Raw genomic sequence first — 51,421 nt, 5'->3', positions numbered from 1 at the left:
CGCCACCTCTCCAAGTAATAATCGCACCATCAGGGTTACCTGCTTCCATTAATATTTCTTCACCAATACAAACATAAACATCTGGTCCTGCATCAATAACTGGCGCTTCAAGAACACGAACAGTAAAGAAAGCTGTATCATTACCACAAGGCTCAGGAATATATTGGATATAAGCAAAAACGTAATCATCGGTTGTTAAACCAGCCGAGTTAAAAACACCTGTTTCAGCATCAAACTGACCTGATTCAGTTAATTCTTCCCAAACTCCCCCTGGATCAGCACCTACTAGGTAACCATTCAAATCAATCGTACCACCTGGGCTACTGCATAATAATGTATCAAAATCCTCACCTGCTCTACCACCAACAACTGTTACTGTTTTTGTAACTAAACATTCAACTTCACCACCCATATTATATAAGTAATTCATAATGTTTGAACGCCAGTTTCCCGCTGCAGGAACAGGTGAATGCTATCCGTGAGTTGTCATTCCTCCCATCATAACATGACCAGCTCCCCAAGGTTTTTCACAAAGAACAACCTCAGTTGCATCTAAAACATCTACAATAATTGTTGTATATCCGACACCTAAAATAAGAGCGTGCGCATACCAAGTTCCTGCCATTACAGTAGCAGTTGGTGTTTCAGGTCCTAACAATGCAGGGTGAAGGGCATCAACCACGTTCACATCCCAAGTAAGAGAAGCTCCGCCATCATAATTCAACGTAGTTCCTCCAAAACCAAAATCAATATCACCACCTTCGTTTGGCGCTGAATTCAATAATAAACGTCCTCCCGCATCTACCCATGCTTCAATAGTAGCCATATTAGCAGCCAAAAATGTTGCTAATTCTGTCGCCATTCCATCCGAACCATCAATAAAAACGAATCCTGTTTCAGGAACAAATACATCCCCTACAACTACAGTTTCAAACTCTGCTAAAGTCCATTCTCCAACACCGAAGGCAAGATCCATTGCTTGATTATTCTGCGTATTACTCCAAGGACCGACACGATTATTAGATTTGATATAATATTTATCACCAGTACCACCTGGTCTTAATTCGTATGTAATCTCGTGCACACCTTCACCAGCTATATATGGATCGAAAGTTGAACCATCTATACCTGGACCTTCAAAGGTACCACCTTCTGGATCACCAACTAATTCAGTCGCGGGATCATCAATACAATAAATCTCGTCTAACCCCGTAAAATCACACTGTGCATAACTAACATTAAAAATTGTGCTTCCCACGAATACAATCGTTAATAATTGCCAAAATGGTTTTAATATTTTCATAATATAAATCTTTTCACAGTTAAGACGCTAGTACTTTTAATTGGTTGCCACAGTATAATGTTACAACCGAAGAAAATTAATCAATTTATTTGAATCGTAATTAAAAGAAATCAATAAATTATTTAGAAAGGTTTAAATGTCCACGATGCAGATGCTTTTTATCACTTGCACGATCGCCAAATTCTAATTGCCAAACATAAACACCTGACTCTACGATTCCTGCAGAACCATAAGTACCATCCCAGCCGTAAAACGCATCAAAAGATTCGAACATTTTCTCTCCCCATCTGTTAAAGACTGTAAAGTGGTAATCATAAAAATCAATACCAGATGTCATGATAAGTTTAAACGTTTCGTTAAAACTATCTCCGTCTGGCGTAAAAGCATTCGGTATAAAGAACAGAATTACATCTTCAATATAGAGTTTCTTAGAAATTGAATCTACACAACCAATATCATTTTTTGCGATTAATAAGACATCGTAATAAGCGTCTGGAATTTCCGGATAATAATGTATTGGGTGCTCTTCTGTTGAATTACCAGATTCGTCTCCAAAAAACCATTCGTAATTCGTAGCAAATTCTGTTTTATTTCTGAATGAAACTTGCGTATTCTCGACATTAATTGGCTGTGGTGAGTATATAAAATCAGCATCAGGCACTGCAAGTACAGAAATAAAATCAGCATAAGAAACTGCTGAAACACATCCTTCTGCAGTTGTTACTGTAAGTGTAACATCCATATCACCTACTGTATTATACAAATGACTAACTGTTCCACAGCCAGTACCTGAAACTCCATCACCAAAATCCCAAACACAATCATCTCCAGGCAAATCGGTTGTATTGGTAAATTCAACATGATCAGGATTACAAATCATTGTGGTATCCGCAGTAAAAGAAACAACTGGCAATGGGTTCACTGTAACATTAATCGCAGCTGAATTCTCGCAGCCATTTGCATCTGTACCGGTTACGGAATAAATGGTCGTACCTAACGTTGGCGAAAAAGCTTCTCCATCAACCACACCTAAATCCCAAACATAAGTACCGCCTATACCTGCTCCCGTTCCTGAGAGGGTCACTTCTTCATTCAAACAAACTTCAGCGGGAAATGGCACTGCCGCTATACCAATAAGCGGTAATGGATTTACAGTAATCAACAAGTCATCTGTAGAAATACAACCTAGCAAGTCTGCTGTCACAGTATAGGTTCCAGAAGCATCTGGCACAAAAACCTCACCATCAACAACCGAAGGATCCCAAGTTAATGTTGCACCTTCTGGATTATCAGCTGTAAGTGTAACTTCGTCAAACTGACAAACTTCAACATCCAACCCAGCATCGACATCGGGGAATGGTACTAACGTAACGACCACATCATCGGTAGTAACACAACCTAATAAGTCAGCTGTTACAGTGTAAGTTGCTGTTGCAATTGGTCTAAACAAATCTCCATCAATAACTCCTCCGTCCCAAGAAATAACGGCACCGTCAGGATTATCCGCTTCCATTAAAACTTCACCACCTACACAAACAAAAACATCTGGTCCAGCGTCAACAGCCGGAGGTTCAACAACATTAATTCGAACGAAAGCTGTATCATTTTCACAAGGAGCTGCCGACACTTGTACGCGGATAAACTCATAAAATCCACCAGGTAGATCGCTTGACTCAAAAACCCCAGAAACCGGATCGAATTGACCAGAACCTGTAATTTCTTCCCACACACCTCCCGGTTCGGCATCACCAATCAATAAATTCAAATCTTGTGTCTCACCAAAATAATTACACATGACAATATCCGCATCATCACCTGCAAAAGATCCATCCCCAACTGTAATTGTAAAATAAGCAGTATCCGCAGCACCAGCACACCCTAGAATATCGTATCTAAATTCATAATCACCTGGTGCAATACCATCTACATCAAACTCCGTTGTACCTGTATCAAAAGCGCCCGAACCTGTGAGTTCTACCCAAGTACCATCCATTGGAATTCCAGGCGTTAAATAATCGTTTAAAAATACAGACCCAAAGCATGCTAAACCTGTTGAATCACGACCAGCATCATCTCCATCCCCGCCTGGGCAAGCAATTACCCATCCGGAAGAACAACCTGTATTTGTTAAGGTCACAACACTAAAAGGTAAGGTAGATGTAACAGTTATAAATACATCCCCAAAACTTCCATCACAAAGATACGGACCAATTACATCTCCCGCGACCCCAACATTAACACCTGTTATTGTCATTATACCGCCACCATCTATTGATATTGTAGCATAATCAACCGTATTTACAGCAGTATAAGCTAGGGTTAAACTTAAAGTAGGCGCATAAGCCGTTGATACAATTACACCTGCACACCCAGCTCCTGACCAAGGACCTACTTCACCTGTATCTTCACATATTGCACAATCTGGATCACTCGTTAAAATATATCCAGAACTTGATGTACCAGTACTTGAATAACTGGGGCAAGTAGGCTGGGCAATAATAGCTCCACTTATAAATAAAAAGAATATTAAAATCAACCTCATATACTACTAGTTTTTCTTTACGTCGCTAAATATTTTAGTTATTAGCCAAATGCGTTTTTGTTATTGAATATTCACAACCGTTTTCAGTTTTGATAAGTAAAGTCACATCATACTCAATATTTTCTTTAAAAAAGACTTGTGGATGTTCTTTTTGGGATGTTGTTCCATCTCCAAAGTTCCAATTTAACGCTACAATTTTGTCGTTAGACACTGTTGATAAATCGTCGAAAATTGTAACCGCAGCTGCTGGAAAATATTCCCCAGTAAAATCTACTTTAAAAGCTGCCGCAGGCTGAACATTAGTAGAAAGTGATTTTTTTTCACCATTCACTTTATAGTTGACAGTGTATTCTCCCTCACCAAATTTACTACAATTGATCTCTAAATTTTTATATTTTTTTTGAAGAACTCCGTCTATCTCCCAAGATAGGACTTTAATTTCGTCACCCGACACCAAATTCAATTTCAAATTATCAGTACACCAAGCCCCTGATAGTTCCAACGTTTCCGTTTGAGAAAACAAATTGATATTCAAGAATAGTAAACTAAAAATAAGGACGTTGATTTTCATAGCAGTTTAAAAATAATGATAAATTCACCTAAATCACAGACGGTTAAAAAAAAATACCGTTGCCTATAAAATTAACAAATCAAAATTAACTTACTATTATAATCCTATATGAATATTTAAGCAATGATTAATTTGACCTGAACTTTTTCAATCTTAAACCTGAAAATAACGTCAAAATAAATAATAGCACTATGGTAATAGGCACCCAAGTAGGTATTGGAATAGGGTCACCGGTTGCGTAAGAATGAAGACCACTTAAGTAAAAGTTAACGCCAAAAAACGTCATTATTATACTCCCATAGCCCCACAATGCAAAAGTATTAAAGACAAATTGTCCTTTTAACCCTGGAATAAATCTAAAATGCATAATTATAGCATACACAAGGATTGAAGCCAAGGCCCACGTTTCTTTTGCATCCCAACCCCAATATCTTCCCCAACTCTCATTGGCCCAAACACCACCTAAGAAAGTACCGATTGTTAACATAAACAAACCAATAATAATCGCCATTTCAGTAATATAGGTCAGCTCTTTTGTTGTGAGCATAATTTTTCGTTTGTTACTATCTGTTAGTACAAGGTTTAAGAAGAGACAAATAAAACCTAAGATAGCACCTAGTCCAAGGAAACCATAACTACCAGTAATAATAGCTACATGAATCATTAACCAATAAGATTTAAGTACTGGTACTAAATTGGTGATTTCAGGATCAAGTGCATTCATATGCGCAACAAACAACATTAACCAAGCAAGTATACCTGTTGCTCCCAAAACGATTTTTGATTGTTTATAGAATAGTAAACCTGCCAGTACTGTTATAAAGGCGATAAAAACTACAGCTTCATATCCATTACTCCAAGGAGCATGACCAGACAAATACCATCTTAGACCGAGGCCAAACCCATGTAAAACAAACATTATTGTAAAGGCTACAAATGCTATACGCATTGGCCATTTTAAATTCAATTTTGGTTTAAATATTTGCCAAAACTGAAGAATCAATAATATCAACCCAACAAATAGATAGTAATAATTCAATTTCTTAAAGATATCAAGTTCGTTATAAGCAATCTCCCATTCGACCTTTTCAACAGATGGAATTACAGTATTATCAGCAATTTTTCTTTGAAATTTATCAATCAAAGCCACAACATTATCTGCTTGTGCCCAATCTCCAGTTTTATAACCTTCTTCAACAGCCAAATTATAAAGCGGAATGATGGCTTTGAAAAATTCTTCATCCTCACCAGTAAAAGGATGATCTCTATCAAAAGGAGAATACCAATTATGATTAGGATCATTCGGCAAGGGAATTATTTTCAAATACAAACCTGTAAACATCCCTAAAATAATATTCAAACGTTCGTCAGTTTTTAAAACGTCTTTGTCATAAACTGACTGTTCTGCTGGCTTTTTATGCCTTGCAACTTCAGCGTCATGTTCAAGAATATAATCAAGTTTTTCACCGGCAAAGAAATCTTTAAGCGCAGCTCTCGAACCATCAATACCGAGCTTTTCTCTTACAGCCTCACCTGAAACATAAATTAAAGGCTCCAGATTCCACGCCAAAACATTGGTATGAATTCCTAAGAACACTTGCATTGCCGACTGCCCATTGTAAACAGATTGTCTACTTACTTTTTTAAGCACGTCAGTTGCTAATGTGTGAACAGGTTGAAAACGTCCATTATTCGCTTGGATAATTAACTTCCCAAATTTCTCAGCATGTCCAGCATCTATAATGTGCTCGTTTTTAAACGCAGGTAAACCGTCATTTGAGATCGAATCATTTTTCTCTTGACCAAAACCGACACTAGATAAAAGTAATCCTAAAATTAAAAGGTTGATACTTGCTCTTTTTTCACGAATTGCTTTCGCTTTTCTCATCAATATTCTAAATCTACCCTCTTTTGCGAAAAGGTTAATTATAAATCCTAAGGCTAAAATTAAATATCCTAAGTAAGTTATGTTCGTTCCTAATGCATCGTGATTTACAGAAAGTATCGTACCTTTTTCATCTTCATCATAAGATGATTGAAAAAATCTGTAACCTCCATAATCTAAGACATTATTCATATAGATATGATGCGGCATTTCTACTTCATGATCAAGATCTAATACAGTAACTTTACTCGAATAAGATGATGGATTATCCGTCCCTGCGTATCTTTTTAATTCAAAATCATTTAGATAAATATGAAAAGGCAATTTAATTTGTTTAGATCCATAAGCTATTTCATAATACAAGTTACCCATTTTAAATTTGAATAAATTCGGCATCATCCCTTTACCGCCTATAGCTGTAAATTCGTTTGATAAATCACCTTGTTTAGCAAGCATTGTTACTGCTTTCTTATCTTTCATTACTTTCGGATCACTCACTGTTAACAATTTAGCGCTAGGGTAATATGCGTTAAATACAAACTGTTGTTCGTTATAAGTATACAATCTCTTCGTAATAAACCTTTGTAAGCTATCTGCCTTATAAACACCTACTGATTGGTCAGACATTTGCAGATAAGTAATTTCAAATGGCGGTCTAATAAACACACCTGAATCCGTTGAAATAATATTTATAAAATTGATACTATCTTTATTAAAACTTAATGGTAACCCATTATCAACTAATTGATCGCCTGATTTTAAATAATTATAATTTCTTCCAGCATCACCAACTGTGACAATTTCCAAATAAGGATCACCTAATTTTTCACCTGTTATTTCGATTGTATCTTTAGCATGCTCTAGAAGACTAACAAAAGACAGTTCTATTTCCTCTTCTTCGCCAGGAAAAGAAAACTGATGCGAAAAACTGTTATCGGTTCCCGCCTCAATTATCACAGGCATATCATAAACATATTGCTGATTCTGATCATGAACCTTAATTTGAATATAAGTTTCAGCACTGATGATAACATTTGAAGAACCACCTTCACGAATCAACATTGCACCTTCAAACCCAACAACTCGTGTAATAAAAGCACCGATCAGAATAATTAAAAATGCGACATGAAAAGTTAATGAGCCTAATTTTTTCCATTGCAATAATTTATATCTATATATATTATAAATCATTGTAAAAAACAAATAAGCTAGAATTAATTCGAACCATTTTGCTTTGTAAATCCACTTTTGGGCTACAGGGGTTCCGAAGTCATTTTCAATAAAAGTTGCCCAACCAATTGCTACAAAAAATGCCAGTAACGCTAAAGCCATTAATGACATTGAAAAAACTTTATCTAACACTTGTTTCATGCAGCAATATTTTTACAGATTAACAGGTGCAAATTTACTCCGTTTTTTTTGAACTCTTGTCTAAAAAGCGAATAATTTAAATAAGTTTTAAGCTTCAGTCGAATACAACAATATAAAGGCTATTAATAATTTTCTCCTGAAGAAAAATAATTTCATTTTCTTTTGTGACCATATAAAACTATCTACGTCAATGGATTAAAATCAAACAAATGCTTGGCAAAATTTTATCCTTTTATTTCACAGTACTTTCAACACTTATCCTATTCGGTCAAAAAACGGATATTAAAAAGCCTGCACAAGACACCATTCATCACGTTATTGCGCATCCTCAAAAGTTATTATACATCAAGCCTGATAGCTTAAAATTAAAACAGATTCCAACTTACGGAATTGATTCACTTTTTATTCGCACTTACGATAGCTTGCACATAAAATCAAATTCGCCGCACCTAAATAAATCTTCACCAAAAATTAACGCAAAAAAGTAAAAATCCAACTAATTATCGTAAAAAACGCACAACTCGCAGATAATTAATCGAATTAATTATCTGTACGCTTACTTTTAATTTTGAAACTAAAATGAGAAACATTAACCCTAAACACAATTTGCTCAAATAAAAATATTCGATAACCTACGTTATCCACTTAAAAGGAACATTCACCACTTTTAAGCTTGAAAAAAGTTACTGAGATTTTATTGCTTTGAAATCCTTTAACACAATTAATCTTTTGTAAAGAATAAGCCTCGATCCAATAAGATCGGGGCTTATTTCATTGTTACAACACATATCTATGGATTATTGGCTCATTAAGTACGAAATATCTACGGTCGTAAAGTGATTGATATTTTCATGATTTAACAAAAATTTAAGAAATTTTGAATTTAAAACATCTATTTTTGCCGCCGAGCAAAGGGGTGTAAACTTTCCCTTAAAATTTAAAAATAAAAAAGGGATGCGTAAGTTTTTTTTAATCTTAACAGGTTTTCTTACAGTGAATTATGCTTTCACTCAGGACACGGGTAAAATTACAGGCGGTATTATCACCGAAAAACCTGAAGTGTCTCAATCTTTCGTTACACTTAAACTACATACTGCTACTGATAGTACTTTTATAAAAGGAAATCTTAGTGATATTGATGGTAATTTTATTTTTGAAAATATCCAATACGGAAACTACTATTTAGAGGTTTCTTTCTTTGGATTTGAAAACAAATATGTCAATTTTTCACTAAATGAAAATCAACTCGATCTTGGTAAAATAAAAATTGCAGAAAACGAAAAAGTATTAGACCAAGTAATGGTTATTAGCAAGCAAGATGTTGTTAAGTATGAGATTGATAAAAAAGTACTAAAAGTATCGCAAGATTATGCCAATACATCTGCGACGGCTTTTGAAGTGTTAGAAAATGTACCATCTATCTCAACCGATATTGAGGGGAATTTAAGTCTAAGAGGCAGTTCGAGCTATACGCTACTAATTGATGGAAAACCGTCTTTAATGGATGCCAGTGATGCCTTAAAAATGATTCCTGCGAGTTCGATTGAAGACATTGAAATAATGACCAATCCTTCTTCTAAATTCGATTCGGAAGGAGTTAGTGGCGTTATCAACATCATTACAAAAAAGGATAAAACGAACGGTACAAGTGGAATTATAAATATTGGTGCAGGATTGTACAATGCTTATAACGCCGATGGAACTTTTCAAATTCAGCGCAAGAAAGTCACTTTAAATTTGGGGGCTAATTTCAGAACCAACGACTCCCCTTCTCAGCAAATTACAGAAAGATTAACCAAAAGTGACAGTTTAGATAATTTGTATCGCCTTGAAGGTGAAAACCTACGCAAACGATTGTCTTTTGGGGCAACAGCAGGTATTGAATTTCGTTTAAACGAAAAGAATGCAATAAATGTCAGTTATGAATACAGCGGTTTCAAAATGTCGATGGATAACAAATCAACCATACAAACCTTCACGAATGGCGAAGAAACAAGTTCATATTATAATACGGAGAATAGAGATTGGGATTTCAGCGGTAGTAGAGCTTATCTAGATTACTTTCATTATTTCAACGATAAAAAATCTCATTTCATCACCCTTAGTGGATTCTATAGAGGAAGAAATGGAGAGGAAGAAGCAATAACGAACTATTATTATACGCCAGGTTCACTTGATGGAGGGAATAGAAATACAGAAACTGGTCCGACTGGCCGATTTAGATTCAAATTAGACTATCAAAAACCTTTTGAAAATGGGAATCAATTTTTAGCAGGTTTACAATCAGATTTAGGAAATAGTACTGATTTTACAAAAGCATTTACATACGATCCTACAGCTGCAGAATATATTGAAACACCACTATTCTCAACGGATGTAAATTATACAAGAAATATTCACGCTGCTTATTTAATGTTTAATGGTAAGGTTAAAAAATTAGGTTATCAATTTGGTCTTCGTGGAGAGTATACAGATCGAGACATTATTCCATCTAAAGGAGAGTCTGCAAAAATTGAGCGATTTGACCTTTTTCCAAGTGTTCATACTTCTTATCAACAAAGTGATAAAACTCAATTCATATTAAGTTATAGTAGAAAAATAGAACGTCCAAGAAGTTGGTATATGGAACCTTTTATCACATGGGTTGATCAATATTCTGTTCGAACAGGGAACATTAATTTATTACCCGAATATATCAATTCATTTGAATTTGGTTGGATTCAAAACATGAGTAAAAAATCCACTTTTTCTTTCGAAGCGTACCATAGACAAGTCATTAATAAAACAGAAAGAATTCAAAGGGTATACGAGGATGAAATAGTCATTACAATGCCAGAAAATGTTGGAACATCAAATGCAACAGGTCTTGAATTGTCGCTTGATCATATTATAAAACCATGGTGGCGAGCAACTGTAAGTGGAACGGTATTTAATTATATGTTAAAAGGTCAAGTCGACGATTTAATTTTTGATCAACAAGCAATTAACTGGACCGCACAATTAAACAATTCATTCAGTCTAAAAAATGATTGGAAAATTCAATTAATGACGAGTTATAATGGTCCTGTAACGACTGCTCAAGGTCTAACAAGTCCATTCTTTAGGGCCAACTTAGCTTTAAGAAAGTCATTCTGGAAGAAAAATGCTACAGCTACTTTACAAGTTAGAGATGTCTTTTCAACTACAAAAAGAGAAAGCACTACGATCAGCAATAATATTGAGATTTATTCATTAAACGAGCCAAGAACACCAACAATAGTAGTGGGCTTATCTTTAAAGTTTAACAACTTTAAAGAAAAAAGAAACGCAAATAACGACAACGGAGATGACTTTTAGAAAACAAACTACATATTTATTACTTACTGTATTCGCCATTTTAAGTAACAATTTTTCTGTTCTAGCGAATGAAGACATAGGCGCTATTTATGTAAACCTACAAAAAATGCAAAGTTTAAAGCGTGTGCTTTATATTGCAGCCCATCCAGATGATGAAAACACAAGAGCACTGGCTTATTTCTCTTTAGATGAAAAAGCAGAAACAGCCTATTTATCATTAACACGTGGTGATGGTGGTCAGAACTTGATAGGTGACGAATTAAGTGAAGATTTAGGGGTATTAAGAACACAAGAATTATTAGCTGCCCGATCGTTTGACAAAGCCAAACAATATTTTACGAGAGCTGTTGATTTCGGTTATTCAAAATCAGCGAAAGAATCGTTAGAATTATGGGGCAATGATGAAATTTTATCAGACGTTGTATTGGTTATTCGTCAATTTAAACCCGACGTAATTATCACGAGATTTCCACCAGATAAAAGAGGTGGACATGGTCATCACACAGCTTCAGCAATGCTAGCAATTGAAGCATTTGAGAAAGCTGCAGATAAAAATTATTTACCGGAGCAAGTAAGAAAATTCGGTACTTGGCAAACGGGGTCTTTATACTGGAATGCTTCGAGTTGGTGGAATAAAGAATTAAAGACGACAGCTGTTAACAATCCTGAATATATCATTCAAGATATTGGTGGCTATAATACGCTTTTAGGTAAATCTTATACCGAAATTGGAACGATTGCTAGAAGTCAGCATAAATGTCAAGGATTTGGAGCGATTTTAGATCGTGGTACACAGCTTGAATATTTTGAATATATGAAGGGAACAAAGTTGAAAGACGGTTTCTTTGAGAACAATACGAGAACTTGGACCAGCTTAATCAATAAAGAATTTGAAGCGAAGTTAGATTCGATTGTAGCCAACTTTAATTTTGTAGACCTTGAAAAAAACGTTCCAGCTTTATTAGCTTTACGCAAAGACATCAATAACTTACCAGAATCAACTTTTAAAACAGAAAAATTGGCAAGATGTACTGCCATCATTCAAGATTGTTTAGGATTATATGTTGAGGCTATCAGTAATGATTATGCTTACGTTCAAGGATCAGAAATTGACTGTGAATTAAACTTGTTAAACAGATCTAATTTACCCGTAAAATTGGTTGCGATCAACTTAGGTACAAGTCAGAAAAAAGTAGACATCAATTTACCTACAAATGAAATTATCGTCGAGTCAACTCCGCTTAAATCAACCAATGTTTTAAGTAATCCGTATTGGTTACAGGCGCCTTTTAACACATTGTTTACAGTTAAAAATGCGGCCAATTTAGGTAAAGCTGAAGGTTCTCCCTCGTATCATTATAGTATAGTGGTTAATATTGATGGAACAGAGATGCCACTGCCTGTAGCTGTTGAGCATAAATGGAAGGATCCGTCATATGGTGAACGCCGAAGAAGTGTGATAACAGCGCCTAGTTTTTCTGCCAATTTCGACGAAAAAATCGTGATTTTACAACCTGAAAAGTCAAAAAAAATAAGATTACAACTCCATAGTTTTGAAGGGGACATTAACGATAAACTGACGTTATCGGTACCAAGTGGATGGACGGTAACACCATGTGAAATTCCTGTTAAAATTGATAAGAAGAATGAGGATGTTTGGGTTGAATTTGAATTAAAAGCATCAAATGACGCACAAAGAGGAAATTTGGTATTAAAGAATAATGCAGGTGATGAAATTTTCAGCTATACTGAAATTGTATATGACCACATTCCAACACAAGTAATCTTCAGAAAAGCTGATTTAACATGTATCAAATTAGATGCAAAAATCAATCCAGGTAAGGTTGCTTATATTAAAGGAGTTGATGACGCTGTTCCACAAGCGATTTCACAATTAGGTTTTGATGTTGAAGTTTTTGAAGTAAAAGATTTGGCAAATATTGATTTGAATAAATATCAATCAGTTGTATTTGGTATTCGTATTTATAATGTCTATCCAGAGGTTAAGAATTTTGATACAAAATTATATACCTACGTTGAGAATGGTGGGAATTTAATTATCCAGTACAATACAGCAGGTAGACAACAAACTGGAGAAACATTCGGAGGTCCATTACCTTTCGAATTATCTCGTAATCGTGTTACTGAAGAAGATGCTCCAGTAAAATTTTTAGCACCAAAACATCAGATTATGAATACGCCTAATGCGATTACTCAAAAAGATTTTGAAAATTGGGTGCAAGAAAGAGGTTTATACTTTGCTAATAACTGGGATAAGGCTTATCAACCATTATTCTCATGGCATGACGAAGATGAAGCTGCACAAGATGGAGCATTAATAGTTGCACAACACGGAAAAGGTCAGATTATCTATACTGGAATTTCCTTTTTTAGAGAATTACCGAATGGTGTTGAAGGAGCATATCGATTATTCGCAAACTTATTAAGTTACCAAAATGACTGAACAGGAAGACAAGACAAATTGGCGAGCGTGGTACTGGGGCTTGGTGCTATTATTATTGGCTCAAATAATCATTTATCTACTGATATCTAATCAATATTAATTATGAGTTGGATAGATTGGACAGTACTTATTTCTACCCTTTTACTCATTGTTGGGTATGGATCTTGGAAAACAAGAAAAAACAATAATCTAGAAGGTTATTTAAAGGGGAACAATTCAGAAAACTGGATGACCATTGGTTTGTCAATTATGGCAACTCAAGCCAGTGCCATTACATTTTTATCAACACCTGGCCAAGCTTATGAAAGTGGAATGGGATTCATCCAATTCTATTTTGGTCTGCCATTGGCAATGATATTAATCTCTATATTCTTTTTACCGATTTATTATCGCCTTAAAGTCTATACAGCTTATCAATATCTAGAACAAAGATTTGACTCTAAAGTTCGTTCGTTTACCGCTTTTTTATTCTTAGTTTCAAGAGGATTGGCAGCAGGAATTACTATTTATGCGCCAGCAATTATTCTGTCTACCCTACTCGATTGGAACTTACAATTGACTTGTGTTATCATCGGTGTGCTGGTAATCGTTTACACTGTTTCAGGCGGAAGTAGAGCTGTGTCCTTGACGCAAAAATGGCAAATGACTGTTATAATGGGCGGCATGTTCTTGGCTTTTTATTATGTCATACAAAGTTTCCCATCGAATATAGGTTTTGCTGATGGTATAGATATCGCAGGATCACTTGGTAAAATGGAAATCATCAATTTAGAAGTTGATCCTTCTAATAGATATACCTTATTCTCTGGTTTAATTGGGGGATTATTTTTATTCCTTTCCTATTTCGGGACAGATCAATCGCAAGTACAAAGATATTTAGGCGGTAAAACTTTAAAAGCATCTCGATTAGGATTGATGTTTAACGGTTTATTTAAAATACCTATGCAGTTCTTCATACTATTAGTTGGTATTATGGTATTCGTTTCATTCCAATTTAATAAACCACCGATTATTTTTAATACTTCTGCAGTAAATATTGAAACACAGAAGAATGCCGAATTACAAGCTATTGAATCAGAATACGACGCAAATTTTGAAACGAAAAAAGACGTATTAGAGAATTGGGACAGTAATAATTCTGCTTCAATTGAATTGGTTCAGACTTTACAAAAGAACCAAGATTCTTTGCGCGCTACGTATAAGACTACAATGGCGAAAATAGATGATGATTACGAATCAAAAGACAGTGATTATATCTTTTTAACCTTTGTATTAAATTTCTTACCGAAAGGATTGATCGGATTATTATTAGCCGTGATTTTCTCAGCTGCTATGTCATCAACAGCTGGAGAATTAAACGCATTAGCTTCTACCACAACAATTGATTTTTACAAGAAGTACTGGTCGAGATCGGACGATGAAAAAACAGATTTAAGAGCGAGCAAATTATTAACCGTAGGATGGGGAGTTTTAGCGATCGTTATCGCATTAACTGCAGGTCTTTTTGAAAACTTAATTCAATTGGTCAACATTTTAGGATCACTTTTCTACGGTACAATATTAGGTGTATTCTTATTGGCATTTTTCTTTAAAAGAATTAATGGGAAAGCCGCTTTAATTGGCGCAATCATTGGCCAACTTTTCGTTTTAACATTACATACATTAACCGTCTTAGATTACGTCGAATTAAGTTACTTATTGTATAACATTATAGGTAGCTTTGTTGTTGTAGTCTCAGGAATAATCGTTCAAATTAGTATAAACCAAAAATAAATAAAAATGAAAAAATTAGTTCTATTAGTAGCAGCTGGCTTGATGTTAGGTACATCTTACGGTCAAACTTTACCATCGCCAAGTCCATTGGCTAAAATTACTCAATCAGTAGGTGTATCTGAATTAGCGTTAGAGTATTCTAGACCAAGTGTAAAAGGCAGAACAATCTTCGGAGAGTTAGTTCCTTATGATCAAGTTTGGAGATTAGGTGCGAATGCATGTACAAAATTCACAAGTTCAACAGACGTTAAAATTGGTGGTAAAAATTTACCTGCTGGAACTTATTCTGTTTTCGCAACGCCAAGTAATAATGGTGAGTGGACAATCGCTTTCAACTCAGATATTGAGCAAGGTGGAACAGGAAATTATGACACGAAAAAAGATGTAGCTTCTGTAAAAGTAAAAGCTACTACAAATTCTTTTAATGAGACATTGGTTATTGAGTTCAATACTTTAACGAATAACTCAGGTGTAATTTCTATTCAATGGGAAAAAGTGAGAGTTGATGTACCTTTTACATTAGCAACTGATCAGTTTGCAAAAGCAAATATTGATGCAGCAATTAAAAAAGGTGAAAATTTAGAAGACGTTTATTATAACGCTGCTAATTATTTCTACCAATCTTTAAAGAACAACAAGTCAGCAATGACACATGTTGAAAAATCATTGTCTTTAAAGCCTTCATTCCGTGCATATTTCTTAAAAGCAAGATTATTACAAGAAGAAGGAAAGACTGCTGAAGCAATTGAATTGGGTGATAAAGCACACAAAATGGCTGTAGAAGAAAAGTCTATGGGTTATGCTTCATTCATTGAATCTACTGTAAAAGGTTGGAAATAATTCGAATGAAAATTTTATAGAAAAGCAGGTCCATTGGGCCTGCTTTTTTTATTTGGATAATATTTTGCTGATCAAGACTTCTATTTCATCAGCTCTGGTAAGGGTCATCATATGTGATCCTTTTTTTATTTTATAATCTGCATTAACATTCCTCATTGGAATGGTATGATCGTTGGAACCGTGGATATGCAGAATATCGCCTTCAAAACTGGTTCTTTGCCAAGTCATGATCATCGCAATTGTGCGACTGAGAAAAAGAGGATCTTTAGCCTCCAACATTGCAACGCATGTCTCCTTCTCTTTATTCCTGTCAGGTTCGACTATTGGCTGCATGAATAATGCCCCTTTTTTGGACATTTTGCTCGACATGATTTTATAAACAGGAAGCTTATTTTGAAATCGATATCGCCAAGGCAATTCCTTTTTTGTTTTGGCACTCGATATTAGAATTGTTTTTTCTGGTTTGAGAAAGCTATTCATTTCGGTAGCCAACATACCTCCTAACGAAACACCAATTAAGATAAACCTTTGATTGGTATCAATTTGTTTTGCCAACTCTCTGGCAAACGTATTCATCGACATATTCTCTTCTGGAACGGAATAGATTATGTTTCGCACATCGTAAAGACTATCAATGTTGATGTTTTTAAAAATCCTAGCGTCTGATCCTTGCCCAGGAATTAAATAAATGACAGGGTTATCCTGCGCTTTTAAAGACGCAAAATAACCTAAGAAGATAAATATAAAAAGACTTCTTAATGTCATCTATTTCAATTTTATTTAGTCTATTTTGCTAGGCCATCAACGATACCATATGCGATAGATTCCTCTGCTGTCATCCAATAATCCCTATTAAAATCTTTTTGAACTTGCTCCAAAGTCTGACCACAGTTATCTGCCAAAATTTGCGCACTTATATTCTTTGTTTTAATAATTTCATCCATTTGAATTTCGATATCAGAAGCTTGTCCACCTGCTCCGCCACTTGGTTGGTGAATCATCACTTTTGCATGAGGTAAGATGAATCTTCTTCCTTTGTCTCCGCCAGATAATAAGATTGATCCCATTGATGCTGCTAATCCTGTACAAACTGTTGATATTGGGCATTTAATCGCTTTCATAGTGTCATAAATAGCGAAACCTGAAGTTACATAACCACCTGGACTGTTAATCACCAATTGGATTTCTTTTTTAGGGTCAATCAATTCTAAATATAACAATCTATCAATGACATGTTTTGCAGAATCATCATCTACTTGTCCCCATAAAAAGACTTTTCTATCATTTAAAATTTTACTGTCTATTATATCTTGTAATTTGGTAATGTTTTCCATTTGTATTTCTTGTTTTGCTTAAATTTAATACTAATCTTCTATAATTTTGTAATAATTATTGATGGATGTCCATTTAGTCGGATAAACGGTGTTAAAACAATCTAAAACGCATTAAATAGATGTTGCAACACGTAACGTATTTATTCCTATCTTAGTGACATGAATCGAAACAACTTCATAAAACTATTGAGTATGGTACCATTAGCTGGATTTGCAAATAATTTGAGTGCTTTAGAAAATTTGACGACATTTTTTTCACCGACCAAAAAGATGCCTGTACTATTTTTTGGTCATGGAAATCCAATGAATGCCATTAATGAGAATGAATTTGTTGAAGGATTCAAAACGGTTGGAAAAACGCTAACAAAACCAAATGCCATTCTTTGTATTTCGGCACATTGGTTTACCAAAGGAACAAAAGTAACTGCGATGGAAATGCCAAAAACGATTCATGATTTCGGCGGTTTTCCTCAAGCATTATTCGATGTTCAATACCCGGCAAAAGGCAGTCCTGAATTGGCAAAAACCACCAAAGAATTGTTATTGCCTACCGAAATTGTATTGGACGATGAATGGGGATTAGATCATGGTACTTGGTCGGTTATTAAACATTTATATCCCGATGCTGACGTGCCTGTAATACAATTAAGTATTGATTATACAAAACCTGTTGCTTATCATTTTGAATTGGCCAAAAAACTCAGTATTTTAAGAGAGCGTGGCGTACTAATTGTGGGCAGTGGGAATATCGTTCATAATTTAAGAAAGGTTGATTTTAAACGCATGGATGAAGTCGATTACGGCTTTGATTGGGCGATAGAAGCCAGAGCAAAGTTCAACCAACATATTTTAGACGGTGATTTTAATCCTTTATTGAATTATCAAAATATGGGATCCGCAATACAGTTAGCAGTTCCTACACCAGAACATTATCTGCCTTTGATTTATTCGTTAGCATTAAAGGATAAAAAAGACAAAGTAAGTTTATTCAATGATAAAATGATAGCTGGATCGTTGAGTATGACCTCTGTATTGATTCAACCAACGAATTAAGGTTGGAACTGAGTTACTTTACCGGAATAATTCATACCATTCTCAGTAATTACTTCGTAAATCATATTCGGTTGAAGCTTAGTATCAATTATATTATTCATGCCCGATTGTAAAGTCTGTTCGACCAATAATTGACCATTGATATTGTACAGTTTAATATACGCCAATCCATCACCATTGATTTGAACGGTGTTTTTAGACATAGAATAAACAAGGTCCATTTGCTCCGAAATTTGATCTTCAATTCCTAGCCAACCTACGCATGTTCTTCTAGAAAGCGTACATCCATAATTATCTGTTACCGTTCCAATATAACAACCTGCCTGAGTTACTGAAATAGTTGTATTATTAAAACTCCAATCAGGGTCTCCCTCTAATGTCCATTCATAAGAATAATTAGGTGTACCCCCACTTGCAGCCATATATAAGAGACAATATCCCCCTGGTTCTCCATCTTCACTTCCAAACTCTACAAAACTCAGTGAATCGGGTGAATTAATTATTATTAAGTTCTCAATTTCACAGCCCGCATCATCAATTATATAAAATGAATATTCGCCAGTAGGTAAATCTGTAGCTCTGATCGCGTCAGCCTCATTCATTAGATCGCCATCTTCATTTCTAATCTCCACTGTATATGGTTCTGTTCCTCCCACTCCAAAAATTTCAATCCAGCCCGTTGAATCACCATAACAATATGGGTCTACCCTAGTAACCTCAACATCAAAATCTTCACATTGGGCAAAAGTTGCTATTGATAAAAAAGAAAATAAAATTGTTGTTATTGTTTTCATAGTATATGTTTGAGTTAGGAATTTTACAATCTAAAATTGATTGGCAATACATAATAAGTTCGAACAGCTTCATTATTCTTCAGTCCAGGTGTCCAATTCGACATTTCAGCAACAATGCGTTCAGCTTCTTTATTCAATGCGATATTTGCTCCTTTTACGACTTTTAGATTAGACAATGCACCATCTTTCTCCACAATAAACTGAATATAAACAACTCCTTGAGCTTTTGTATCCAAGGCATCTTGAGGGTATACTACTTCTTCTTGGATGAACTTCGCCATTTTCTTTTCTCCTCCTTTAAATTGAGGTTCGACATCTACGATAGTGTAAACAGTATCTTTTTGTACGAGAATGGAAGCTTGCACTTGGAAAGCTCCAAAAGTTAAGGTAGCTAAAAGAATAATTCGGAATATATTTTTCATAGTGTTGACAATTAGGTGTTTTCGATCCTTACTTATCGATGAAGATAGTAATTAATCTTTAAACGTGCGTCAATTGGCGATTGTTGTCTTTGGTTGCGCTTACATTAGCATCGTCATTAATAACTGAATTCAACTAAAACAAATTCCCACATAAATGATATAAATAGTAAGGTTTTGATTAAAAAACCTCTAAATTTACTAGAACAACTGATAATTGGCGAATACTCCACTCTAAATTGGACATTCATCGTATAAGGAACAAATATTTACAGTCTGTAAATCTGTAAACACAATTATAGAAACTAATTAAAATGAAAATTTCAAGTCTAATATTATTGAGTCTTTTTGCTGTTGCTTGTGGAAATCAAGAAGATAATTCGGAAGCAATAACAGAAAATAAAACGACAGTTGAACCAACAATCACAGAGAATACTAATCCACACCAACTCGTTTCGGTAGGTGAAGAAAAATGGATTATTGACGAAGGGATGCGGGTTTCAGTTGACACGATAAAAATGGAATTAGAAGCATTCAACGGTGAATCACTTGAAGAATATGCAGTCTTATCTGACGAATTAGCATATCAAACCAAATCAATTATCACTAATTGTACGATGAAAGGCGAAGCGCATGACGAATTACATAAATGGCTCATTCCATTCATCAATTTACGTAAAGAATTAATAGGTATCAATGATGTTCAAGAAGGTGCTGTAATTGTTGAGCAACTAAAAACTGAGATTGTTGTTTTTGAGACTTATTTTAAATAGGGATATTACCTTTTTGGGTATAAAGAATCCCCCTTCAACTCCAATATCAAGCCAATCCTTTTTCCTGATCAACGAATTCAATTTTAAAAACAGTTCCATTATCGTTGTAACACTCAATTTTTCCATCCATTTGTTCTACAAGTAAATTAATTAGCGTCATACCAAATGATGTTATATTGTTCGTATCATCTTTAATTCCGATACCATTGTCTCGCAATATTATTGTAACGGTTACACCTTCTTTTTTGATTACAGAAGAAATAATACCTTCTTTTCTGCCTGTAAAAGCATGCTTATAAGAATTGGTTATAATTTCATTTACAATTAAACCTACAGGTACTGCGTTGTCGATAGATAAATTAATGTCACTAATATTCGTTTCACAAATGATCTTTTTATCGTCGTCTAAATAAAGATTTGAAATTTGATTAATTAGACTTTCGTAATAGGATTTAAGCGCAATCGCTTGAAGACTCTCTTTTGTATAAAGCTTTTGGTGAATCAAAGAAATTGAAGCCAATCTATTAACACTCTCTTCAATGGCAGTTTTTACTTTTGAGTCATCAATTTCCATTGCTTGTAAACGAAGTAGACTTGAAACCAATTGCAAATTATTTTTAACCCGATGGTGAATTTCTTTTAACATCAAATCTTTTTCATCTAAGGCTTTTTGTAATTCTACACCTCTTGCAATAATCTCATTATTCTTAACAATCAATTCAGTACTCAATTTCGATTTAATGATATAATTTCTATAAATAAACAACGCCAAGAATAATAGTAGCAATGAGATACCAGCCGCAAAATACAATTGCGTTTTTTGTGACTCCATTAAAATATGATCCTTTTCATTCTTAACAACAGCTAAATTCAGTTCTTTCTCCTTACGTAACAATTCGAAATCTAAATTATGATTGGCCATTTTTTGATGATAATTCTCAAGATTGATAGAATCATTAAGGCTATTGTACTGTTTGTAATAATTGAAACATTCGGTATAATTTTTCGTTTTTTCAGCATACTCCGCACAGAAAAGGAAGTATTTCTTTTTAATATTTCGAAAGTTATTTTGTTTAATACCGTCGTACGCGAGCTCCAAGTATTTCTTCGCTTCATCATACCTTGCAGTTTCCAAATAAATTTTCCCCAAATTGAGTTGTGTAATACAGGTATTCTCTTTTTCATTGGCCTGTAAACTAGACTCTAAATCATTTAATAATAAAGGTTCGGCTTTGATATATTCTTGCATGGATAAATAAACATCACCAACATTTCCTTTCACTAATCCCAAAAAGAAATCAGTATTATTATTTTTTTGTGCATCCGGCAATTCATTTTCTAGAAAGTACAAAACCTTATTAAAATAGAATAAAGCGGAATCTATCTCATTCAAATAATGATAAGCCAACCCCATATTATTCATCATACTATATGGGTATAAAACAGAAGTGTATTTTGTCCCTAATGAATATGATTTTTTGTAATTTTTAATGGCTTCATCATATAGTTTTTGCTTCATCAATATCGAAGCAATATAAGAATAAGCAAACTCGCTATTTAAATAATCTTTTTTACGATTATTGATTGAGATAACCTTAACAATATGTTCGATTGCATTATTATAATAACCTTGTTTTGTGTAATAAGTCGACCAAGTATTGAAAATATTGACACTATCAATCGTTGTACAATGCGGATTTGATAATATTTTAGTGGAATTTACATTGAGATCAGAAAAATCGCTCCTGTGGAAAGCATAATTAAATGCTAACTTCATTCTTAAAAATGGAGAAATCGCATTTGTGTCGTCTACATATTGAGCCAAATAAGTCTCAAAGGATTCATTTCTTGTTTCTCTTTCTAATAATCTTAAGAAAGCACTCGATCTTACATCATTTGATAGTAACTCATCATTAATTTCATTTTTTAATTGCTCTACAGATTTCGATTGCGCATAGGTATAGCCATTTCCAAAGAATACAATGAAAATAAATAAAAAAACGCACCTGGTGCCAAGTAAAACTTTATTGTGGGTCAATGAAAAGTTAGGCATTATTAACTGTATTAAAAACAGGAAGATACTTAATATTAAAACACTGCCGTCAACGAATTCTAAAAAAACAATTCTACGCAGTTAATATTGGTTGTGAACCAAAGATAAATAAAAGTACAAACATACAATCTTTATATTGTCACTTCTCACTTTCAACTGGTAAAAAATACGGTTGAGATTGAAAGAGTAACGCTTCATGCAAATTGTCTAATAATTGCAATCAATCCTGCTTAACATTGTCATGAATCTATAAATTCTCACGATGATAAAATTGAATATAAAAAAATACATACTCACTTTAGTTGGTGTGTTATCATTCACCAGCGCTTTCTCACAATACCATATTAAAGGGCAAGTTTTGACCGAAAATAATGAGTTGTTGATCTCAGGAAATGTACTTGCTTATACTACAATTGACAGCACATTCATAATCGGTGGACTTATTACTGATGGCAAATTCGATTTATATCCAATTCATCATACAGCACTAATATTAAAAATTAGATCATTTGAAATAAAGGACTTTTATATTGACATTTCCAATCCCAATAACGATTCACTAATTGAATTAGACAAATTAACCATGCAAGACAATGAAGTGCTAGAGACAGTTGAGATTCTTGAATACATCCCTTTATACGAAATTAATGGCACAACCACAAAAGTCAATGTCGAAAAAACTATGCTCTCTGAAAGTATTGACCCGATTGAAATTCTAAAGAGGTCACCAGGCATTAAAATTCAAGATGATGTGGTGTCAGTAATTGGTAGAGGAAATACACTTATCTATGCCGATGGTCAGGAAATATCAGTCGCTCAATTTAAAATGATACCTGTACAGCAAATCATTTGAATTGAAATTATCAAAGATCCATCGGCTAAATATGGAAGTAATGCGGGTGCAATAATAAATGTCATCACAAAGAATTATTACCGTGAAGGCTGCCAAATAGCGATTCGACAAGCCGTGCAATTACCAACGGTATTATCATCAACCAGCATCGGTATAAATTTCGAAAAAAAACAATGGCTTTTAAAAGCAAACTATTCAACCTCTATTGGTAATACGTTGAATACTTCTATTCGAAATACTGAACGTACAGGCGCATATCGAACTGAATTAGAACTACTAGAAGAATCAGCTATTCAACAACACAACGCCAGTCTTGGTGTTAATTATAAAATTGATTCATCCAGTCAATTCGCACTCGAGTATCAAACAAATATCGGTCGATATAATGTAGATATTACATCGAGCAATAAAGTATTTGCTGATCAGTATACAACTTACGACGCAGATAATATCGGCACCATCAACCTCAACAATCGTAGTTTAATTGGCAATTATAAAAAGAGACTAGATTCTTTGGGGAGTTCATTATTTTTTGGTGCTCAATATTCTGGCTATATTTTAGCTTTAGAAGAACAAATTTCAGAGGACATCTCAATCGACAATATTTCAATAGGGAATAAACAACGAAATATCGTCTCCAACAACTGGATTCACTTACTCTCTGCCCAAATTGACCATCAATATTTTATATCCTCTCCCCTTTCAATAAGTAGTGGAATTCGTTATTCGAATAGCACGAATAAAGGTGATTTAAATATGATGAATCAAGTTGAAGATGAACTCATTTTTGTTCCAAATTATTCATCAACAACGGCATTTACAGAACAATTATTTGCTGCCTATACTGAATTCAACCTAAAAGCAGGTTCATTTGATTTTCGTGCAGGACTTCGATTTGAAAGAACTGATGCCGATGGTTTGACAACACAAAAAGATCAAACAAGTTTGAGTAGAACATATAATTGGTTCATCCCTTCTGTTTTAATTTCAAAACAAATGAATCAATACATCGGTGTGAATTTGAGTTATAATATCAATACCGGTCGACCATCTTATAATGATTTAGATCCTAAAGTTTTTTATGTCGATTCCTTAACATCAAAACAAGGGAATCCACTACTTCTTCCTCAGCTTGACCACTCTGTCAAACTTGCTATTAACTTAGGCCAACTTCAGCTGGACGCCACGTATTACCGATCAGTAAATGCTTTTAAAAATATCACGAAAGAAGGACTTGGTGGCGTTAACAGTGTGGTACTATACCGAGAAAATGTTGATGCCGATCGTTTTTATATGTCTGCTACCATCCCATTTCAAAAGAAATTTTTTACTGCTTATTTCAATTATGCGATCAATTGGGATAAAATAATAGGTGAATATGGCGACTTCAGTTCTATTGATTTAAAACCGAATCATTATTTCTATTTATACACGCAAATAAAAGTAAAACGAATAGTTAATATTGAATTCATAGGAAACTATTTTTCAGGAAGATTTGACGGTATATATGAAGACTTTAATAGTTATAGTTTATCAATTGGCCTTTCCCGTACCTTTTTAAAGGATCAATTAAAATGTAGTATTTTAGCTAATGATATTTTCTTTTCAGAAAGAAATGCCGGGACCTATTATATTGGAGCATATTCGGTATCCTATTTAGACAAAAGTTATAGTCAATACATGCGTTTTTCAATCAACTTTAGTTTTGGAAAATTGAAGGAGCAGAACTATCAGTCAGTTGATGTGGGTAGCGACGAAAAAAGAAGAATAAAATAATTAATATGAAGGAGATACAGTTAAAAAATAACTGGTTTATAAAATACTTGCCCTGGATTGCTGTGCCTTTTTTCGCCCTGATTTATTATTCCCTTCTGTTAATAATGAGCACAACATCTGACGGTGAAGACGGCTTCAATTGGATCGCTTTGTTTATGATTACAATGCGTTTATCCATCTTATGGTTTTTCGCTCAAAAATGGCTAAACTATAAGCTATTAAAAGGAAAATCACTGAACGTGATAACTTTCATTCTTGGTGCTTTTGGAATAATGATAATGAATGTATTGATTTACTATTTACTCAGATCCATTTTCATTCCGATTTTCGCACCACAATACCCTATTTTTCAATCGATCATTTTTCTAATGAATTTTCTCGAGGGATTTTTGCAAGGAATTATATTAATGAGTTTATTATATGCCATCAATCATTTTAAACAATGGCAAAAAGAAGCAATTGAGAATGAACGTTTACGTGCAAATGAATTAGAATTATATAATAAATCTTTAAAGAGTCAATTGAATCCTCATTTCCTATTTAATAACCTCAATACATTATCTAGTTTAATTAAAAGTGATCCTGAAACAGCCGATCTGTTCCTACATGAGATGAGTGATTTATACCGCTACATTCTCAAAACCAGTGATGAAGAATTAATTCCGCTTGAAACAGAGATCAAATTTGCTAAAAACTATAATCACCTTTTAATGAAACGATTTGGCGACAATTATAAAGTAACAATGGACATTCAAGATTTGGATTATTATTTACCACCGATGTCATTACACTCATTATTAGAAAACATTGTCAAACACAATAGAATTGATGATGATTACCCAATGGTTTTCTCGATTCAGCAAGATGGTGATTTGCTCACAGTGCGGAATCAAATTCATTTAAAAAAGAATGTAGATTCGACTGGTAAAGGTTTAAATATTCTGAAAGAACAATATAAATACTTAACAGATCGTGCCATTATTATTGAGGTGACACCTCATTTATTTCAAGTCCAAATCCCTTTATTAAAATTATAAATGATTAAAGTTTTAATTATAGAGGATGAAAAAAGTGCATTTGAAAACCTGAAAAGAATTCTAGCACTGATGCCGCAAGAAATTGAGATTGTTGCCTGGTTGCAAAGTGTCGAACAAGGACACGAATGGTTTAATTCGAACGAAATGCCAGACTTAATCTTCCTCGACATTCAATTGAGTGATGATTTAAGCTTCAAACTATTTGAAGATAGACAAATTGATGTCCCAATTGTTTTTACAACCGCATATGATGAATTTGCCATTCAAGCTTTTGAACTCAACAGTATAGCCTATATCCTTAAACCCATTGAAAAGGAAAAAATTGAGCAAGCGTTAAATAAGTTCGAAACGCAAGAAATCAAGAGAGATATTCCAATGCAAGCGGTGCTAGAAAAATTAAGCGGCTTACGTCCAAAAGATGCGGTAAAGGAACGTTTTTTAGTCCACAAGGGCGACGAGTTAATCGTCATAAGAACGGCAGAAATCGCATATTTTTATCGTTCAGATGCTACTTACTTGGTTCATGAAAATGGCGAACATTATGCCATAAAATATAGTTTAGAGCAATTAGAAAAGCTATTGGATGCCAATCACTTTTACAGAATCAATAGGCAAATGATCAGTTCCATTCATGCGATAGCTAAAATCAGCTTATGGTTCAACGGAAAATTAAAAATAGAGTTGACACCAAAGTTTGAGGAAGAAGTATTTGTGAGCAGAGAGAAGGCGCAAGCATTCAAGGCGTGGATAGATGTCTAAAAATGACCCTAAGTAAGATTTGTTAAACTTTTTGTGCTTTGACATCTCGGGTTTGTTCATGCACAATATATAAGATGATTATACTTGAAATTGCAGCGAAAAAACACCAAACGGAAACAACATGCTCGTTAAAATATACCCGAGAAATAGAATATGTAATCATGTTCATTACAAATAACATCCACATTTTTCCTCGACTAGAAATCAAATTTGGAAGCGTTACAATCAACACATATATTCCCCTAAACCACGAACTAGAAGCAGTGTGACCTCCATAATCATAGATTATACTGTGATCGACGATTTCTGCTGTAATCTCTTTGGTTAGCAGGAAAAATGATAAAACTAAAGTCACTGCACATCCCAGCATCGTCATCCAGAACAATATTTTCTTTCGTTTTGGTTGGTGTTCTACCCTCCACAAGGTAACCGGAATAACAACTGGCCAGATGATCCATGCGAATATGATAAATCCATAGGTACTTACTTCTAAGAGCCCCGCAAAAGAGTAGTATAGAGAAGCGAGCCAAACCCAACCTTCAATGAATTGATGGAAACCAAAAAAGATTGGAAAAATGGCAATAAAACGAATGTCATTATTCCCTGCTTTTTTATAAGCTATGATTCCTGATGTTGTAATTACCGCTGCTGCGGCGAAACTTGCTTCTGTAGAAAAACACATGTCATTAAAGATAGAAAAAATGTCAACTTTTAGATGAAGTATTGATAATTATAAGTTGAGTGTAGGACGTGTGCTGATATTTGAGGATGAATATTCTCAGATTTGGGTTTTAGCGCAGAAGGCTTAATGTTTAGATCTAAAAATAGGTGACTGGGGATTGCGACAGCAATGGACTCGGAGGCGCCGGCACAAGTGTTTCGAGGTTGAGACCCGAACTAATCGCCAACGGAGTTGGCAATGGTTCTGATAAATTTTACAGAAGGTTTAATGTTTAGATCTAAAAATAGGTGACTGAGGATTGCGACAGCAATGGACTCGAAGGCGCCGGCACAGGTGCTTCAAGGTTGAGACCCGAACTGATCGCCAACGGAGTTGGCAATGGTTCAGATAAATTTTACAGAAGGTTTAATGTTTAGATCTAAAAATAGGTGACTGAGGATTGCGACAGCAATGGACTCGAAGGCGCCGGCACAGGTGCTTCAAGGTTGAGACCCGAACTGATCGCCAACGGAGTTGGTAATGGTTCTGATAAATTTTACAGAAGGCTTAATGTTAAGATCTAAAAATAGGTGACTGAGGATTGCGACAGCAATGGACTCGAAGGCGCCGGCACAGGTGTTTGGGGTTTAGGAGCCGAACAGACTTACCAACTTTGTTGGACGTTGTTCTGATGTTTTTTTGGGGGCTCGACAGGCTCGATGTTATTAGGAGTTTAAAGGATTACTCGCTTTGCTCGTGATCCTTTGAACTCCGGGTGAATAAAAGCTTTAAAAAATCTGTGATTTTTTGAACTTTTGTTGTTAAGCGCTCTCGCTCAATCCCAGCAAGCTGGGCTTGGACTCTTGCTCAAAACAACAAAAGCCCTCCGCAGAGCGGAAAGCTTTTGTTCTTGTGACCTCGGAAGGATTCAAACCTTCAACCGCCACAGCCGTAATGTGGTATTCTATTCAGTTGAACTACGAGGCCCTTTTGGATTTTTAAATCCGGTGCAAAAATAAAACTTTTTTTTTAATCTATCGTGTAAAAAAGGAAGCAAAATTAAATTAATGAATTTTAGCGTCAATTCCACGTTCGTTAAGAGCGCGGCGCATTGGTAACAATTTATCCATATCACCTTCCTTTACAGCACATTTACCATTGTAATGAACAATCCATGTGCATTGTTCGGCTTGAATAATTTCATGTCGACAAACTTTAACTAAAGAGTCAATTACATGATCAAACGTGTTCACGTCATCATTATAAACCACTAAATTCTTACTGTCTACTTCTTTTTCGAGTAGCGCAACCTTTTCATCAAATTCAACTTCTGTACTCATTTTAATAATCTTAATCTTTAATAACTTCTCTTGCTTTTTCAACTGATAATTTTCTACCGTCGTGACTGGCTTCAATTACCGCTCTTTCAAATCCGCGTCCTATCAATCTCGACTTAGTTGCCTGAGCGTCTTCGTAAGTTTTAATGCCCTTTATTAGATATTGAGTTGTTCCATCATTTAATATATTCTCTTCAATATCTTCACTAGCATTTGCAGCTACTAATTCTAAAAATTCCGCATCTGCATTGTCTTCAAATTCTCCAACAACTATTTGAAATGCAATCTTCTCTTTCGAATATATGAACTTATTTGCACTTATGCCAATTAAATCATCGTAGGTTTCTAATTCTCCTACCATTGTACCATTCAATATTTTATCTCCATCATCTTTTCGAATCGGGTCATATTTATAGAATGTTATAATATCCATATCCTCTACTCCCATCTCTCTAAATTCTTTTGCCGTTTCAATCGCCGCTGTAAAGTTAGTTTGTTTTTTCGATACTAAAACAGTTCTTCCATCAATATCTACTTCTGTTTCTAAAATACCTTTCCCCTGTAATAATAACGTTGCGTATTCTCCTGGTATTGCATCTGCGTAGCGACCAATTAATACTTTATAATAAAGTCCTTCTTTGAAATAAGTGATGTCCTCGTTTGACTCGATTATAATAGGTTCTTCTGCTATAAGATCTGCAGATTTTCCATCTACATAAGCACTTGCTCCTTTTTGAACTAGAATTTCATTGGCTTCATCAATCGTAATTCGACGGCCATTATAGTAGGCTGTTACGAATGCATCAGGAATACCAATTCGAATCACCTCATTTTTTCTAGCTACGGCTTCTTCAACAGTCTTATAAATACCAGTTGAATAACGAATAACATTAGACGCTGTTAGTTGACTATTTAAAGGTTGAATGTTAAACAGATTTTCAACTGGAACTGGTTTAGAATAAACACCAATTTGCACGGTATAGAATAAACCTTTTATGATTTCAACTTGATTGGCTTTTGCAGCTCTTGGTGTATTTGTATAATAAGCTACCAATTCGCGTTCTTCGCTATTTACAGGTTGATTGCTGATCTCAATACTTTGAACCGGCTTCTCGTTGGTTACAACGGTTGTTGTTTCAACCACGGGCGTCTCAATAGCTTCCGTTTGATTCTCTATATTTCTAGTTGTATTGGTTTCTTGATTGTTATTTGCAACTTCGGTATTGGTTCTTGTTTCTACAGTCTCAGTTGGAACAGTATCCGTTCTTTCGGTATTATCAGGTACTGTTGCAGCAATACTTTCAGTAGCTGGTTGAGATAAACATTCAACCTCACCAGACTCTATCTTATTTGCTTCAGCAATTGAAATTCGATTACCATTACAATAAGCCACAACGAAAGCATCAGTATAACCCAAAGCATTAATTTGTCTTCTGGCACTGCTTGCAGGTGCTAAGGTTTTGAAATAACCTACCATATAGCGCGTAATCCCATTGTTCAATTTTTGCCCAGAGATTGGGGCAAACTCCTTAAAGTGATCTTGTGGTAATGGGTTTCTAAATGCACCTACTTGAACTTTATAAACTAATCCTACAGGTTGTTTCTCACTAATTGGAATTGGATTTGAATTAGAATAAATAGGCGCTGCTGTTGTTCTAAAAATATCTTTCTCAACATTGTCAGGAACGTTAAAGTCTGATGCTTGTTTTTCAGCAATATCATTTTCATTATTCACAGGATCTTCTACTTCATCTATAACTGGTTCTGTATCTGCTACTGGATCAGAATCTACATTATTCGCTTCATCTGTGTTTGTATCTGCAGCCAGCTCAGCATTTGTATTGTTTGCTTCATCAACATTCGCTTCAGCTTCCTGAATTCTGTTTGTGTTGTTCGCTTCATCAGCATTTGTATTGGCAGCTTGTGGAGCGTTTGTATTGATTGCAAGATCATCTGGAATGACAACTTCTTTTTCAATTGGTTTCACACCTTGACTTGCCATTGAAAGCATCTTATTTTTATCAGCTTCATTTGAACTCGCCATCAAGTCGTTCGATTTTTCTTTAGCAGCTAATATTTGACTTTTCACTTCCTTCTTCGCTGTCGTCAACGCTTCAATTTCAGATTGTGTTGCAGCCAATTCTTCGTTTCCTTCTAGGACTTCTTCCGGGGAAGTTTGATATCTAACTAAAGCCGTTTTAATGATTCTCGTCTTTTTATTCTCTAGTTTTTCCAATTGATTATCTAATTCTTTTGCTTCAGCAAATTTCTCATCAATCAATGATTCATTATCATAAAAGGCTTTGTATTCTTCAGAACTTGATATTGTCTTACTTGTTTCGAAATCGATATTAACCGCTACAACATCCTCTTTCATCAATTCTATTGCTGCTTCTTCTTTAGCTTGGGCTTCTTCACCTGCATCGATGCGATCCATTGCCATATCATCTAAAATTTTCGCTTTAGATTCGAATTCTTCTGCTTTTTGAAGCACTAATTCTCGATCTTTTTTCTTAACCGTTTCACTACTGTCTCTCAACACTGCAGCTCTATCAGTATTCTCACTTGCCTTTTGACGTAAATTATCAGCTTGATCAAATAGTTTCGTAGAAGTTCTATCGAATTCGTTTTCCGGAACTTCAATCAATACTTCCTCTTTCGTTTTGTAGCTATCTATTACGTATGCCACTTTATAAATTCGTTCTGCCTTAACGATTAATTCTTTTGCTTCCTTTTCGTTTTTAAATGCTTCTCTTAATAATGTATTTTTTTCAATAGGATCTTTAGTTGTTTCAGCGATTTGTCTAGATTTTTGAGCTTCATCCATTTTTATATTCGCTTCGATCATCAATCTATTGGCATCCATTAAATCACCGTCTTGCTCACTTACAACTGATTGCGCAATATCCATATCCATGCGCATTTCATCCTTCTTCTCAGCCACTTCTTCTCTATTCGGCGATGCCAAAGCAATAATCACATCGTTCTCTAATTCAGCTTTAGCTGCAGTCGCTTTTATAATTTGCTTTGTAATTTTAGCTTCTTCTTTTTCTGACGAAGAGGTACTCAATTGTGCATTCAATTCGCTCAATTCCAAATCCAACTCTCTAATTTCTGTTAACTCACTCTCTTTGTCAGATAATACATCCTTTGCTGATTGCGAATTAAAATCATCAGCTTTTACTTTTGTTACATCGGTTGCTTCAATTTCTAATTCAACAATTCGTACTTTATTTCTTTCTATCTCATCTAATTTAGATTCGGTTAACTCATCTAATTTTTGGATCTCTTCAAGTAATAATTCCTCGTTCTCGGGTTGCTCTATTGCTTCTCTTTGAATATCTAAAATCTTATCATCAATCGCATCTAATAATTTATAATTGACATCATTCACAGCCGCCAATTCGTTCATTTCGCTCAACCCCTGAACCTCAATTTTATCCATTTCATTATCGAACTCAGGCATTACTGAACTCATCGTAATTTCTGGTCGTTGCGAATTGTCCTTTTGAAGATTCTTAATATCATTATTATTCACTTGAATTTGGTTGCTCTTAATACGTTCCAAATTCTCTACCTCTTCAAGATATCCATCAATCACCTCTGCATTTTCTGGCTGATCAGCTTTTAGCTTTTCTAATTCTGATCTTTTCGCTCTCAGCTCGACCAATAAGTCTTCATTTAAATCATTTTCAGCCGTTAATTTGTCAACATCAGAGCCTTCACTTTGCATGATCTTGCTCATTTTAGTACCGTAATCAGGAATTAAATTCTCAGCTGTTGGTTTTTCGATATCCTCTATTGATATTTCTTGCGCTCCTGCTTGATCTGTCTCTTGCGCAATAGGATCGTTATCTGTTGGATCTAATTCATCGATAATAGGATCTTCCTGCGTTAATTCAGTACCGGGATCTACGTCATCAATAACCGGGTCAGATTCTTGTGCAATAGGATCGTTATCCGTTGGATCTGTTTCGGCAATAACCGGATCCGTATCTTGTCCATTTTCAGTATCCGTTGGATCTGTTTCATCAATAACTGGATCATTTTCTAAAATAGGATCTGTTGCGATATCAACAGGATTGTTTTCATCAGTAGGTTGATTATCGATAGCTGCAACATCTGATCCGCCGGCTAACCAGACATCATTTTCTTCAATCTTCGTTAAGTACTTGTTTTCAGCATTCTTTAAATTCGTTAATCGTTCTTCACCATTAATTGGCGTTTTCCCTTCAGATTTTAATGCTTCAATCTCACTTATTTCTTCTCCTATTTTATTCGTTAGACTAAGCAATAAGGTGTTTTCTTGTTCTTTTCTTTCGGTCTCATCAGCTATTTCTTCAATATCTGCGAGGCTTGTAGATATCGCTGGAATTATATCATCGATTAAGACTTCTGATTGAACCGTTGCAACTTCTATGTCAGCATTCTTTTCAGTTTTACTAATCTTCCCATTTAATTCTTCTAAATAAGTTAATTCATCTGCAATTTTTTGATTCGAAGGATCATCAGCAGACAAAACTTCTAATTCTTGAATTCGTTCGAGTGATCTTTCTAATAATGCATCATCCAATTCTGCTAAAGCGCTTTGTCTTTCTGCATCGTCTTCAATTGCATTGGCATCGGCCAATTTATTTTCATATTCAGGATCTAAACTTGATAAAACAGTTGATGGATCAAATTCATCAGCTACTTGCTCCGCAATCCATTCTTTATCCTCATTTATTTGATTTTGATTCTCCGTTTCTAATTCATTCAAATTCTCTAATCGCTTTTTAGCATCTTTGTTTTTAGAGTTTTCAGCTAGTTCTTTTTCTAATAAAGCTTTTTCAGTACGAATTGCTTTTGCTAAATCTTCTTTTAACGCGACTTCGGCTTTCTTACGATCTGTTGCATTGACGATCGTTTCGATGCTCTCAGCTTGTTGATCGTAATCAGTAATAAAATCATTAACCGCAACCTCTGGATTCGTGTTTAAAGGAGCTGCCGCTTCAGGTTTTAATTCGATTTCTTTTTCTTTTCTTAATTGTTCTAACCTTTTCTCCTCCGCTTCAATTTGAACTAATTCTTCTGGAGAAGCAGTCATTCGCGCTTGCGCCAAATCAATTTTAGCATTATCAATTTTAGCATTCCATTCTGCTAAAGAATAAAGTGAATTCTCTTCGTTTGATGCATATAAATCAATTTTAAAGATGCTAAATCCTTGTTCTGCCAATTCTTCTTCAACCAATTCAATACTTTCCGTTAAGTCGTTTTGATTGACATTGCTTTTAATTTTGTCTTTATCCGATGCAGATAAATCGCTTTTATTTTCAGGTCTATTATTACGATCGTCAGACACTAATAAAGCAGCATCACCAAGTGCCAAATCGACATTGCCATTGATTAGCTGATCTAATTTATCTTGTTTGCTTTTTCTTGCCGCTGAGAACATGGCTATATCAGAAGCATTGTTATCCATCTGTTCTTGAATCGCTATTTTTTCTTTTTTCTTAGCAAGTTCAAGTGATTTTTCAAGTGATTTATTTTTAGCGATTAAACTTTGTTCATCTCTACTGATTGCTGAAATTTCTTCACTTAAACTTTGAAATTCTTTTTCTTTGACTCTATTCTGCGCTAATGCATTGTCAACAACATTCTCTATTTTAGGTTCGTTTTTAATATTTGCCTCGAAATAGCTCATATTGTTCGATACCAACCCTTGCAATTCTGGTAGACTCTCATTTTTCACATTTGAAAGATCTGCAATGAGCTTATTTGTTGCAGCCAAAGTGATTACTTTCTTTTTGACTGACTCATCAATTTGATTGCCTAATAGAAGTAATTTTTTAGCATCATCGTTCAACGTTTGAATTTCATTTTTTTGATCATTAATAGCGACCAAAGCAGCTTGCTTTTCTTCAGGATCTGTTATTCCTATCAAATCGTCCAATTGCTTATTCAAATCAAGCATTTTTTGGTTAGCTTCAACTGATTTATTATTGGCTAAATTGAATGCCATATTTGCATTCGCCTCATCATTTTTAATCGCAGCTTGTAGGTCTTCTTTTTCGGAATTTAGAATTTGATCAAGTGAACTTTTAGAAAGGAAAGCATCCATACCTGCCTGTACAAAAATTTCTCCGTTTGCTTTTGACTTATCTAAAGAGTCAATATCAAATTTATCTGCATTCGGTGGCAATTTTGAAAGCGCCTGATAAACCTCAGCCATGATAGATTCTGGATCAGCAAATTTATCTTTAAACAAATTGTCTATCATTATCGCCTCTTCCCCATTATCCATAAAGAATTTAATCTCTTGCTTTAAAGGGGTTATTTCACTTTGATAAGGAATGTTTACAACTTGCACATAGGTTTCATTGCTTCCTTTTATCGTCATTTCGTAAACAAAATTCCCGCTTTGCGGCAACATGATAAAGTAATCACCATTTGCCTTATTCGAATTAAAAGTTCCGATTACTCTTCCCGTTGCTTCGTTTTTAATATTGATCGCAATTTCTTTTTGATTGCCGTCAATCTCGTTCACAAAATTCCCTTTTAACACAGCCAATTGAAGTGGAATTCTTTCCATTCGAACTTTATAAACTGTCAATTTTTCTTGACTACTTTCACGCGCTGATGAGAAGTAAGCAACACGATCTAAACTATCGACTACAAAAAGAATATCATCATCAGGAGAACTAATAGCGAAATCCATATTCTCTGGCTTACCAAACGAATCTGCTAGTTTGTCATATTTAGAACGGTAAACATCGTACCCTCCCATTGAATTGTGTCCTTTAGAAGAAAAATACAAATACTCTCCATTGGGATGCATATAAGCAAAAGCCTCATCTTTCCCAGTATTTACTTGTCCTTTTATCAATTGTGATGCTGACCATTCACCACCAGGCAATTTATTTTTCACATAAATATCCAGTCCATTGTCGTCATTATCACCATAGCTTGAAAAGTAAATTTTTGGCGCATCAACTGGAAAATGAATGATAGGACGATGGTTCGCCTTTTTATCTAATTTAGATTGAAATTTATCAGTGATTAATAACATGCCACCGATATCATCTAGCTTATATAAATCGTAAAATTTATCTGCGCTTAATTCGGTTTTTGCAATAACGATTAGGTCCGTTAAGTTGGCTAATAACTTTCCACCGTTCTTACAAGCATATATATCTGTATCAACATCAAGTTTCTTTAACTCGTTTGTACTTGCTGTAGATTTAAACTTTTGATACTGTGTTAATGCTTCGTTAAATTGATAATTGAGATGATAAGCTTTACCTAAATAGTAATAAGCTCTGGCGTCAATATTTGCATTCGTAATAGAAAATCGAAGTCGTTTAATGGCTTCATCTTTATTCTTAGAGCCGTTTAGTAAACAAGCCCCATATTTGAAATTCAGTTCGTGATTCCGCGGATCATTAGCAATGACAGTACTGTATAAAACTTCCGCTTTCGACCATTCTTTGGCTTCAAAAAGCTGATCAGCCTCCTCTTTTTTCTCCGTTAATGTCTGTTGCGCTAATGTGATGTGACTTGTACAAAACAATAGCAATAATAATAGTATGTGGCGTCCGATAAACTTCATTTTTATTACAACAAAAAGGGGAAAGCCCCCTTTTATCTTATTACAGTACGTATAAATCGTGTAAAAGTTCAATAAAAAACAAATTTAGCGTTTTCAATTTATACTTTTTCAATCAATTTAAATATGATTTGAATATTACAAACCGAAATATCCGTTAAAAGGACTGATATACCTATCTTTATTTTTTCCTCTAACTTCGAATTCTAAATCTTTTCCTTTTCGTTTATCATCTTTTAATTCGAGCATATAAGTTTCTAGCGCTTTATCACTTGTCACAATTTTCAAGTCTGTATTCTTTTTCACTTTTTCAAACCTGTAGAAATAATAATCACCCGGTTTTTCTCCGCCTGGTAATTCAACCATATACTCTAATTTCATTCCTCTATCACCACCTTCTGAAAAGTTAATAGCCATACGAACAGTGAAATCTTTCATGATAGGCGTTCCGTCTAAGGCAACAATTGCTGAAATTGGTTTAGAAGTAAAGCCATAAGCTCTATCATTCCATTGCAGTTTCAAATTCGTGAAATAGATCATTTGATCCATTTGTTTCGGGAATTTCTTTATTAGGCCATTCAAAGTATACTCTGCTTTTAAATTCTCAGCTTCCTCTTTATTCACCTCTTCTATCATTGCTTGCTCAAGAGACGTTCTACCAATATCAATTCCACTTAAACCATCAGACTTATTAATACCTTCCGCCATAAATTCCATTGCTTTTTTATCATAGAAGAAATTCATGCTTCCCGATAAATTTAAACTGGTAACTTTAGTAGCCATATCGTACTGTATCATACCATAAGTTTTCACCTCAACACCTGGTAAGTCGACGCCTAAATTAACCAAGCCATCACCTTCCATTGAGCAACTTTCAATATGTAAACTGATATAGTTTCCTTTTTCCGTTCTGTTCACTAATTTCTCAGGACTTGAAATTCTAAATTCTTTAGCATCGGCATTATAATTCAATACACCTTGAGATGTGAAGACAATCATATCTTTCGGATTATCTAACGCTGATAAGAATGCAGGGTAAATACCTAAACTGTCTGCATTAGAAGTCGTCCGTTTTACCAATCCAATTGCAATTCCATTTCCTTCAAGATCAGTTACGTTTTCAGAAACAGGAATTTGAATATTATTTGGATCGATATCCGTTCTAAACTGCAACCAGTTTCTAGCGAATTGATTACACTCATGATTAATTCTAGTAGCCCCATCAAAAGTTAAGAACTGATCGGCAGCATATAATTCAACCCCTCCGTAAAAATCAAATTGTTGACTTAAACTAAATTGTTCATCTTGCTCAATTCGTCCTTTCGCAACGGTTTGATAAGCTGAATCTAGCCCGATATTCTCAAAGAAGATGGTATAGACTTTCTCATCACTATCAACATAAGGATACTTACCGCTTGCTTTATACTTTTTACGTGCTGAAATTTCGACGTGTGCTTCAGTAATTTTATGGTGTTTTGTTACTAAGTTGGCAATAATTTCTGCGTTGTCAAACGGATCCATTACTGCTTTTTTACGCACTGTTAATTTCTGACCTTCCGGATAAATTCTCGCATCGGCCACATCAATAAATTCAACTTTTTCACAAGCAATTACGAAGTCTTTCACGAAGAATTTTGCCTTTGGCGCTTTAAAGTTTAATGAATCTTGATCTGGGTGGATTGAGAAAAAGTTAGATTTTGCCAGATTCAAATCAGACTCTATCGTCACATCTGAATTGGTTGGCGTATCATCTTGAGACAATTCCATTTCATCCTTATCCATCAACCATGTAAACATGTCAACAAAACATATATATTGATTCTTCGGGAATTTTACAGTTTGTGTTCCGTCAATAGATCTAAAACTACCTTTTCTTTCCCCTTCAGAGAAATCGACATGAGAAACTAAATTTCTTGAATCGAAAGACAATGGATTTTTACTATCCGGATCGTCATCACTGACTTCGTTTTGTTCTGCAGCTAATAAATTAAAGTCAGCATTGTCAGAATCAATTATCCATCTAGTAAACTCGAACGATTTAGAACCTAATTCAGCATCTTTAAAATAGATCAAACCTTTACCTGTCATTCCTTCTGCTCTCAATTCGGTTACACCATGCATTTTGGCTTCCTGATTAAACATAACTAAAGGATTGTCTGTTGAACGCGCTTTTAATACTTTTTCCTTTGGCACGTATGTCACAACCACATTCTCACCAGTTACATCAGGAACAGAAAGTCCTTTATCTTTGGTTTGAGCCAGGTTAACATATTGTGCGACCCCCATTGTAGAATCTGGGAAGAAAATAAAATTCTCACTTTTAGAATTAGATGTAATGAAGTTGATTTCTCCGGCACCTCTTAACCCTTCGTTACTCAAACGAATTTCATTGTCAAATTTTGCATCTTGTCCATAGAAATCGAAACCGTCAGTTGGAGCTTTTGTAACAAATCCGAATGAATAATCTTCCTGAATTCTCAATTCCTCTTTGAATACTGGGAAAATCCCTGCTGATCTCATCTCACCTTTAAAACTTACTGATTTTTCGTCGAATGCTCCTAAACTATCAAAGACAAAAGGATCGACTTTAAAGTAGAAATCTGAACTATCATAAACACCTTTATAAATAGAAGGATGGTTATAATAAACATAACAATCTTCTTTGGTTTCTATGTATGGATATTTATTGAAATTTTTCTCATCTTTTCCTGACCTATTGTTCACGTGATCAATATACAATGTACCTTTTAAACCACTGAAATGCGAATACATTGGTTTGGGTTGATGACCTCCTGTATAGAAAGGTTTAACCCTTAATAACGCCGCATCGACATCAATTAGATCAATTTTGAAATTCTTATAATCAAATGCTGCATCATCTAAATAATACTCAGACTTGCCGGCCATAACGGCACCAGAGAATAAGAAATCTAAATTCTTTTTTAGCAATAAATTACCTTCCTCTGGAAAAACAACAACATTTCGTGCCACTGACACTTCAACAGGATCAACTTCATTTAAATTAAAATCTAAAGTGTTTAAATTTAGATTACCGAAGTTAGTCTTAGAGGCTTTACGTTTCGTTAAAGAATCGGCTCTGATATTATAAGCGATTGCACCTTTATTTGGTGTTCCATCAGGATTTGATTCGGATTGTTTTTTAACCTCCATTAAATTCGAGGTAAAAACTATATTATCATAATCCGTTCGACCTGCACGCGCATCAATATACTTTTTTGTTTTAGGTTGCAGCGTGATGGTTTGTTTATTCTTATCATAGTTTAGAAAACCTTGATTTGCCAAATCTAATATAAGTGGTAATGCTTGCTCGTTTGTATATCTCATTGCAGATGATACTTCACTTACGGGCATCACTTGCACGTCATATTTATATGAGTATTGATATATTGCTACCAATGGATTGACTTGACTCATACCTTGAATTTTATTGTAAACCTTCAAGTTAAAATAGTCTTGCGATTCAAATCTTGCTATTTTCTGAGAACTAAGTGGGTGCCAAACAATATTCAAATTAGGATCACCTTTGGTCCACAAGATTCTATCGACGTACATATCAATATGGTGATATGAATCCTTAAATGGCGCTTGAGAAATTCCTTCCGTTCCTCTTGCTAATTCGAGTTGCGTTAAATTGTAATTTATATTTAACCCCGGATGGAATAAAGTATCCTCATCATTTAAATACATGGTTATTTGGCATTCATTCGCTTGAATCCGCGAGGGGTTAACGGTAAAACGCATTGCTTGTGCTTTCACAAATGGTTTCCCCTCTTTATAAAAAACCAAACTTGCCAAATTATTATTATATCCTACCCCGTTAAAGTCGGCACCTGCCAACGCAAAACCTCCAACATAGTCAACCTCAGGCACAATACTTTTTCGCATTATCTCTTTACTAAAGGATACGAATTGCGGGTAGACTCTATCCACATCACGATTAATCTTTTTTGCCATATCATTAAAAGAACCATAAAGCGGTTTCTCGTAATAATCCGTATAAACTAAAGCAGAATCCGTTTCAACTTTGGTTGATTTTACAGACATCATATAATCAGTGATCTCGGCATAGTTTGTCGACTTATCTAAGCCCACTTTTTGCCAATCTACTGTCCCTCCTCTACCTGTCCATTTATCAATTAAAGGTTCAAATACACCTGATGTTTTTCTCACAATTGTACTATCGAAATAAAGGTCATCCTTTTTTGAAGCGTTTCTATTTACGATATAACATTGTAAGTCGACATCCTTGAAGATAATATTGGGACTGTTCTTATCGAACTCAAAAATATACGATCCTCCTGTAGCTTTCCAAATATGATTGGTTGCATAATAAATTGTTCCATCTGTGAAAAAGCCTTCACAGACTTGAATAAAATCACGGAATTTTTTAACTTTTTTACTATTCAATAACTGGTCAATAGTTTTGTGCCATGAATCAAAACTTTCATCAGATTGTTTATTAATCACAAATGAATGCACTGATAATAAATAACCATATAGTTCTGGAAAAGGCGGAAGTCGTTTTTCGTAAATCAAGTTCGCTGTTGATATTACCTTATTTTGGTAGTCTTTAGAGAAATTGGTCATCCAATTCGGTTCAAAAACCTCCATAAACTCTTTTGTCTTCATCCTATTAGAAGCACCAAGGTATTTATCAATATCTTTTAGAAAAGCAGCCGGATCGTTTGAAAACTGTGAGAAAGTAGTTAATGAAATACAACATAAAACAAGTAACAATATCCTTTTCATAGTTAAATCCTTTTATTTTTTCTTAAACTGCATCAAAGCCCATTCATCTTTATTATCAATTCGGTCAAAAACCAAATCATGTTTTGATGCTTCTGCTGTTAAATCACTTTCATCTGTGGTAAAAAATCCACTCAATAAAAGTAAGCCACCAGTATTTAGTACACTTGCATAGGTATGCATGTGCGCCAGCAATATATTTTTATTAATATTAGCAATAATCAAATCAAATTTCTTACCCACTAATAATTCATCACCACCTAAAGCCAATTCAATTTTCGTACAATCATTCATTGCAACGTTGTCCTGTGCATTTTTATATGCCCATTCGTCAATATCTGGAGCAAAAACAGATTTAGCACCTAATTTCTCAGCTACAATCGCCAATATACCTGTTCCTGTTCCCATATCCAGCACAGCTAGATCTTTAACATCAAGATCAAATAGTCTTTTAGATGCCAACCAAGTAGTTTGGTGATGCCCTGTACCAAATGACATTTGCGGTTGAATCGTAACGATCATTTTTTGATCAAATTCTCCTTTGTGAAAAGGCGCTACAATAGCCAATCTATCTTCAATAATGACAGGTTCGAAACCAGCTTCCCAGGTCGCATTCCAATTCTCGTCTTCAATTAATTTGAATTCAACTTTTTCCACTGCCTCATGATTCTTATAAGGCAAAAGCATCGCTTCGTCAAATTGTTTTTCTTGTATATAACTCTGTAAACCACTTTTGGTTTCAACAAAACTTTCAAACCCTACTTCAGCGAGGTCTGCTACAAATATATCAGCCCAAGGATCTTGAGTAGTTAAGGTAATATTAAGTTCTATATAATTCATTCAAACGAATTTGCAATGGCTAAGAAATCGTCGGCATTTAAAGAAGCACCGCCAATCAATCCACCATCAATATCTTTTTGAGCGAATAATTCTTTTGCGTTATCAGGTTTACAACTACCACCATAAATAATTCCAACGTTAGCACCTACCTTTTCACCAAATTCCTTTGAGATTCTTGAACGAATTAAAGCGTGAATTTCTTGCGCCTGTTCGGCAGTTGCAGTTTTACCTGTTCCGATTGCCCAAATAGGTTCGTATGCTATAATTACTTTCTCAATTTCATCAGCTTTTAAACCAAATAAACTTGCTTCGATTTGCTTCATAACAAATTCTTTGTAAACATTACTGTCTCTAACTTGTAACTGCTCGCCACAGCAGAATATTGGTGATAAACCGTGATGCAATAGCGCTTTTACCTTTTTAGATAAAAGGGTATAATCTTCGTTAAAAAATTCTCTTCTTTCAGAATGACCTACGATACCGTATTTTATTCCTAAACTTTTTAATTGTGAAGGAGAAACCTCACCTGTAAATGCTCCGTTATCAACAGTATAAGAATTCTGCGCTCCTAAACTCACCCAATCATGACCGTTTAACACTTCTGCAAACGCACTTAAATATAGCGTTGGAGGGCATATAATTAATTCAGTTGTTGTATCAAATTTATCTTTATATTCAATTAATTTCTTTAGTAAATCTTTAGCCTCATTATAATTGAGGTTCATTTTCCAATTTCCTGCAACGATTTTACGTTTCATTATTTCCTATTTAGGTTCAATATATCTTTTATAAACATCTTTAAAATCTGGAATGCTTCGACTTGGCCATTTGTCTATGACAGTGCCTTTATCAATTAAAATCAATCCAGGATTTGAACGAACAAGAATCTTCACCTCTGTTCCATCAAACTGAAGGAAAGTAGGATTAAAATCAAACTTTTGCTTAAACGCATCAATCTGTTGGTCACTTGCCGGTGATAGGACATAAAATGGCAATCCTTTATCAAGCGTACCTTGATAGAGTGCTTTCATTTCGTCCATACTATTTTCGTTAATATTTTCTATATCTCTTATCGTCATGATAAAGATATTTTCAGCGCTTTGCAAATAATTCGTTAAGTTGATTGAAAAAGGATCTGCAGGATCAATCAAATCAACAAATACATCTCCTTTTGTATACATTGAATCTGGATAGTATAATGTATCATAATCCATTACAGCAATGGTGTCTGCTCCACCTGCATAATTCAAGACCATCTTCTCTTGGTAATAAGCATAATAATCAGCCTTTATAACAGAATCTATGAAAGGTATCTTCAACTCCTCTTCAGTCAATTTTCTATAATCGACCCGTGCTAAAAAGTCAGAGATTGAATTGGGTTTACCCGCCGAAATCACGATTGTTTTACGATCGACATATTCATACAATTCAGTATTACCATAAATCTCCCATTGGTCTACTTGGAAAGTATCAACAGCTTGTGTTTCCTTATTTTTATAATACAAAACAAAATCAGAAACCTCATCAATTCCATCATTCATCTTCTCTGCGATATTATTACCAATTGCATACGGTCTATAATCCTTTACAGGCAAATAAGAACTTGTATAAACACTAAACAACAAGGTTATCACCGAGACATAAATAGCCATCTTCCATGCTTTGCCCATCTTGCCAATTTTAACATTACTGAATACAATTGCTCCGAGGAATGCTATAATCGCGAAGAATAATGGGAAGATCCATCCGAATACCCAACAGAAAAAGATAACTACAAGAATTGATGCTGGAATCATTAAGTAATTCTCCATTACAGAATTCAACTTAATTCGCCATTGATTGAAAAAGATGATCAATCCAAAATACAATAAAACAAGATCTTTCCAAAAAGACTCTAACGGTGTTAAAGAACGACCAACAGATCCTCTTAAAGCATCACCAAAACATCCACAATCGGTAACACATTGTCTCCCCAATTGAGCGACTTGCGCATCTGTTAATAATGCAGGATCAAGACTACTTAAAAACTCACGCGTATCAACACAAGAAAAAGTATACCATGTCAACCAAGTAAAAAACAACATGAGTAGAATCAACAGCCATGAAGTTAATTTTATTTTACCACCTAAAACAACGGCTACACCTAATACAATTTCAGCAACACAGACCAGAATAGAAATCTCCAATACATAAGGTTCGAATGCCGTGAAAAACGGATAATCAAATGCCAAACCATCTGGTGCGAAATATTCTTCTAATTTAAAAGCAAATCCCCAGGGATCGTTTGCCTTTACCAAACCAGAAACAATAAACAATCCACCGACTATAGCTCTAGACACATATGAAAAAAGGAATATTCCTTTTAAAAAGTACATGGATACCAATGACAAAATCAATAAACCAAAACCTAAGTATTGATAAGTTGAAGCATTGTCAACCGTACTAGTATGAAATCCTTTGACGATAAAAAATACGGCGACTAAATTCAAACAAATAGCAAGGGAATTAATCAATATAGATCTACCTACAACATTGCTTTTTTCATTTCGAAGTCTCATTTCACTCATATTCCTATTTTTTCTTGAATTTAAGGTTTTATAATTTGGGTATGCTCTAAATTAACAAGTCATTAACTGACCAGTTAATTTTCGTTCAATTTGATTAACGAAAACACGGCATAATTTAACATATCTAAATAATTTGCATCTATCCCTTCGGATATCAATGTTTCGCCTTTATTATCTTCAATTTGTTTTGTACGTAGAATCTTCATCATGATTAAATCAGTTAACGAACTAACACGCATATCGCGCCATGCTTCGCCGTAATCATGATTTTTTTTCTCCATTAGCTCAAAAGCCAATTTCGTTTTCTCTTGGTATAATTTTAAAGCAATATCCAAATCCAGTTCTTCTGCTTTTGTACCTAAATCTAGTTGAATAAGTCCCATTACACAGTAATTCACAATCGCTACAAACTCATCTTCAACCCCTTCACCTACCATATTCACTCCAGTATCTTGAATGGTTCTAATTCGTTGGGCTTTAATAAAGACTTGATCTGTTAAAGAACTGATGCGCAAAATTCGCCATGCGGTTCCATAATCTTGTCCTTTTTTCTGAAAAATTGACTGACAATTCTCAATTACTTTTTTATATTGTTCTGCCGTTTTATGCATTAATTAATTACCTATTTTTTTCAGCTGTGAAAGATACATTTTTTTCGTCAAAATTAACCTTTAATTGTAAAGGTATTTTACATGAATTCAACGAACCCATTGTTATGGGAATCCTAAATATAAACGATGATAGTTTTTACGCTGGCAGCAGATTAGCAAATTCTGAGTCTGCCATAGCAAGTGCTGAAAAAATGATTAACGACGGAGCAACGATCATTGATGTCGGTGGATATTCCTCACGACCTGGGGCAGATAACATTCCTATTGAAACAGAAATTGAACGCATATCTCCCGTAATTCGAGATATAAATAAACGTTTCCCCGATGTTTTAATCTCTATAGACACCTTTAGAAGCGAAGTCGCCAAAGAAGCCATAAAAAACGGCGCACATATAATAAATGATATTAGCGGTGGCGGAATAGATTCAAAAATCTATACGGTTGCTGCAGAAAATAATTGCCCATACATATTAATGCACATGCGTGGCACACCACAAAACATGGTCGATCAATCGAATTATAAAAATTTATTTAAAGAGGTTTTTCTCGAATTAAGTGAGAAAATCGCTAATGCTAAGGCTGCTGGAATTAATGACATTATTATCGATCCAGGTTTTGGATTTAGCAAAACAATCGATCAAAACTTCGAACTTCTTCAGCATTTAAAATCCTTTGCAATTTTCGATAGACCTTTACTGATAGGCATCTCGAGAAAGTCTATGATTTATAAAACACTGCAAACCACAGCTGAAGAAAGTTTAAATGGTACAACTGTGCTAAATACAATTGCTTTAATGAATGGGGCCAAAATTTTAAGGGTTCATGATGTGAAGGAAGCGGTTGAGGCAGTAAAGTTGGTTTCAAAGGAGTTATATTAGATTAGTTTTTAGTTCCTCTTACGTTTCGTAACCTCAATCGCTTTATGCTTAAGAGGTGAAGCTTCTAAGGATTAGGTGTTAGGAAATGTGACTGATGGGTGGTATACTTTTGTTTCCCGCAGATGTGCGCTGATTTTACGTTTAGACGTGTGGCATGGTGTTGTTTTCCGCAGATATGCGCTGATTTTGCGATTTGATGTATGTTGCAGTTTATACTTTGATTTTTTGACCTTTTACTTTATCCAACGAATCCTTGGCGAAGTTGGAAATTTTCTCTATAACATCTCTCAATTCTTTTTAATCTTAATAAATCTGTGTGAATCTGCGGTTTTTGATCTGCGAATATCTGCGGGAACTATTTATTAGATTTAAATTCTTTGCTAGAAATTTATTATATTGTTTTTGTATGACAGAGAATGATTTATCCTACAAAATAAGAGGTTGTATTTTCAACGTATTTAACAACCTTGGACCTGGTTTGTTAGAATCTGCTTATGAAGCTGCCATATGTTATGAACTCGATAAAATAAATTTGCAATATGCTTGTCAATTGGCATTACCAATGCATTATGAAACTATCCGTCTTGATAATGGTTATAGGTTAGACTTAGTTGTTGAAGGAAAGGTGATTATTGAAATTAAATCTGTCGAAACACTCCTAGAAGTTCACCATATGCAGTTGATTACATATTTGAAACTGTCTGGATTAAAACTAGGCTTGTTGGTTAATTTTAACAACGACAATATCGGAAAGTCTATATACCGCAAAGTAAATGGTTTATAAGGCCTTGTTGATTCTTCCATTTGTTTAAAGACAGATTTTTTTGATTCGTTCGTCTACTATCTAATATACGATTTAATGTGCTAAGTAATGGTATTTCCCGCAGATGTCCGCTGATTTTGCGATTTGATGCATGTTGCAGTTTGTAGTTTGATTTTTGACCTTTTGCTTTATCCAACGAATCCTTGATGAAGTTGGAAATTTTCTCTATAACATCTATCAATTCTTTTTAATCTTAATAAAAAACGAGAATTTAGTGCTATTTATGACGACTAAAAGAATCGCATCGAAAATCTATGCTCTTAGTTGAGGAATTTAGACCGCTCCAAAACGGTTTGACTTTATATACATTGAAGAGCAAATGTTACTTAGATGATAAGTAGAATCATTTACTAACCTAAGAATTTGACTTAGTTTTACTAATAGTATTTTTTCTTGCCGTTAGCAAACCACACGAAAGATTCTTGAGGGAGTGGGAGTCCGAAGACGTTTTTGGTTTTACTAATCGTATTTTTTTGTTGCATGCAGCGGTCTAACAGCATAGCGGTCTTTAATCTTTTATCTCATTCACATAAACCCTAAAACGCAACTTATTCTTCCCTTTGGCATTCGATTTAATAAGCACAGTTCGATCTTGAAAACCATATTTACCTTTGGTATCAAAAGTTAATTTCACTGACGATTTTTGTCCGGGAAGAATTGGTGTTTCGGGATAAATTAAAGCAGTACATGGGCATGCAACTTCAAATCCTGATATGATTAATGGTTCATCCCCTTTATTTGTAAATTCAAATACATGAGAGATTTGAACTCCTTCTACGACATCGGGGAAGTCATGTTTATTTTCTGTAAAAAAAAATTCTGCACCACTAAAACTAGTGAGTGCAGAACTTAGAATAAATACTATTGGAAAAATTAATTTCACTTATGGTGTCGTTGTTACTGCCGGTTTAGCTTTAACAGCTCCTTTAACTCTAACAGTTTTAGAAGGCTCATTTACAGCGTTCGACGAAATCGTAACAGACTTAGTAATCGGACCTTCTTTTTTCGTATCATATTCCACCTTAATCATTGTTGATTGACCAGGTGCAATAGGCTCTTGAGTACAAGTTGGAACAGTACAACCACATGATCCTTTACATTTTGAAATGATCAAAGGTGCATTTCCTGTATTGGTAACTTTGAACTCACATTTACCATCAGCTCCATAAGCCAATACACCATAATCGTGCACCTCTTTATCTACTGAAATTTGTGGTCCATCAGTTGTTCCACCAACAGCTACTCCACCTTGTGCCATTGTTGTATTACTCATAAAAGCAAAACAAACAAGCATCATACTAAAAAAAGCAATTCTTTTCATCTTAATATTATTTAAATTAGTTTACTACTGGAGAACCAGCGTTTGTTGGAGCGCCACCTGTTGGTTTTGCGTTGATCATTCCTTTAATTCTAATTACTTTTCTAGGCGAATCAACCGCGTTAGATGTAATTGTTACAGTTTTATTAATAGCACCAACTCTTTTTGTATCATAATGTACAGATATTTCAGTTGAAGCACCTGGCGCTACTGGTTCTTTAGTACATTTTGGAACAGTACATCCACAAGAACCTTTACAAGTAGAGATAATCAATGGTGCGTTTCCTGTATTGGTTACTTTAAAAACACATGTACCTTCAGCTCCTTGCTCAATTGTACCATAATCGTGCACATCTTTATCTAAAGAGATTTTTGGACCATCTGCAGGAACTGCTGCATCTGTTGTTGTAATTCCTCCTGTTACTTGTGCATTTAAACCAAAAGAGGCTGCTACAATAAGACTAAGTGCGAAAACTAATTTTTTCATAATATTCAATTTTTTTAATTTTTATCTACCCAAATATAAAGCAGATCTTTTAAATGTTAAAAAGTTTAACATATACTTAACAAAGCTTTTTTTTATGTATGTACTTAATTCGTGCTAAAAAAAGAAAATCGAAACTAACCTCCCATTCAACCCATTAAACGGGCCTTTTGACAAAAAAATATTTTTTTTCGTGGTTCTCTAATTTGACACCGTCTTTTTATTTATCTTTATAATGAAAAATTATTTCATCTGTACGAGAACCATATATTAGTCTCAATATTGGACAAGTTAAATAGTAGCGTAAAATTACTGAATGATTATTACAAAAGAACAAGACATTAAGGGAGCCCTTAAACAATATTTTGGTTTCAATGAGTTTAAAGGGAAACAAGAACCTATTATAAAGAATATACTTGCAGGGAATAACACATTTGTTATCATGCCAACTGGTGCTGGAAAATCTTTATGTTACCAATTGCCGGCATTGATTTGTGAAGGTACCGCAATTATAGTTTCTCCGCTTATTGCCTTAATGAAAAATCAAGTAGATGCCATTCGACACATTAGTGATTCTGATTCAGTGGCACATTTTCTAAACTCCTCTTTAAACAAAACTGAAATAAAGAGAGTTAAAGAAGATATCATCGCAGGGAAGACTAAATTATTATATGTTGCTCCCGAATCTTTAACAAAAAAAGAGAATATAGATTTCTTGACAAGCGTTAAAATTTCATTTTTCGCTATTGACGAAGCGCATTGTATTTCAGAATGGGGGCATGACTTTAGACCGGAATACAGAAGGCTGCGTACAATTTTCGAAGAAATCAGTAATGTTCCAATTATTGCTTTAACAGCAACGGCAACACCAAAAGTGCAACACGACATACAAAAAAACCTACAGATGCTTGATGCAACTGTATTTAAAATGTCCTTTAATAGAGATAATCTTTTCTATGAAGTGCGTCCAAAACGTGAAATAGAAAAGAACATCGTAAAATTCATTAAAGAAAAAGAAGGTAAATCAGGAATTGTATACTGCCTCAGCCGTAAGAAGGTTGAAGAAATTGCAGAACTGCTGCAAATAAACGGAATCAATGCGCTGCCTTATCATGCGGGTCTTGATTCGCATATGCGGGCAAAACATCAAGACATGTTTTTGATGGAAGATGCAGATGTAATTGTTGCGACTATTGCTTTTGGAATGGGAATTGACAAACCAGATGTTCGTTTTGTTATTCATCATGACATCCCTAAAAGTTTAGAGAGTTATTATCAAGAAACTGGTCGTGCCGGAAGAGACGGTGGCGAAGGTCATTGTTTAACGTTCTATGCATATAAAGACATTGAAAAATTAGAGAAATTCTTACATGGTAAACCAATTGCCGAACAAGAAATAGGCAGGCAATTATTGTCTGAGACAGTTTCTTATGCAGAAACATCCGTTTGTCGTCGGAAGTATATTCTCCATTATTTCGGAGAAAAGTTCGATGAAGGAGGTTGTAATTGCATGTGTGACAACTGTAAAAACCCTCGTGAAAAATTCGAAGGTAAAAACGAAGTTTATACTTTCTTAAAAGCGGTTGAAGAATTAAAAGAAACGCAAAAAGCGAAATACGTTTGTAATTTTTTAATTGGTAAGGACACACAAGAGACTAAATCATATCGTCATAATGAACTAGAAACTTACGGCAAAGGAAAAGAACATGATTTTATATTTTGGAACGCTGTTTCACGCCAATGTTTAGTTCATGGTTTTTTAACTAAAGAGATTGAATCGTACGGAACATTAAAGCTAACGGACGACGGTCATGCTTTTATTAAAAAGCCATTCTCTTTTATGTTGCTTAAAGAACATGATTATTCGCTCGACGAAGACGATTCGTTCACTGCCCAAAAAGGAGCTGCAACATCTGACGAAGCATTGTATAAAATGTTAGTTGAATTGCGTAAGAAAATATCCAAAGAAAAAGACATTCCACCTTTTGTTATCTTTCAAGAACCGTCATTACTTGATATGACCATTCAATACCCAATAACGGTAGAGGAATTATCGAATATTGTTGGTGTGGGAACAGGGAAAGCAAAAAGATATGGAAAACCATTCATTTCGCTTATTTCGCAATATGTAGAACAAAATAATATCGAACGATTGCAAGACTTTGTTGTCAAATCAATGGTCAATAAATCGGTATTAAAAGTACATATCATTCAAAACGTCGATCGTAAAATGCCACTTGATGATATTGCAACATCTAAAGGTATTACCATGGATGACGTGATTGATGAGATTGAAGGAATCGTTGGTTCAGGTACCAAAATGAATATTGATTATTATTTAAATGAAGTACTTGACGAGGAAGACCAGTCTGATATTTATGACTATTTCCTAGAGGCTGATTCTGATAGCTTAACTGAAGCTTTTGCGGAATTTGATGGTGATTATGATGAAAGTCACCTGCGTTTAATGCGAATCAAGTTTATGAGTGAAATGGCGAATTAGGTGTCGCTTGTGACTTCGAGTCCATTTTTCGAATTGCATTCGAAAAACCCTCAGTCACCGCTCATGTTTAGGGCATATTTAACAACATATTCTCTGCTTCTAATTGTGTAT

35 protein-coding genes and 1 tRNA gene are annotated in these 51,421 nt (G+C 34.6%); 14 read left to right on the top strand and 22 right to left on the bottom strand.

What is annotated here, in order from left to right; all coding sequences use genetic code 11:
* The 5 genes from T367_RS0116485 to ccsA form a co-directional block, all read right to left on the bottom strand.
* A partial coding sequence (locus tag T367_RS0116485; protein WP_157454281.1) for a hypothetical protein occupies nucleotides 1–430 on the bottom strand: 430 nt, incomplete at its 3' end.
* A gap of 42 nt (nucleotides 431–472) precedes the next feature.
* The gene (locus T367_RS0116480) at nucleotides 473–1,303 is read right to left on the bottom strand and encodes a hypothetical protein (protein WP_027420839.1); all 831 of its coding nucleotides are present in this window, start codon (nucleotides 1,301–1,303) and stop codon (nucleotides 473–475) included.
* Between the two features lie 118 nt (nucleotides 1,304–1,421).
* On the bottom strand, nucleotides 1,422–3,845 hold the full coding sequence (locus T367_RS0116475) for a PKD domain-containing protein (protein ID WP_027420838.1): 2,424 nt from the start codon (nucleotides 3,843–3,845) through the stop codon (nucleotides 1,422–1,424).
* Between the two features lie 34 nt (nucleotides 3,846–3,879).
* Nucleotides 3,880–4,416 carry a PKD domain-containing protein gene (locus T367_RS0116470; protein WP_027420837.1) on the bottom strand — a complete coding sequence of 179 codons (537 nt, stop codon included), beginning with the start codon at nucleotides 4,414–4,416 and terminating at the stop codon, nucleotides 3,880–3,882.
* Nucleotides 4,417–4,543: 127 nt separating this feature from the next.
* Nucleotides 4,544–7,672, bottom strand: a complete 3,129-nt coding sequence (ccsA, locus tag T367_RS0116465) for a cytochrome c biogenesis protein (RefSeq protein ID WP_027420836.1) — start codon at nucleotides 7,670–7,672, stop codon at nucleotides 4,544–4,546.
* A gap of 209 nt (nucleotides 7,673–7,881) precedes the next feature.
* Here ccsA and T367_RS0116460 point away from each other — a divergent pair, with 209 nt between their 5' ends.
* The 5 genes from T367_RS0116460 to T367_RS0116440 all read left to right on the top strand — a co-directional run bounded on the left by T367_RS0116460 (nucleotide 7,882) and on the right by T367_RS0116440 (nucleotide 16,085).
* On the top strand, nucleotides 7,882–8,160 hold the full coding sequence (locus tag T367_RS0116460; protein ID WP_027420835.1) for a hypothetical protein: 279 nt from the start codon (nucleotides 7,882–7,884) through the stop codon (nucleotides 8,158–8,160).
* Nucleotides 8,161–8,626: 466 nt separating this feature from the next.
* A complete protein-coding gene (locus tag T367_RS0116455; protein WP_027420834.1) occupies nucleotides 8,627–11,008 on the top strand; it encodes an outer membrane beta-barrel protein in 2,382 nt (793 codons plus the stop codon).
* The gene (locus tag T367_RS0116450; RefSeq protein WP_035845412.1) at nucleotides 10,998–13,472 is read left to right on the top strand and encodes a PIG-L family deacetylase; all 2,475 of its coding nucleotides are present in this window, start codon (nucleotides 10,998–11,000) and stop codon (nucleotides 13,470–13,472) included. Before T367_RS0116455 ends, T367_RS0116450 begins: the two co-directional genes overlap by 11 nt.
* 102 nt (nucleotides 13,473–13,574) lie before the next feature.
* Complete coding sequence (locus T367_RS0116445; protein WP_027420832.1) at nucleotides 13,575–15,245, top strand: sodium:solute symporter; 1,671 nt, start codon at nucleotides 13,575–13,577, stop codon at nucleotides 15,243–15,245.
* 6 nt (nucleotides 15,246–15,251) lie between these two features.
* The gene (locus T367_RS0116440; RefSeq protein WP_027420831.1) at nucleotides 15,252–16,085 is read left to right on the top strand and encodes a DUF2911 domain-containing protein; all 834 of its coding nucleotides are present in this window, start codon (nucleotides 15,252–15,254) and stop codon (nucleotides 16,083–16,085) included.
* A 48-nt stretch (nucleotides 16,086–16,133) separates the two neighbouring features.
* On the opposite strand, the gene T367_RS22800 is transcribed toward T367_RS0116440, so the two are convergent.
* Together T367_RS22800 and T367_RS0116430 are read right to left on the bottom strand one after the other, a co-directional pair.
* Complete coding sequence (locus T367_RS22800) at nucleotides 16,134–16,850, bottom strand: alpha/beta fold hydrolase (RefSeq protein WP_051568621.1); 717 nt, start codon at nucleotides 16,848–16,850, stop codon at nucleotides 16,134–16,136.
* Nucleotides 16,851–16,870: 20 nt separating this feature from the next.
* Nucleotides 16,871–17,419, bottom strand: coding sequence for a ClpP family protease (locus tag T367_RS0116430; RefSeq protein ID WP_027420830.1), 549 nt, complete (start codon nucleotides 17,417–17,419; stop codon nucleotides 16,871–16,873).
* Nucleotides 17,420–17,611: 192 nt separating this feature from the next.
* Between T367_RS0116430 and ygiD the strand changes: the two genes are divergently transcribed.
* Nucleotides 17,612–18,472 (top strand): 4,5-DOPA-extradiol-dioxygenase, encoded by an 861-nt coding sequence (ygiD, locus tag T367_RS0116425; RefSeq protein ID WP_027420829.1) that lies wholly within the window; start codon nucleotides 17,612–17,614, stop codon nucleotides 18,470–18,472.
* On the opposite strand, the gene T367_RS0116420 is transcribed toward ygiD, so the two are convergent.
* The gene (locus T367_RS0116420; RefSeq protein WP_027420828.1) at nucleotides 18,469–19,266 is read right to left on the bottom strand and encodes a hypothetical protein; all 798 of its coding nucleotides are present in this window, start codon (nucleotides 19,264–19,266) and stop codon (nucleotides 18,469–18,471) included. The genes ygiD and T367_RS0116420 overlap by 4 nt on opposite strands.
* Nucleotides 19,267–19,289: 23 nt before the next feature.
* On the bottom strand, nucleotides 19,290–19,688 hold the full coding sequence (locus T367_RS22795; protein ID WP_051568620.1) for an energy transducer TonB: 399 nt from the start codon (nucleotides 19,686–19,688) through the stop codon (nucleotides 19,290–19,292).
* A gap of 311 nt (nucleotides 19,689–19,999) precedes the next feature.
* On the opposite strand from T367_RS22795, the gene T367_RS24170 reads away from it, so the two are divergent.
* Nucleotides 20,000–20,458, top strand: a complete 459-nt coding sequence (locus T367_RS24170) for a hypothetical protein (protein WP_051568619.1) — start codon at nucleotides 20,000–20,002, stop codon at nucleotides 20,456–20,458.
* Between the two features lie 46 nt (nucleotides 20,459–20,504).
* Here T367_RS24170 and T367_RS0116405 read toward each other — a convergent pair whose 3' ends face one another.
* Nucleotides 20,505–22,511, bottom strand: a complete 2,007-nt coding sequence (locus tag T367_RS0116405; protein WP_027420827.1) for a histidine kinase dimerization/phosphoacceptor domain -containing protein — start codon at nucleotides 22,509–22,511, stop codon at nucleotides 20,505–20,507.
* Between the two features lie 262 nt (nucleotides 22,512–22,773).
* Between T367_RS0116405 and T367_RS0116400 the strand changes: the two genes are divergently transcribed.
* The 4 genes from T367_RS0116400 to T367_RS0116385 all read left to right on the top strand — a co-directional run bounded on the left by T367_RS0116400 (nucleotide 22,774) and on the right by T367_RS0116385 (nucleotide 26,936).
* Nucleotides 22,774–23,364 (top strand): hypothetical protein, encoded by a 591-nt coding sequence (locus T367_RS0116400; RefSeq protein WP_027420826.1) that lies wholly within the window; start codon nucleotides 22,774–22,776, stop codon nucleotides 23,362–23,364.
* 114 nt (nucleotides 23,365–23,478) lie between these two features.
* Entirely contained in the window at nucleotides 23,479–25,140 is a 1,662-nt protein-coding gene (locus T367_RS0116395) for an outer membrane beta-barrel family protein (protein ID WP_027420825.1), read from the top strand.
* Nucleotides 25,141–25,244: 104 nt separating this feature from the next.
* Nucleotides 25,245–26,177 (top strand): sensor histidine kinase, encoded by a 933-nt coding sequence (locus T367_RS0116390; RefSeq protein WP_027420824.1) that lies wholly within the window; start codon nucleotides 25,245–25,247, stop codon nucleotides 26,175–26,177.
* Nucleotides 26,178–26,936, top strand: a complete 759-nt coding sequence (locus T367_RS0116385) for a LytR/AlgR family response regulator transcription factor (protein WP_051568618.1) — start codon at nucleotides 26,178–26,180, stop codon at nucleotides 26,934–26,936.
* Between the two features lie 22 nt (nucleotides 26,937–26,958).
* Here the strand turns inward: T367_RS0116385 and T367_RS0116380 are convergent, their stop codons facing one another.
* From T367_RS0116380 to T367_RS0116340, 9 genes are all read right to left on the bottom strand, one after another.
* Complete coding sequence (locus T367_RS0116380) at nucleotides 26,959–27,618, bottom strand: DUF6629 family protein (RefSeq protein WP_027420822.1); 660 nt, start codon at nucleotides 27,616–27,618, stop codon at nucleotides 26,959–26,961.
* 892 nt (nucleotides 27,619–28,510) lie between these two features.
* A tRNA-Arg gene (locus tag T367_RS0116375) sits at nucleotides 28,511–28,584 on the bottom strand.
* Between the two features lie 77 nt (nucleotides 28,585–28,661).
* Nucleotides 28,662–28,937 carry an ATP-dependent Clp protease adaptor ClpS gene (locus T367_RS0116370; protein WP_027420821.1) on the bottom strand — a complete coding sequence of 92 codons (276 nt, stop codon included), beginning with the start codon at nucleotides 28,935–28,937 and terminating at the stop codon, nucleotides 28,662–28,664.
* Between the two features lie 10 nt (nucleotides 28,938–28,947).
* On the bottom strand, nucleotides 28,948–36,522 hold the full coding sequence (locus T367_RS0116365) for a hypothetical protein (protein ID WP_027420820.1): 7,575 nt from the start codon (nucleotides 36,520–36,522) through the stop codon (nucleotides 28,948–28,950).
* Between the two features lie 135 nt (nucleotides 36,523–36,657).
* Nucleotides 36,658–41,289 (bottom strand): hypothetical protein, encoded by a 4,632-nt coding sequence (locus tag T367_RS0116360; RefSeq protein ID WP_027420819.1) that lies wholly within the window; start codon nucleotides 41,287–41,289, stop codon nucleotides 36,658–36,660.
* 12 nt (nucleotides 41,290–41,301) lie between these two features.
* Nucleotides 41,302–42,126: a 50S ribosomal protein L11 methyltransferase gene (prmA, locus tag T367_RS0116355; RefSeq protein ID WP_027420818.1), complete on the bottom strand. Its 825-nt coding sequence runs from the start codon at nucleotides 42,124–42,126 to the stop codon at nucleotides 41,302–41,304.
* Nucleotides 42,123–42,884, bottom strand: a complete 762-nt coding sequence (gene tpiA, locus T367_RS0116350; protein ID WP_027420817.1) for a triose-phosphate isomerase — start codon at nucleotides 42,882–42,884, stop codon at nucleotides 42,123–42,125. The genes prmA and tpiA overlap by 4 nt, the downstream gene beginning before the upstream one ends.
* 6 nt (nucleotides 42,885–42,890) lie before the next feature.
* Nucleotides 42,891–44,693 carry a DoxX family protein gene (locus T367_RS24165; RefSeq protein ID WP_027420816.1) on the bottom strand — a complete coding sequence of 601 codons (1,803 nt, stop codon included), beginning with the start codon at nucleotides 44,691–44,693 and terminating at the stop codon, nucleotides 42,891–42,893.
* A gap of 74 nt (nucleotides 44,694–44,767) precedes the next feature.
* Nucleotides 44,768–45,304, bottom strand: a complete 537-nt coding sequence (locus tag T367_RS0116340; RefSeq protein WP_027420815.1) for a DUF1599 domain-containing protein — start codon at nucleotides 45,302–45,304, stop codon at nucleotides 44,768–44,770.
* Between the two features lie 104 nt (nucleotides 45,305–45,408).
* Here T367_RS0116340 and folP point away from each other — a divergent pair, with 104 nt between their 5' ends.
* Both folP and T367_RS0116330 read left to right on the top strand, forming a co-directional pair.
* A complete protein-coding gene (gene folP / locus T367_RS0116335) occupies nucleotides 45,409–46,182 on the top strand; it encodes a dihydropteroate synthase (protein ID WP_051568622.1) in 774 nt (257 codons plus the stop codon).
* 406 nt (nucleotides 46,183–46,588) lie between these two features.
* The gene (locus T367_RS0116330; protein ID WP_027420813.1) at nucleotides 46,589–46,966 is read left to right on the top strand and encodes a GxxExxY protein; all 378 of its coding nucleotides are present in this window, start codon (nucleotides 46,589–46,591) and stop codon (nucleotides 46,964–46,966) included.
* A 547-nt stretch (nucleotides 46,967–47,513) separates the two neighbouring features.
* Here T367_RS0116330 and T367_RS22780 read toward each other — a convergent pair.
* The 3 genes from T367_RS22780 to T367_RS0116315 are packed head-to-tail and all read right to left on the bottom strand — an operon-like array spanning nucleotide 47,514 to nucleotide 48,810.
* Nucleotides 47,514–47,888: a DUF1573 domain-containing protein gene (locus tag T367_RS22780; RefSeq protein ID WP_051568617.1), complete on the bottom strand. Its 375-nt coding sequence runs from the start codon at nucleotides 47,886–47,888 to the stop codon at nucleotides 47,514–47,516.
* Nucleotides 47,889–48,326: a DUF1573 domain-containing protein gene (locus T367_RS0116320; protein ID WP_027420812.1), complete on the bottom strand. Its 438-nt coding sequence runs from the start codon at nucleotides 48,324–48,326 to the stop codon at nucleotides 47,889–47,891.
* A 16-nt stretch (nucleotides 48,327–48,342) separates the two neighbouring features.
* Nucleotides 48,343–48,810: a DUF1573 domain-containing protein gene (locus T367_RS0116315; RefSeq protein ID WP_027420811.1), complete on the bottom strand. Its 468-nt coding sequence runs from the start codon at nucleotides 48,808–48,810 to the stop codon at nucleotides 48,343–48,345.
* Between the two features lie 313 nt (nucleotides 48,811–49,123).
* Between T367_RS0116315 and recQ the strand changes: the two genes are divergently transcribed.
* Complete coding sequence (recQ, locus tag T367_RS0116310) at nucleotides 49,124–51,310, top strand: DNA helicase RecQ (protein WP_211252723.1); 2,187 nt, start codon at nucleotides 49,124–49,126, stop codon at nucleotides 51,308–51,310.
* Nucleotides 51,311–51,421: the final 111 nt, after the last annotated feature.

This window comes from Crocinitomix catalasitica ATCC 23190, assembly GCF_000621625.1.
GTDB classification, from domain to species: domain Bacteria; phylum Bacteroidota; class Bacteroidia; order Flavobacteriales_D; family Crocinitomicaceae; genus Crocinitomix; species Crocinitomix catalasitica.
This window is presented reverse-complemented; position numbering and strand designations above follow the sequence as displayed.

Bases quoted from the DNA above. Each gene is read 5' to 3' on its own strand.
- T367_RS0116440 (WP_027420831.1), top strand. From the start codon at position 15,252: ATGAAAAAATTAGTTCTATTAGTAGCAGCTGGCTTGATGTTAGGTACA.
- T367_RS0116380 (WP_027420822.1), bottom strand. From the start codon at position 27,618: ATGTGTTTTTCTACAGAAGCAAGTTTCGCCGCAGCAGCGGTAATTACA.
- T367_RS0116360 (WP_027420819.1), bottom strand. From the start codon at position 41,289: ATGAAAAGGATATTGTTACTTGTTTTATGTTGTATTTCATTAACTACT.
- tpiA (WP_027420817.1), bottom strand. From the start codon at position 42,884: ATGAAACGTAAAATCGTTGCAGGAAATTGGAAAATGAACCTCAATTAT.
- T367_RS22795 (WP_051568620.1), bottom strand. From the start codon at position 19,688: ATGAAAAATATATTCCGAATTATTCTTTTAGCTACCTTAACTTTTGGA.
- T367_RS0116460 (WP_027420835.1), top strand. From the start codon at position 7,882: ATGCTTGGCAAAATTTTATCCTTTTATTTCACAGTACTTTCAACACTT.
- prmA (WP_027420818.1), bottom strand. From the start codon at position 42,126: ATGAATTATATAGAACTTAATATTACCTTAACTACTCAAGATCCTTGG.
- T367_RS0116430 (WP_027420830.1), bottom strand. From the start codon at position 17,419: ATGGAAAACATTACCAAATTACAAGATATAATAGACAGTAAAATTTTA.
- T367_RS0116340 (WP_027420815.1), bottom strand. From the start codon at position 45,304: ATGCATAAAACGGCAGAACAATATAAAAAAGTAATTGAGAATTGTCAG.
- T367_RS0116450 (WP_035845412.1), top strand. From the start codon at position 10,998: ATGACTTTTAGAAAACAAACTACATATTTATTACTTACTGTATTCGCC.
- T367_RS0116480 (WP_027420839.1), bottom strand. From the start codon at position 1,303: ATGAAAATATTAAAACCATTTTGGCAATTATTAACGATTGTATTCGTG.
- T367_RS24170 (WP_051568619.1), top strand. From the start codon at position 20,000: ATGAAAATTTCAAGTCTAATATTATTGAGTCTTTTTGCTGTTGCTTGT.
- T367_RS24165 (WP_027420816.1), bottom strand. From the start codon at position 44,693: ATGAGTGAAATGAGACTTCGAAATGAAAAAAGCAATGTTGTAGGTAGA.
- recQ (WP_211252723.1), top strand. From the start codon at position 49,124: ATGATTATTACAAAAGAACAAGACATTAAGGGAGCCCTTAAACAATAT.
- ygiD (WP_027420829.1), top strand. From the start codon at position 17,612: ATGGTACCATTAGCTGGATTTGCAAATAATTTGAGTGCTTTAGAAAAT.
- T367_RS22800 (WP_051568621.1), bottom strand. From the start codon at position 16,850: ATGACATTAAGAAGTCTTTTTATATTTATCTTCTTAGGTTATTTTGCG.
- T367_RS0116475 (WP_027420838.1), bottom strand. From the start codon at position 3,845: ATGAGGTTGATTTTAATATTCTTTTTATTTATAAGTGGAGCTATTATT.
- T367_RS0116385 (WP_051568618.1), top strand. From the start codon at position 26,178: ATGATTAAAGTTTTAATTATAGAGGATGAAAAAAGTGCATTTGAAAAC.
- T367_RS0116390 (WP_027420824.1), top strand. From the start codon at position 25,245: ATGAGCACAACATCTGACGGTGAAGACGGCTTCAATTGGATCGCTTTG.
- T367_RS0116470 (WP_027420837.1), bottom strand. From the start codon at position 4,416: ATGAAAATCAACGTCCTTATTTTTAGTTTACTATTCTTGAATATCAAT.
- folP (WP_051568622.1), top strand. From the start codon at position 45,409: ATGGGAATCCTAAATATAAACGATGATAGTTTTTACGCTGGCAGCAGA.
- T367_RS0116315 (WP_027420811.1), bottom strand. From the start codon at position 48,810: ATGAAAAAATTAGTTTTCGCACTTAGTCTTATTGTAGCAGCCTCTTTT.
- T367_RS0116445 (WP_027420832.1), top strand. From the start codon at position 13,575: ATGAGTTGGATAGATTGGACAGTACTTATTTCTACCCTTTTACTCATT.
- T367_RS0116365 (WP_027420820.1), bottom strand. From the start codon at position 36,522: ATGAAGTTTATCGGACGCCACATACTATTATTATTGCTATTGTTTTGT.
- T367_RS0116455 (WP_027420834.1), top strand. From the start codon at position 8,627: ATGCGTAAGTTTTTTTTAATCTTAACAGGTTTTCTTACAGTGAATTAT.
- T367_RS0116330 (WP_027420813.1), top strand. From the start codon at position 46,589: ATGACAGAGAATGATTTATCCTACAAAATAAGAGGTTGTATTTTCAAC.
- T367_RS0116405 (WP_027420827.1), bottom strand. From the start codon at position 22,511: ATGCCTAACTTTTCATTGACCCACAATAAAGTTTTACTTGGCACCAGG.
- T367_RS0116320 (WP_027420812.1), bottom strand. From the start codon at position 48,326: ATGAAAAGAATTGCTTTTTTTAGTATGATGCTTGTTTGTTTTGCTTTT.
- ccsA (WP_027420836.1), bottom strand. From the start codon at position 7,672: ATGAAACAAGTGTTAGATAAAGTTTTTTCAATGTCATTAATGGCTTTA.
- T367_RS0116370 (WP_027420821.1), bottom strand. From the start codon at position 28,937: ATGAGTACAGAAGTTGAATTTGATGAAAAGGTTGCGCTACTCGAAAAA.
- T367_RS0116400 (WP_027420826.1), top strand. From the start codon at position 22,774: ATGATAAAATTGAATATAAAAAAATACATACTCACTTTAGTTGGTGTG.
- T367_RS0116420 (WP_027420828.1), bottom strand. From the start codon at position 19,266: ATGAAAACAATAACAACAATTTTATTTTCTTTTTTATCAATAGCAACT.